This is a genomic window from Ruegeria sp. AL2 (genome assembly GCF_056540845.1).
Genome location: NZ_JBQFXM010000017.1, coordinates 1 through 57,435 on the forward strand (window position 1 = coordinate 1; position 57,435 = coordinate 57,435).

A 57,435-nucleotide genomic window follows, 5' to 3' on the forward strand; every position below is an offset into this window, starting at 1 on the left:
AGGCTCAAAGACTGGAGACGCGTGGCAACCCGCTACGACAGGTGTCCCAAGGTCTTCCTCTCGGCCATCGCGCTCGCAGCCGTCGTCATCTACTGGTTATGAATCCTGACCCTAGGTTTATAGACGAGGTGTGAGCTTTGTTGCTTGGGTAACAGTTTCACTTGCTCTATCCACGACCTTTCGTTTTGTGCGACTTTTCCGAGGCCTCGTGCGCCGCAAAGGCATCAGCATAGTCGGGATGCCAGCGTGAAAGAGCCGGGCGATTGTTGATTATGTCACCGGCAGCCCATTCAACGCGTTTGCTGTCGCGCTCTTCGGACACATCGTTGTCCGGGCAGAGAATGTAGAAATCTCCGGCCGACATGCGCTTCAGCAGGTAGTCGATTGTCTCTTCGCTTGTCCAGGCGGCAGCAGGTTTTTCCGGCATGAATTTCTGAATCATGCCGGTATAGGTGAACCCCGGTACGAACAGGTGAGTGGTAATTTCCGTCTCGGCCTGTCGCAATTCGTGCGCCAGCATTTCAGTCATGACCTTCACGGCAGCTTTGCTGGTATTGTAAGCGGGGTTTCCGGGCGGTGTGGTGATGCCCTGTTTAGACCCGGTGTTGATCACCACAGCGGGGCGCGCCGCTTTGAACATGCGCGGCAGGAAAGCATGCACGCCATTCATGACCCCAAAAAGATTGACCTCTAGCACTTTGCGCCAATTCTCCGCGTTTTCCCAACTGTTGGTCGGCAGCGCGATACCGGCATTGTTCATTAGGACAGCTATCTCGCCGAGCGCAAAAGCTTGATCCGCCAAGGCATTCACGGCGGTGGTGTCGGTGACATCAGTCGGAATTGCCTGAACAGTTGCGGACGAGCCGGCCAGATCGCGCAATTCCGCCTCGGCTCTGTCTAATGCCTCACCAGCCAGGTCGACCAGCACAACCCCCAGACCGTCTTGTACAAAGCGTTGGGCTGCGGCTTTGCCCACGCCGTTTGCCGCCCCGGTTACAACGGCCAAGCCGCCTTTTGCAATCGCTTCGCTGTACATGGATCATCAGCTCTTTCTGTGAACGACTGAGTGGCCCTTCAGGGTGCCATCTTTTCCTTGAGACCACCGATGAACGTCTCGTCATCTTGTTGCTTACGCGCAACGAGCAGCTCTTCAGCATCAGGCCCTGCGCGAAAGCGCAGGCGGTTTCCGGTCTCGTTGGCCGCATCCCAAATGACCTTTGCGACAGTTTCAGGCGCAGAAGGGTTCGCGGCCAGCTTGCCAAACAGGCGCCCCATGGCTTCAGCCATTGGCGCGTAGTCCGGCAGCTTCTCATCCATGGCGAAATCGAAAGAACTGCCTCCAAAGTTGGTTCTTATCATGCCCGGTTGGACAATTCGGACCCGAATGCCAAGGGGCTCCAGCTCGTAGTGTAGTGACTCCGAAAGCCCCTCAACTGCAAACTTTGTGCCGTGATAAAGCGCGCCAAGTGGAAATGTGATCTGCCCGCCAATGGACGAGATATTGATGACCGTGCCCGACCGGTTCTGACGAAAATGGGGCAGAACGGCCTTGGTCACTTCCATCAACCCAATCACGTTGGTATCAAACTGACGCCGAATGCGATCCATCGAAAAGGCCTCTAACGCACCGTAGGCGCCATAGCCCGCATTGTTCAGCAAAACATCTATCTGCCCGAACCGTTCGATGCCTTCGCCTACGGCCGTTGTAATTGAACCCGAATCCGTCACATCCAGTTGGGCCAGATGTACGTTTTCTAACGCGCCGAGCTCGGGGCCGTCCGTGGGGTTGCGCATCGTGGCGATGACATTCCAACCGTTTGCTTGGAAACGCCGGGCCGTCGCTGCGCCAATTCCCGACGAGGCCCCGGTGATAAGAATCGTTTTCATATCTCAAATCCCTCACTTCCTATAGTCACGATAATCACCAAGGCAGGATGAATCTTTCAATATTCTCCAGTTTTCTTGTACAATCCTCCACAATCTGAAGTTTTGGGTAAGTGTTTGCATTGCTCCCTTGGTAAAGATGGGTCGACCCACAGGAGGCATTCATGGGACCTCGGGCGTTATTGGACTATGTTCTCACTCAACTTGATCACTCAGGCGTCACACACGGTGTGTTGACACATAAGGACGGTGGGACGGTATTTCTCACCCATCCGGCGATCACCCAACATGACGCAAATGTCTACCGCCCGCTGTTGTGCGCGGTCCTGCAAGGTGCAAAGGAGGTTGGGACCAGCTCCAGAACGCTTACCGTGCGGGCCGGGCAGTCGCTGATCGTCAGCAACGCGCTGCCCGTTGTTTCAAGGATCACCGAGGCCACGCCCGATCTTCCCTATGTCGCGCTCGTATTCCCCCTTGATCTGGATCACCTTCGCGCCCTAGCTCCGGCCTTGCCGCAGTCAACCACCCACCGTGTGTCGGATCCGTTTTCGATTTGCCTCGCACCCACTGGTGATGACATGCGAGACGCCTTGTTGCGATATTTTCGCCAGTGCGAAACCGAAGAGGAACGACACTTGCTGGCGCCGATCACGGCGCGGGAAATCCACGCCCGCCTGCTGATCGGGCAACATGGTGGCACGCTTCGAAAACTGGTGTGGCACGAGAACACGGCTAGCCGGATTTTTGCGGCGACGAACGAGATCCGATCAGATCTGGGCAAACCCCTTGCCGTCGGAGAACTTGCCGGGCGCGTAGGTATGAGCAGTTCGGCCTTTTTTGAGCAGTTCAAGGCCGTCACGGGAACCTCGCCGCTGCAATACCAGAAAGACCTGCGCTTGCTTCATGCCCGAAATGAGCTGCAAACCACCGGCTCAAAGATCTCAGAGATTGCCTATGGGGTCGGATATGAAAGCCCCGCTCAATTCTCCAGAGAATATGTCCGCAAATTCGGATGCTCCCCTAGACAGGACCGCGTTTCCGAATTCAAGTTGCGAGCTAGCGAGTGATGCGCTGGTCCTATTGGGACGATCCGCGCGCCACGGCGCCGACGACTATTTCGATCAAGTCCAGAGACTGATCGACCATGGCATGGAATATCGTCGAAACGGATCTGCCGCTTATAGCTTGCTTACCGTTGCCGCTGGACGGGCCGATGCGTTTTTTGAAGCACATCTCAATCCTTGGGACGCCATTGCCGGAATGCTCATTGTGGAGGAGGCAGGTGGCAAGGTCGATTTCCCCCCATATTCCGAATTCATTGAAAGAGGGGGGCTGTCTTGGCCAGCAATTCTAAACTTCACGACCTGACAAAAGCAGCCATCTACGGGTAAGATGATTTCGGAGCCGCTTGCTATCTATACCTATCATAAGTTTCAAACGGCTTTGTCGCAAACTTTTGGCTATGCGGCCGAAATGACCACGTGACAAGCCCAAGCCTCACCCCTCTCATTCACACACAAATAACTTGGCAATGCCGTTGCAACAATTACCTGTAAGGTCGTCTTCCGCTTCAGAAGCTATCGAAGAATCTCTCCTGCAAAGGGGGTGAGGCAATGTAATCCTTTGAGTTGGGGTTGCATCCCCAAGGATGGCTTTGTTGCACAGATCAGGGCTTGAGCGCGCTTCCCCTTTCCCTGGACGGACTTTTACAATTCCATCTCAGGATCAAACCAGATCGATAGCGAACCACGCTGCCTAAGCGCCGTGTTGTACGAAGGCCAGTTCCTGGTCTTGTACGTCTTAGCGGACCAACTGCTCATACCTCATAGCTACCCTACTGGATTCAAACAGGGAATCCCTCACGCCAATTGTGCAACAAAGCCTTTCGGAAGTAGAGAAGACCGGGAATGTCAGCTTCACGGCTTTAACCAACCGTTCGTACGCGATGCGGCGAAATAGCGTTTCGAACCCAACCTGTACCCTGGATTTTATTGGTGCATGCGCTTGCAGCAGGAACAACGCTGCAACTGCCGAATGTCTTGTGCGGCCAAGCAGCGGAAAACCTGTCATTCAAGCAAATCGCCGCGATGCTCGCGGCGGCAGCTCACAGTTCGCTCAATAAAGCCATCCTTCGCTTCATCTGCAACAGCTATCGCCTAGCTGAATTGGTGGACACGGGACCGTGGCATATGAACAGTAAACACAACAGTCGCCTTCCAATGGCTTCAAAACTGTTTTGCACGATTTGCATTCATAGAACCACTGGCAAGCATCCGTTGGCATTTCCTCGGATTCGCTGTGGCCGCATTTCGGGCAAGTCAGGGTGCTTTCCAGGACTACAGTTTGTTTTGTCATAGTCTCACATCTGCATGATCAGGTAATCGTTAATCCGTGCCTCGTTAAACACAACGACCCAAGCCACGCCGGTGATGAGAGTCGTTCCTGCAAGCCGCCATTTCAATGTCGGCAAGGAACCGCGCTGATAAGATACCAGCCACGATATCGCGACGAGCGCCGTTGAAATCGTCAGCACATAGTAACTCGCTTCCGCAAGCTTTCCAAAGATTGCCAACCAACTGCCGCCCAGCCCCAGTAACATCATCATCATGGGCAAAACGCAGCAAGTCGCGACGCCAAGCGCTGATAGAGATCCCAAGTAGCTGAGGCAAAGGTATTTCTGCATTCCGTTTCCCTCATGAACCATGACGCGCGGAGTTGTGGAGACAGCGACTTCTCGTATAACTTCTGTAGCCACTACAGGATCAAGGCAGGAAATCTCACATGTTTGCGATTGGGGAAGCATCCCGGCAAAGCGGAGTCGGAATTGAAACTATCCGCTATTACGAACGCGAAGGGATCGTGCCGCAACCAGAAAGGGCATCGAATAATCGACGCATGTACGCCGCGCACGATGTTGGACGGCTTCGTTTTCTACGGAAGTGCCGAGACTTGGGTTTTTCGCTTGCCGATGCAAAGGTGCTTCTCAACCTGTCCGAAGGTGATAGCGAGGATTGCCAATCCGTTAAGGAACTGGCCGAGCTTCATATCTCCAATGTGCGTATGAAGATAAACGAACTTAAGCGATTGGAGGCCGCCCTGAATGAACTTACGGCCAACTGTAACATCGGGAACGTTTCTTGCCCGATGCTTGCGCAGATACGGACCTACTAATTGCACTTGGAGGCTCGCAGTCGCCCTATGCCAACGCAGCATGACCCAAGATTCGGGCCGCGCAAAATCTGCCGTTCGTTAGAGAGGTCAACTCGTTGGTTTAGCAATGTTTCCACCAATCAATGACATTTGTGCCTCGCCGCGGTGTTCTTGTAGCGCGCGGTGAATTCGGACAGTCAGCCCTACCTGCCGTATCTGAGCAATCAATTTGCTGCATACGCACTCGGCAGGTTTTATCACAGAAGCCGACTTCTGATTTCCGAACCACAGAGCAATAATCCTGCTTATCGTTGTCCTAACTTGGGCTAGGCAGACGCAGATCTTCTGTTGCTTTCCATTGTATCAAGACTTGTATCGTGTGTACGGTAAGCCCATATACACAAGGCTCACGTTTTTCTTTTTCGACCTGCTGTCTCCCAAATTCGGCGTTCAGTCTTTCGATTCAGACCGACCACGCCGAGTCGCCGCAATAATGCGGGCGGCAAGTATTAGGAGACTTCGACCATGGCAAATGGCACAGTAAAATGGTTCAACTCGACCAAAGGTTTTGGCTTTATCGAACCTGAAGGCGGCAAGCGCGACGTGTTCGTGCATATTTCAGCACTTGAACGTTCCGGCATCAGCGAATTGAAGGACGGCCAGAAGGTTACCTTCGACGTCGAAGCTGGCCGTGATGGGCGCGACAGCGCCGCCAACCTGGCACTCGCATAGCCTGCTGCGGGCACCCTTCTGGGGTGCCCGAATGCTCAGGGGGTTCCTCAGAGTCGTTGGAGAACAAGTCAGTTGCAACAGCAGGAATTGACCCGGGCGCTCGCGCAATACCGTGTGCCTGATACGAAGCGTAGCATTTTTGAGCTGGCAATCACCGTCATTCCCTTTTTCGCGCTATGGGGCGCAGCGTGGTTTGCGTTATCTTTTAGTGTCTGGGTCGCTGTTCTACTGGCCATCCTGAACGCCGCATTTCTGGTGCGTCTCTTCATCATCATGCATGATTGTGGTCACGGATCTTTCTTTAGAAACCGCACCGTTTGCAATTGGACCGGTCGGGTCCTGGGTGTTCTCGTCCTCACACCCTATGACGTCTGGCGGCAAAGCCATGCGATTCACCACGCCTCAACCGGCAACCTTGATCGGCGCGGGATGGGCGATATCCCTACGTTGACTGTAGAGGAATACCTGAAGCGAAAGTGGGCCGGTCGTGCCGCTTACAGGTTAATCCGGAACCCCTTCTTCCTGTTCTGTATTGTACCGGTCTACACGTTCTTTCTTCAAAATCGCTTGCCCTTTGGTTTCATGCGGTCAGGCTGGCTGTATTGGGCAAGTGCAATGGGAACAAACGCCGCGATTGCGGTGGTCCTGGCTCTGATTTTTTGGACCGGAGGCATGGATGTACTGGTTTATGTATTCCTGCCAACCATGATCGTCGCCGCGTCGATTGGTATTTGGCTTTTCTACATTCAACACCAGTTTGAACACACGACCTGGGAGCGGGAAGAAGGGTGGAATCTTCAGAACGCAGCATTCTATGGAAGTTCTCACTATGCCCTGCCAGGTATCCTGCGGTGGTTCTCTGCCAATATTGGTGTGCACCATGTTCACCACCTTGCCAGCCGCATACCTTTTTACCGGCTTGACGAAGTTTTGCGCGACCATTCCGAGTTGGAAAATTGCCAGCGTATTACTTTGTTCGAGAGCTTTCACTGTGCACGATTGCATCTTTGGGATGAAGAAGGTCAGCGCCTGCTGGCATTTTCCGAGGCTTTGTCGAACGCCAATCTCAAAAAGAGTTTAGTGTAGTCTGGCACGGACCAAATAGGCTTCAACCGTATCACCGCCTAGGGCGCGAATGGCCTCTAGTCGGTGAAGGCCTTCAATCAGCACGAACCGCTTGTTGTCCGCACGTATCTGGATCGGCGTCTTCTGGCCATTCTTCAGGATATCTTCTGCCAGCGTCAGAACCTTTTGTTGATCAAGTGTTTTGGCCCGTTTCACAGGTACATAGATCAGGTCGAGCGGATATGGTTTTTTCTCCAACATAAGCTACGTGTGCGCCTTTCTTGCGTTTATTCCGGTTCGAAGTTCGCTTCAAAGGCAGGCGCTGGACCGTGCGTCATAGAACCGAACGAACAGCATCGCGCAGCTCCTGATGCATGATCCAAGTCGCTGGTTCATCGTCACTTTTGACGTGAGAAAATGCCAATACCTGAGCGGCGCCATCATTCTGTGCCGATCCGGCTTCGGGAAGCTCGAGTTCCAGATATTCTGCAATCGATAGCCCGATTTTCTTGAAGACCTTGACGGACGCCTCGCGCGATTTGTAACCAGCTGCCTTAGTTAACTGACCAATGCTCAGTCCTTCCTTGCCTGCGATTGTAAGTGCTTTGAGCATGGTGACCTGCGCAGTGGAGAGCCTGATCTGGCGCAATGCCTCGACATATTCTCCTTCACTGGGAATGAAGTTGCCGGAGTTCGCCTCCAAACGACGTCGAGCGCTGCGTTTCCTGTCTCGCTCTTCGAGAATTTCTTTTAAGGCTTCAATGGCCAATGACGGTGTTTCGCCAACTGCATCAGCAATCAAACCTTGCGTTTTCGCTGGTGGCTTGGGGAATGCGCGCGCAACGCTGTTACCGCTCAGAATGCCAGCCTTAATCAAGTACTTTCCAAATTCTACTTCGATCACTTCTGATACGTCGGCGTTCCGCGTCTTGCGAACACTGCGGTCCTGAAATGCTCTTTGTTCCAGACCACGCACTGACATCTTTGAGTCAGAAAGGGTCACTTGAGGGGCATTTTTACGCATCAGAGAAACACCACTACAATTACCGCTGCAACAAACACTGCTAACGCTATAGATATCTTAATCCCGTGGGACCGGCGACGCGCCTTTTCGGCTTTGATCCTTTTGCCAAGATTTTCGTCAATCGAGTTATGGTTCACGGCTTGGTCCTTCCGGATTTGTCAGGCGATATTGATTTCCACGAACCTATTTTCGTGGAATATTTTCGGCGCACTTATCGTTCTGTCGTGTGAACGGCCGATTGCATTCCCAACCATCACCTCTCCGATTCAAATGAGCGTTTGAAGGAACAAGGATCGCATCGCACCTGTCCCGGTTTGCGCGAAAACCACGTTCGCATTTCCATCCAGAGTGGGAATCTGGTTCAAGATACGCATGCTGTGGAACAGCCACGGGCTCACAGCCGCTCTCCGCCGCGTTGTAACCTCTGAGGCAAACCCAACCATCCGAGCTTTTTTTATCGCTCAGACGACCGTTTTTTGGGACTTCTATTGCAACACAATCCTGGTTCTCCTTACGAAATCCCCAGTTGCAGTGTATTTCCTGTGCGCCAAACCTGGTTTCGACGTATCCATTTTGAGGTGCAATCAGTTCTTCGCATTTTTCTTCGACACGCTGGAACAGCCGATTGCACTCCCACTGATCTCCGGTTGATGCAAGATAGGCATTTTCAGGAACTCTTATTTCCTCACAGAGATCTCCGACATTCTGAAAACCGTGATTGCATTCCCAGCCAATGCCATAGGAGCTACCCGTCAAATATGCGTTTTCTGGTAAGTCTGTTCTTTGGCACGACCCATTCTTGTTTTCGAAACCTTCGTCACAAACTGATCCATCGGCATTGCCTGCGACTTGGGCAGGAAGCTTTGTTCCTGAGAGCGACACCAAAAGTGCTGGGATCAAACAAAGAATGCAGCGCGTAAACACGATGAATGACTGATTGAAGCGGAGCCTGAGACCTGATCTATCGGCCATCAAGCACGCAATTAATGAGCCATGTGCTGTTCATACGGCGCCTTCTTTCATGGGTCACGCGGTGACTGGTGCATGTCAGGTGACAGTTGCGAATGCTTGCGAGGAACGAGCTCATAGCGAAGACCCCAGCGAAACCCGTTCCTGTGCTGGGCACATGCTACAATTAGTCTGAAGGCCATTGGATCATCGAAGCCGGCAGCATCGCGACGACGAGTAATTTTCACCAATGCACTTTAGTGGTCCTTAGCCAGCATAGAGTCAAGGAAGTTTCCCTCGTCGCAACGCTAACTCCACTAGGGCAGATAGTTTTTGAAACGGCATTGCCAAGTTATTCGGCGAGATTGTTGAGGCTAGATATTGCGCCGGGCGCCGGGCTTGCGTTGGATCACAGCGAAGTGATGTCACCAGTCATAGATCACGCTGCCGGATTTGTGGTGTGACAGCTCGATGATGCGATCGTGGGCACAAACGGTCGGGCCTTCCGCCAAAACGACCAACCGTTCCGTGTAAACATGCCGGCAGATACAGCAGTTTATGAGGCTGGCCGGGCCGCTGTAGCGATTGCGCTCGAGGGTGACCATGATACGATTTAGACGTAGGTGACATCGATGATTTCGTCATCGATCAGCTACAGGCGCCACCGATTTCCACCTCAGATCATCGCGCAAGCGGTGTGGCTGTACGTTCGCTTCAATCTGAGCCTGTGGGAAACTGAAGAGTTGATGCTGCAGCGGGGGATCGATGCTTCTTACGAAACCGTCCTGCGTTGGTTCATCAAGTTCGGGCCGGCGGTAACTCGAAACCTGCGGCAGAGACAGGGTCGTCCTGGCGATGTCTGGCATTTGGATGAAGTTGTTGTGAGGCTCTATTGTCGCGAATATTGGCTTTGGCGCGCGGTTGATCAGCATGGCGTCGTGCTGGACGAGATACTCCAACCGAAACGGGACAAACGGGCTGCAAAACGGCTGTTACGCCGCCTGATGAAGCGTCTTGGTTTCACTCCCAAGCGGATCATCACGGACGTGCTGCGCTCGTATGGTGCCGCCAAGCGAGAGGTCGCGCCGGGTCTGGAGCATTGGTCGCACAAGGGCCTCAATAACCGCGCCGAAAACAGCCATCTCCCATTCCGAAAGCGAGAAAGGACAATGCAAGGCCGTCGCTCTCCAGCAGGGTTGCAAAGGTACATGGCGACACACTCCGCAATCCGCAACCGCTCCAGCATCCCCGCTCGCCGCCGCTCCGCCTGAACAATTCGATATCACCGCCTCGAAGCAATTGACGCCTGGAATGCCGCCACTCAAGCAGCTTGAATTTTATTAAACAGTATTCTTTGCTTGATCGCGAGCTAACGTAACAACACCGGGCAGGTCAGTTTTATTCAGATGGGAAGGTTCAGTTCGGTAACTGTAACTTACAGTTTCGAACCTCCAGAATGTTCTCAATCTTCCACAGTTAACCAGAGGACGGTTAACAAATCTCATACCGTCGGATCTCAAACGAACAACTCACCGAGGTAAGACAATGTCTGGAAGAATGGTAATAAAACCCGCGGCGATCGCAATGACCACAGTGATGGCGTTCACCTCTGTTCCTGCTTTCGCAGCAGACTGGAATGGCAGCTACGTCGGAGCCCGTTTTGGCTATGGGAACCTTGCAGAGGACTTGGACGGCCATGGCGACTTGGTTGGACTTCATGTGGGTCGCGATTGGGGAATTGACGGTAGTTGGGTAGCTGGTCTTTCAGTTGACTCCAGCTACTCCAATGTTTCCGCAGGTATTGGCGACTTGGACAGCTTGAGCCGCATCAAAATTCGGGGTGGCTACTCTTTTGGAGACACCATGGCCTACGTAACGACCGGCTCAGCTTACGCTGCGAGTAGTGCAACCAATGACGAATGGGGATATACAATCGGCATTGGATTGGAGCACCGCATTTCTAATAACGTTTCACTATTCGGCGAAATTCTTGAAGACAGGTTTGACACATCCGGCGGAGACAATAATTTTAGTGTCACCACTGCGACATTCGGTTTGAACTACCGTTTTTAGGAGTGGCAAGCTAACCAAATATATCCCGACTTCACATAATTTATGCGTAGTCGGGGTAATTGATTCTAGGGTCAGGATTAACAACCAGTGTCTGACGTCAGTGCTAATGGGACAGTTTAGGTTGATTTGATAAGAGAGGATTTCTGGCTCATCGTAACCACCAAGGAGTGGAGATGAGAAAGAAACCCGGAACCAAGCAGAGCCACAGTGAGAAGGTCGTAAAGGACATTCGTGGTCCTCCGTTTCCTAAACATAGCGGTGGACCAGTTCAGTGGGGGAGGCTCGGCCGAAAGCAGAAGTTGGGCCAGCGCGGTCAGAGCAGTTGCCTTCTCCTCCTGCGTAATCTGTATAATCGGATTGGGATGAAAGGGTAGCGGCAGCTGCGCTGGATCGGTCCTTCGTTCCGGAATCATACTCGGCCTCCTTTGTCGTTTCCTCTTCGAAACGCTTCGCCGGAACCCCAGGGACGCGAGAACACCATGAAGATCATTAAGCGCAGCAATGGAAACCAGCGGGACGCCCAAACTCAGGTTCGAACACACTGCCGCGTCAAGAACCCACTCCGGCGCCATGATCGCGCTCCAAAGCTACGTATTGTCCATCACCGCGCTGGCGGGATTGAAACACCCGGATATCTGAACCGAAATAGGCATTCCATCCGTAACGCACACGGGAAAGCTGCCCGACATGGGCAGAATGAACGGGTACTGCCCCTGAACAGGAAAAACGCGCTCTTCGCCGGACACGACGCGGACGCCGAAAACCGGGGCGTCATCGCCTCGCTGATCGAAACCTGCAAGCTTAACAACGTCGATCCACATGTATATCTGACCGCAACGCTCTCAGCCATCGTCAACGGCCACAAACAAAGCCAGATCGACGATCTCTTGCCCTGGAACCTCGCTGCCCACGTGTGATCGAGTTACCGTTTACGTTTGAAATCCAAAAACCAGGATCTTTATGCGGATCGCGGGTTAACGTGACAACACCTGCCATCAGCCAAACAGGCGCTAACTCAACGAAGGCCATAGGTCAAAAGTTTGCAACAGATCCAGAAACTTACAAGATTCATAGATTTGGATTCCCAACGGGGAAACCCACGTCCGAACATTGTCTTAAGTTCAAAGTTGAGCGCGACGCTAAAACCTTAGGCCCAAGCCTATGGAATAACCGTCAAAATCCTCGGCGATTACACCACTCAGCATTATCCGCCCGGCCTGAACCAATGGAACACCAATTCGGCTTGCGTCGAACTCGATGCCGACACCAGCAGTTGCCAACCAATCGGTGTCCAGAACCTTTGCGGCATCCCCTCGATAGTACACCAGTCCAGCATCCAGAACTAGGTGCGTGGGCAAGTTGAAGAACCTGACATCTTTCAAAGGATAGCGATGGCGAGAAAAAAGCGTCGTCTGGTTGGAGTTGGCCTTGGCCCCACCGGCTTGTGGTTCGTCAATTGGGTGAAACTCCAGAAACGTTTGGCGAAATCGGTATTCTGCCTGCCAAAGGCCAACCTGGGTCTCCTTGAATACGGCGACAGATGCCCCTAATCCCAGTGCATTCAGGTTTCCGTCAACTGAATCCGCCGACTGCGAATTGACCGGAAGCAACGGGAAGTCAATAATTGAAGCATCAGCCGTAACATGGCCGAATGATACATGCCCGACCGGACGAATGCGCCAGTCGTTTTTCAACGGAAACTCCCAGCCTAAACCAAAGGTTGCCGCTACACTTGCCCAGGTCACGTCCACATCGACACCAGGTGCAATTTCTGGAAAGAAAAGCACCGGGTTGTATTTCTGATAAGCCACAAGCCCTTCAAGATATAAGCCATTTTCGAGCGGGTGATACCCGCCTCGGAGTTGGCTTGATCTAAGGCTTTTTGTGTCGCCTGTTGCCCTTAGAAAAGAAAAAGAAGACATTGTTTCGTTTGGGGTGGCAGCAATACTCAAAACTGACAATGCTGCGCGTGCCGCCGCTTCTGAAGCATCCGGATCAGTACTTTGCGCTGTCGCAGCACAGCCTACACTCATAGCCAAAATCGCCACGCAGGCACGATCTTCTCTCATTTTGCCTTTGAAGGTAAACGATTCACCGAATGACCTCATGCACTCCGGTTAAAATGCGTAGGCAAGCGACAGCAGGGTCGCGAAGCCTTCCGTCGTGTTTCGGTTGTCAAATTCCTTCCCCATGCGCAAGGCGATCTGAGCGCCTGGAAGATCTTTGGGTTTCCAGACACCTTCAGCTCCGATTAGGTTGATCTCATATTTTGAGGGATTGCCTCCGGGTGTACCGCTTTGCTTTGAAACTTGGAATGATCGTGCCGCCAAAAGCCCCAGACTGAAGCCCCGGGCGACTTCTTTTCCAAAAGCAAACTCCAATGACAGGACGTCACCTGGGCGAATATCGGTGGTTTTCTGGCGTCCGAACGTTTCGTAACGTGCCTGAAACGTTGCCGCCCAAGGCAGGCTTGCGTCCTGCTGCCATGTTGATCCTACGAACAGCATGTGGCTCCAAAGGCCCTTGCCGGTGTTGGTGCTTCCACCCGCTTCAAATTCTCCGGTTGGGGCCCAAAAGGTGTAGGATGTTTGAAAGTGCCAGGTATTGTGATGCCACCCCAACGCGATTGGTGTGACAACTGTGTCTCCCAGATGGTAGTCTGTCCCCGACCCGGGTTCAGGCCGCAATATCTGATCTCGGTAAGTCAGGACAACGCCTGCCGCATAATCGGCCCCGAGTATCCTGACGTCACGAAAAACATATCTGAAGGTCAACCGGGCCGCGTTGACTGTGGGCGTTGGTGCACCGATGTCATCTCCGTTGTCATCGACATAACGTTGGATATCGTAGTTGATCCACCCATTTTCGATTACCCTAGTTCCCTGAGGAGGCAGTACAGCAGAGGTTTGTCCCAACCCGCCACCCAACCCGTAGCTTCCCGCAATTGGAAACTGAGCCGCCGCTGTGCCGCCGATTATCGAAGCTGCAATGAATGTCAGAGCGCCGAGAACCGCTGAAACCTGTGTCGAAACATGGAAAAATGCACGTGCTGAATTTGAAGATAGGAGAACTTGCCAAAACCGCTTCATAATGGAACACCTCGCCGCCTTTGTAAGGCGATCATAATCAAATTTGTTTATTTGTTAATAGGCCGTGACTTGCTCCCCACGGTCGTTAACTGTTTTCGTTAGAAACAGTTGAGTGGCCCCGACGGCAGCCCCGACCATTTGACGACCGCAAATGCAATCAATGTTCCTGGATGTTTTGCATGGTTTTAATTCCCTTGCTTGCCGTTGACGCCGCGCACGCGTTTTGTTGTATAATTAAACAAGCAGATTGATGCGGTTGACCTGTTTACGCGAAAAAACCGAGCCACGGAGCGGCCCCGCTCGCATCCATCAAAATCCCTCTCGATTTGGACCGATTGAATGACAGTCGCGAAATCACAGTATAAAGCGCCACGACGAGCAGCAACATTGGTAATGGCCGTGATCGGTGCAAGCTTATTCCTGCTCTTCCTTTCTCGGGACCTTCCCGGCGGGTTGAGTGACGAGTGGGCGAAACAGAACTTCGGGCTGGTGACACGCTACGTGATTGCGATGACGTTGGGCGGGGCGTTCATGGGGTTTCTGCTTGCTCCGATGTTTGGTCGTTCAGGCGTTGGGGGATGGGTTACAGCATTGGTTGGCGGACTTTTGTCAACATTGATTGCAGGCGCATTCGGCAGCTTTCTTGGATTATTGCCCGACCTGCTTGCCGATGGCTGGCAGGCAAGTGATTTCGTTTCAATATTATTTGGGTTTGCGGTTTTGCCACTTGCTGCGGCCGAAAATTTCAGTTCGTCTTTGATTTGGCTGGTAATGGTGATTGCGGCACATATTCTTTCCCTCTTCGAGCGCAGAAAGAACACGGTGCACCGTTGATGCTTGTTGGCCTTAAAAGCTCAACACTAAAGCGTTTCAGGATTAGCCTGAGGTATGCTCGGCAGCCTTGAAGTGACCCGCTCCGGGTTTTCCGGAGGCTCCAAATCAAGGAAAGATTGGAGCCATTAAAAAGACAACAGAGCGAACCGCTATTCACCTGAGACACGTACTCGGGTCGTGCGGATAGTGCTCGACAATCAAGTCAGCTACGAAAGCGAGGCAGTGGCGATCTGGACGAATTCTGTTTTTGTCCCGCCCCAAGTTCTCGCCTACAGGCGTCTGATGGTTCGGAATGTGGAGTATTCGATTTGGCCCTGAATTCAGATTGTGCAGGCGGTACCGAATCCTTTTGGTCTCGCAGATCATGTCTACCTACATCCGTCGCGAATATGATGTGTCCCAATTCCAGGGCTGCGAAAGGGTCGCACTATCAAACCTTGGGATCAAACATCTGGGCCAAAACGAAAAAAGAGGCACCTCCATAATGTGGGGTGCCTCTGAAGTTCGGTCGTATTGACCGCGACTATAGTCCATCCCGATGGCGGAATTGTCCATCCATAATCGTTGCTTGAACCTTGGTCGTCAGCAGCTCTTCGGGGTTATCCAATTCCAGAATGTTTCGGTCCAGAACTACGATATCGGCCAATTTCCCCACCTCTAGGGAGCCCAGCTTGTCTTCCATTCTCAATTGCCAGGCAGGATTGATTGTTACGGCCTCAATCGCCTGCATCAGGTCCAGCGGGGCAGCTCCATTTGGGAACTTCTTAGAGTTCGCGGGGTCCAGGGGGTTCTTGAACGTAACCGCAGTATAGATCTGATAGAGCATACTGTTGGTCGACATCGGCGCGGATGGGTAATCTCCTGCAAGGCTGACGCTGACCCCGGCATCGGCCAGTGGCCTGTATTGAGAAACACGCTCGTTCGTGCGCGTGTCACCCAACATGCTGAGAAAGTCCTGATCCTGCCCAGCCCAATCTACCGAAAAAATCGGGGTGATGTTTACCGGAATGCTGTTGTCGATCATGCGTTGCTGGTCATCAGGATGAACGATCTGATAGTGATGCAGCGCATTGCGCTCGTCCGCGTTGCCGGAGTCGCGCGACGCAAGGATCGCGTCAATCATCCCACGCACAGTGCCCGACCCTTCAACATGGGCAAAAACATCTAGACCTTGGTCGTTTGCGGCCTTGACGACCTCTTTCATCTGATCCGGTTTCACCGCCGAGATGCCTATATTGTCTGTTCCCTCGAACGGCTCCAGCATCAGAACCGCGCCGGCACTCCATGTCCCTTCGGGGTGTAACTTGATGCCATGTACGCGAAACAAGTCACCGTTGTACTTGTCGGCCATTGCACGTGCCCGCGCCGCAAATTCAACCGGATCGGCTGTCGCGTCCTTGTAGGCCGGTTGAACAAATGTTCGCACTGGCAAATCACCGTCGGCGAGCGCTTTTTCAAGCACCTTCATGGAAACCTCCAAATCATCGAACATGCCAGGTGCGTTTGTGAAATTCGGAGTGACAACACCAGGAATCAGTGCTGTTGTTGTGCCGCCTGCGACCACTTGTGGCTGAAGTTTTTCGCGGCTTTCCTCGATCATTCGCTCGGGATCCCAAGCGACCTTCGTATAGACAGGAAACCACGATCCTTCCTTGCCGACGCCCAATGGGTTTCCGTCGTCATCCCTGATCCAGTAAGTAACCCCTGGCACCGGGTCCGGCGTATCTTTGGTGATGTTTCCTGCTTCGAGCGCTTTGGTGTTCAGCCAGGCATCGTGAATGGTGAAGTCGATGATAATCGCGATCTTGTCGGGGATGATTTCATCCAACTCAGCGGCAGTCGGCGCCCCCCCCATAAGGGTTGCATTGTATCCTTGGCCGACAACGATCGGCAGATCCGGGTTTTCCGCCACGTAGTCCCGCAGCATCTGCAGTGTTTCTTCTTTGTCTTTTGCCGCATTCAGATCGACGCCTAGTGTCGACCAAGCGGAGCCAAGAACATGGTCGTGGGCGCTGACATAGCCGGGGAGCACCATCTTGCCGGTCAGATCAAGGACTTCGGTGTTCTCGCCAGTCAAGCTTTCCACGCCATTCACGTCGCCAACATACACGATCTGATTGCCTCGTACGGCAACGGCTTGCGCCTCGGGATTTTCTTTGTCCATTGTCAGGACGAAAGCATTTTTCAAAACCAGGTCTGCGGCATCCTGAGCATGAGCAAGGCTGGCACATAGCGCCAGTACACTGGCAGAAATAAACTTCATCTGTTGTCTCCCCTGTTAGTCGTTCCATCATATATGAATAATATCAATTTGCCATCGATAATGCGGAACTGCGCCACCCTTACTGAACTGGTCCACCGTTATGTTTAGGAGGCTCTGCTGCGAAGTTTCCGGGCGGCCCTCTCGACCATGTTCTTCGACGCTGCTACCATCGGCCTGTATGAACCCGATACAAGTTGGTGCTAGGGAGTGTGAAAGCATTGACCGAAATTCAACCAGATGAGGAAGCGGTCACTGCACAACTCAATCGCATTCTTTCCTCTTCGGATTTCACCGCCGGGCCACGGGTTCAAAGGTTCCTGACCCACCTTGTGAAGGAAGAACTCGCCGGACGTGGAGATCTCCTTAAGGGCACTGCACTGGCAATGGATGTTTTCGGTCGCGACGCCAGTTTCGACCCTAACAGCGATCCCGTCGTCCGGCTCGAAGCGATCAAGTTGCGAAAGGCACTCGAACACTATTACCTGACCTCGGGCGCCGGAGACCAGTTGGTGGTATCGGTGCCAAAGGGGCACTATCGACCTTGCTTCGATATGCGACCTCCAGTTCGGGCCAAGGTAATAAGGACCCCGCAGACGGAGTTGCCCAAGCTGGCTATCCTGGGTTTTACCGGAGAAGATGGAGAAAAGGCGCGATTGTACCGAGACGGACTTCCCGAGGAGATCGCACTTGAGCTGGCGCGCTTTGGCCATCTACGCGTGATTTCCGGTTGGCATGAGAGCGTGATCGCATCTGACAACAACAATTCGGCCCTTGCAGGAGGGGTCGACTACATATTGCGTGGCAACGTTCGCGAGGCCGGTGGGAACCTTCGCATTTTAGTCCAGTTGAGCCGGCTTCCTGATGAGACCTTGATCTGGTCAGACCGGTTTCGGATCGAGTCCAACTATGCCGATGTATTCGGACTTCAGGAGGACATCGCGTGCCAATGTGCGAGACGGTTGGCTGATGCCTACGGTATCGTCGCCGAAGATCTGAACGCGCAATATACCGGCCGCAGTGCTACGGATGCAGGCGTCTATGAAGCGCTTCTGGCGTTTCATGCACACGTAGGTACATCACGACTTGATAGCCTGAAGGAGTTTCAGGAGCTCGCAGAAGGCGCCCTCCGGCACAACCCATCGAGCGGTCTCGCCCATGCTTTGGTTGCGATAGCATTGATCGAAGCAGCGACACTCGGCGCTACCCCGATCGAAGATGTGATCGAGCCGGGAAGAATCCACGCTGAGAAGGCCATCGCTCTGGCTCCCAATTGCCAGGAGGCGCTTTTTGCCTCAGCAGCCTTTACCCAAGCACAGGGGGACACTGCACGGTACCGAAATCTAATCTCGCGTGCCGTCGATGCTAACCCAAACGCGACGCTGATGATGGCATTGGTCGGTGGCTGGCTCGCCAAGTCGGGTGACATCGAAGACGGCCTTGCGCTTGTGCGAGAAGCGCGCGAACGCAACCCGTTGCTGCCAATCTGGGTGTCCATATCGCTCGCGATGGAACCATTGATCGCGGGAGATTACTGCTCAGCCTCCGACCTTGTCCGTGACATCGACGCGCGCGATGCGATCTACGACTGGTTACTGATCGCGGTCACGCATGCGCTGGCCGGGGAATTCGAAAGTGCCCGCGCCGCGATCGCGACATTCACAGAACGCGGCGTCGATCCCACAGACTATGCAGCGAAAATTATGATGGACGATCGGCTACGTGCGCGAATTGACGAGGGACTGAAGAGGCTTGAGGCGAGCCGATTCGTCGAGGTGCGAGGCGAGTAGATAGGTTTCATTGCAAAGTTTTAGGTCGGTCAAATAGATTTGCGATCGCTATGGGTTCAGATTGCCAACTCGTCGGATTGACGAAACGGGCAGAGTCAAGGGGATCTGTTGCTAAGTTTTGACTGCTGACGCTCATAAGTGTTTCGAGTGAATGGATATCAAAATATTGAAGTCGAAAGTCTGTTTATGATCTCCTTCCAAGGCGCACAGTATCCGAAAGATGTGATCCTCTTCGCAGTGTTCTTGAGTTACCCCCTAAATTTACCCGGTAGTCGATGACGGCAGACAGTTTTCTGAACCGAGTAAAACTGGGCAATGGATCGGAATTACAGAGATGGGCTCGGGCTCTCGAAACCCCTACCAGTCACAAAAAGGCGTTGTCGCTCTTGCCAGAAGACTTGCGATCCTGATGCTCGGCATCTGGACACACGAAAAAACTTTTAAAATGAAGGAGGCATAATCAGAGTAACGGGGATTAAGGCCATCAATAAAATGCTCAAAGACTTTGTCTGCACGATCCCGATTGAGATGGTGAGGCGGAAATACTTGAACAATATCGTGGAACAGGAACATCGTTTCATCAAGAGACGCACGCGACCAATGCTGGGGTTCAAGGCCTTCGCTTCAGCGGCGGCAACGCTCGACGGAATTGAAGTGTCGTACATGATCCGCAAGGGCCAAATCAAAACCTTGACTCTGTCCATTTCAGCAGTTCGCTGAGCTCGCCGTCTGACTCACAGGCGATTGCTGATACAACTCGACGGGCTCACATCTTTGCAACAAATCCCCTACAAGTGGTCTGTGCGAAAAGGTTTCGACCACGTCAGAAGCGCACTAAAAAGGCGCGACGGAGACCAACACGCACTTCGAACTGATCGGCGGACCCATTACGAACGATGGGTGAGCCGGCAGCCGCGTCTTGAAACCTTTCGTATTTGGCACCAACTTCCAGCCACCAAGTATCGGCGAACCTGTGGGTGACGACGAGTTCCAACCCTGCACTGACCAGCCCTCCAGCTGGGTCGTAGGCGGGGTATTGACTGCGTATGGCTTCGTCCGGCGTAATTCCGAAATAAGTCTGATTATATTTGTCTGTACCAAACAACAGTCGCGGCCCGAAGCGCACTGTCATGCGATCCATCGGGCGCGCTATGTAATTGGCTTCGATTGCGGCGACGAAACTGTCGTGCCCGCCCAGCCCATACCGAAGATCTGCAAAAACTTCGGCGTTTCGCGAAACATATCCGACCCCTGCGCCGATTTCGATGGATAGACCGACATCTTCCAGGCCAGTCAGCTCTGGGTAGTCGGAAGAGTCCCGTGGCGGAACATATCGCGCTGATAGCCTGGGAATGAACCCGGGAGGAAATACCAATGGATCTTCCGTCAGGACCGGATCGCCATACCGAAGAAACTGAGAAAACAGAAACGGAACTTCGACACTTCCCATTGGATAAAGTTGCTGACTATTCGCTCCGAAATACTCCGGAACAACCTGTGCACCCAGAACACCTGTGACGATCATCGACGTCTGTCGCCCGCCATCCTCCACTGTGACGCGTTCGCCGGGACCTATCACGGTAACTTCTGCGAAAGACTGAATGGGACTAGATATCAGAGCTACTGCCAGTACTAGACTAACACCTGCTCTGATCGGCGACCGCTTTGTATCAGCAACTGGAAAAAAACGATCTGCAGCTTCGACCAGAATACATAGAATTTTCAATTCTGGCGTAACCGCGCGCGAACGATAGGGAATGTTTAGCTGTGAAGGGTCTGCAGGTATTGTCCGATTCATGCACGCGCCTCCGTTTTGTTGCCCCAATTGGGCCCACTGTCCGAGAAAGAAGCCCTGGACGTTATTCTTTGCCTCAAACGAATTCTAATGGAACAATATAAGAGGTACTTCGGATGAAGGCCTTTCAAAGCAACGTCGTACGAGACCAACCGAGCGCCCAAAGCCTATCAGACCATGTTGGTTTGACAAGACCGGCGATCGTGTTCGCCGGATCGGCGTAGGGCTAGTACGAACATACCTTTAACAGGCGGTTACGCACTGAAGAGGTGCGACAGCCCACACTGGCTGCGAAAACCGTCCTGGACGTTGCCGGTCTGTGACTGGCGTCAGTGCAATGGCTAGCGCTGCTGTGGGGTTTGTCGCTCTTCCGGCGGCGCTCTGTCTTGATATGATTAGTGTCGCGCTGTATCGCGCCATCTGGGCCGCTTTTCTGATCGCGGGAAACTATTTCTGCAACTGGTTCGGCCACGAAGGAAGCCAGAACACACATTTTCAGATGCTGAACTGGGGTATAGCCAATTCAGTTGGTCTGATCCGTCAGGCGATCTACTTTGCCTGACGTAAATCAAGTTGTACTACTCCACGCTGTTTCTTTGGGCAAAGTGAGAGCCATCAGGCAACCGATCCGCATACGGAACCAACTTGCTCAAACGCGGCGGCGTCTTGAACCTCGGTTCTACAGCACCTTCGCGCAGATACTTTCTGACGGTGTTGCGAGACAGCCCCGTGCGCCGTTAATTATCGCGGATTGGCATTTTGTCACGCAATGCCCAGCGTCGTATGACACTCAAAAAATTCCATGCCGATCACTTCAAGTCTCCCCAAACAAAATCCTCGGAGCAATGTGTTCACAAGGGTCAATTCTCAGTGAAAGTTATCAGGCCTACCGGGTCACTTTTCAGTGGAAATCAACAATCATGTGAGGCCGGAGAAATGAGTGCTGGCTAAATGATCTCAGGCGCCAAGAAAACTCTTTATGAAGGGACCTGTCCACAAATGGCGATGCCATGGGGATAAACCACTGACCTGTTGACGGATTCTTCTAATATTCACCACAAGTGTTGGCGAAACATCAACGGAAGGATATTGGAAGAGCAGATTGATGTCACATCAGGACTGCAAAATATGACGACGCTGAATTCAGATAGCAGAAAACGGCTGGAAAGACGCTCTCTCAGCGTGGCCATGTGGGGAAACCTTTTCATGGCCGCCGCGGGGGTGCTGGCTGGTATGTTGTCGAATTCAAACGCGATCATGATGGACGGACTGTTCTCCCTGGTCGGGTTCGGCTCGGCGCTGCTTGGGCGTCGAATCAGTCGTCGCATCGATGCGGGTCCGGACAAGGTACGCCCTTTCGGCTACGCCGCTGACGAGGCTATTTTTGCGACATTTCGCTCACTGTCTCTTCTCGGCTTGGTCTTGTTCGCAATAACGAATGCGATCAAGAATATCTACAACTACCTCAACGGCATAATGCCTGAGCCGTTGAACTTTGCGCCGATGATCATCTACTTCGCCGGGATTGGCCTCACATGCACCTTCATGTGGGGCTTCCATCATTTCACCTGGCGCCGAATGGGAAAGAACAGCTCGATCCTGCGGCTCGAGTCCAAGGCTGCGATGTTCGACGGGCTGATCACGGCGGCGGCAGGTGTAGGGCTGGGTGCCGTCTACTTGTTCCGCGACGGTCCGCTGGCACCAGTTGCGCCGGTGGGCGACTCGGTAATCGTCCTAGTACTGTGCTTGTTGGCGGTCGGAACCTACGTCACAGATTTTCGCAGAGGATTGGGTGAATTGGCGGGCGTCAGCGCAAGCCCCGGAGACGTCGCTGCAGCCCGACGGGCTCTGCGTGCTGCTATTGTTCAGGATGGAGGATCACTACAGGATCTGTCCGTCACCAAACTTGGGCGAACATTCCTGATTACAGTCTATTACAATCCTGGCCGACCGATTTCTGCGTCTGTTATCGACGACCTGAACCTGCGCATGATCCGTGATACGCGCGAAGCACTGTCCGGCGCAGATGTGCTGCTCGTGATAACGGAACACTCAAGGCGCTGGCCGGATTCACTGAATCCTCTCTAACTAGGGTCAGGATGCATTGATTTTCGCTTCGTTGCTTGATTCACGGCTCGAAAACGGAGCGATGATATGAGCGACCTTTATTGGCTGACAGACGAGCAGATGGCCAAGCTTTCCCCTTTCTTCCCGAAGTCGAACGGCAGGCCACGGGTCGATGGTAGAAGGGTGCTGAGCGGGATTATCTTCATCAATCGCAATGGGTTGCGTTGGCGAGATGCCCCCAGGGAATACGGACCTCACAAAACGCTCTACAGCCGGTCGAAGCATTGGAGCGAGAAAGGCATCTTCGCACGAATGTTGGCTGGTCTGGCCGCCGAGCACGGTGAAAAGAAGACTGTCATGATCGACGCCTCATATCTAAAAGCCCATCGCACGGCGTCCAGCTTAGGCGCCAAAAAGGGGGGCATGGCCGCCTGATTCACTGCCCAGCAGGCGCATCCGAAGGATGCTGCCGAGAGGGGGCCGAACCAAGGGCGGCATGAATACCAAGCTGCATGCCATTTGCGATAGCAAAGGTCGCCCGCTCAACCTGTTCGTTACCGCCGGGCAGGTCAGCGATTACATCGGTGCTCGGGCTCTGCTCAGCAGCATACCAAATGTGGACTGGCTGCTCGGGTGCTCGTGGCTATGACGCCGACTGGTTCCGAGACGCCTTGAAAGACAAAGGGATACGCGCCTGCATCCCTGGTCGAAAGCAGCGCAGGCGCCGGTCAAATACGACAAGCGCAGATACAAGCGGCGAAACCGCATCGAGATCATGTTTGGCAGGCTCAAGGATTGGAGGCGCGTGGCAACATGCTATGATCGTTGTCCCAAGGTCTTCCTATCCGCCATCGCGCTCGCGGCTCTAGTCATCTACTGGTTATGAATCCTGACCCTAGCCCTGTCGCCTGTCTGCAAGGTGCTCGATCGAAAGAGTCCCGATTTGCGCGAAGGTGCCAAATGACCTGAAGCATTGGATAACGGGTCGCCGCGCGGGGTTGGGCGCTCAGTCATCTGTTCCCGTTTCGGAAGCGTGGATTTGATAAGTAGGCGCTTTTTGGGGCAGGCTCTGAACAGAAGGTTCGGTGCGAAGAGTGGAGCGGAGTGCCCGCGATAGATCGATTTGCGCCGGGCGAACCGCCAAGGTGTTCAAGGTCAGGTCACACGTGCGCGTTGATCCTCGATCCCCATTGAGATCAGCGAAGGTTCTTCGCGTTGGCTGGTCTGAAAGCTTGCTTTGTCCTGCATCTTGTCCCAATTGCTCAGGATCAAACATTGCGCGACGGCTCCGCCCAGTGTAGTTCCCGGTCCGGTGACGATGAACATGTCGGGTGCGAACTCTTTCGCGGCCTGTGATACGGCCTTTGTGAAATCATAGGTTTCGGTCACCTGATGACCCAAGGTGTAGTCCCAAAGCGCGTCCAGATCACAGGCTCCGGGCCACCAGATCTGACCACGGCCATCTATCATGGGCAAATTGGGTTGCCGGAACAGATCTGCGGCAAGGCGGGCGCGACCGGCTTCGGCAACTGGGCGTTGCAGATGTGAATGAAACCCTGCGTGATTGGCCAGCCGCATCGGAAATCGTTCCTGCACCACAGGCACCTTGTTTTCAAAGGCGGACAACCCAGCTTCATCCCCGGCCAGAACCAGCATCCCGCCCAGATCAATTGACAGGGTGAGGGTCGCGCCGGTGCCGTCGATCTCAGCGACCAGAGCCAGCAGTTCGGCCTTGCGTGCCGGGTTCGGCTGCCAGTCGGCATCCATGAAAGGATAGATCAACTGGCCGCCAATCAGGCTCTGCTGCATGAGTGTTCCCATGGTGTTGACCACCTCGAACCCTGCCTCGGCAGTCAAGGCGTCCCCGCAGGCCAGGGCTGAATACCAGCCCATCGAGTTTCCGGTCACAGCCACCACGTCGATCTTCTCCGGATCGATGGCACGAAAATCGCCCAGCGTGGCGGCATAGATCAAGGCCGAGGCATTGTCTCCGCGCGTGTGCTTTGCCACGGAATACCGTGTTGCGCCGTCCAGTTCGCTTAGGGTTTCCTGACCCTGTGCGCGCCGCATGCCATCGAAATGTGCCAGCAGGGCCTTGTCGGTAAAATGCCGACCCAGAACACCCAATTCGGGTTTGTTATAGGTTCCGCGCCCCGGACAGATGACAACAGCGGTTTGTTTAGCAGACCTCATTTGCCCGTCTCCATAAGGGATCTTGCTGCGGCCTCGATGCTGTCTTTCGATGGCATGGTCGCGGCATAGGCCGGGCCGGTGGCAATAAAGCTGTCTTCGGCGGCAATACGAGCCATCGGCACATCAGTGGTTTCGTGGAAATGGGCCATCAGGGCTTCGGCCACGCCGCCGTGATGCCGGGTTTCATCGACGATCAATATCCGCTTGGCGCCGCTTACGGCCCGGGTCAGCGCGTCTTTGGGAAGCGGCGACAACCAGCGCATGTCAATTATCCGGGTTTTTGTCCCGTCGGCCTCCAGCGATTTGCGCGCCTGATGGCTGAGGTAGACGCCATTGCCAAAGGTAACAATCGCCAGATCGTCGCCGTCGCCATCCACGCCGACCTCGCCGAAACCGATCCTTTCGGATGGGTCGGGGTAAGTGTGCATCCAGCCTGCGTCCCCGGCTTCGTGCAGGTCCCGCATCGGATAGAGCGCGATGGGTTCCAGAAACACGACCAACCGCTGTTCTTCCCGTGCCAGCCGCACGCATTCACGCAGCATTCGTGCAGCGTCGGAGCCGTTCGATGGGCAGGCCAGGATCAGCCCGGGAATATCGCGCAAAACCGCGACCGAGTTGTCATTGTGGAAATGCCCGCCAAAGCCCTTTTGATACCCCAGCCCGGCGATGCGAACGACCATCGGGTTGGTGTACTGACCGTTCGAGAAGAAGGGCAGGGTGGCTGCTTCGCCGCGCAACTGGTCTTCGGCGTTGTGAAGATAGGCCAGGAACTGGATTTCCGGCATGGGCGTAAACCCGTTTTGGGCCATCCCGATGGCGAGGCCCAGAATCGACTGTTCGTCTAGCAGCGTGTCGATCATCCGGTCGGGTCCGAAACGGGCCTGAAGCTTTTGCGTCACGCCATAGACACCGCCTTTGCGCCCGACATCTTCGCCCATCATCACGATCTCGCCGTGTACAAGCATCAGGTCGCTCAGGGCCCAGTTGATCAGGCGCGACATGATCTGGGGTTCAGCATGTGCTTTGAGGTCGCCGCCGAATACTTCAGCCCGATGTTCAGCTGACGGGCCATTGGTCGGGGCACAGGGGCGTGCGGGCGGGATCAGGCTGGCCATCACGTCACCTGCGGTTTTCAGGCGAGGGCGGGTGATCGCCTTGTCGGCGACGCGCGCTACGCGGTCGCAGGTGTCGGTGTATACCTTCAACGCGTCATCCGGTTGCATCGAACCGGATTGTTCAAGCAGACGGACGGAGTGCAGCAGGGGGTCGTTCGACTCTTCAGCTTCGACCTCGGATTTCGGCAAATACGTGGTGGGCATATCTGCTCCGGCGTGGCCATACAGGCGCACCGTGCGGATGTGCAGAAATGCGGGTTTCTTACGGCTGCGGACATAGGCGGCGGCTTCTTGTGCTATACGGTAGGTTTCGAAAATATCGAGCCCGTCGCACGAGAAATACTTCAGTCCCGGTCGATGAGAGAATGTCGCGGCGATCCAGCCTTGTGGTGTCTTGGTCGAAATTCCGATCCCGTTGTCCTCGCAGCAAAACAGCAGCGGCAGGGGAACCGACTGGTAAGACGTCCACTGTGCAGTGTTGAATGCGCCTTGCGCGGTGGAATGGTTGGCCGAGGCATCACCAAAGGAACAATAGACGATGGCGTCGTCCGCCATTTCTGCATGTTCTGGTTTGTGACGGCGGGCTGCCCCGATTGCATAAGCCGCGCCGACTGCTTTGGGCAGGTGGCTGGCAATGGTCGAGGTCTGCGGCGGGATGCAAAGCGCTTTTGACCCCAACACCTTGTGCCGCCCACCGCTGATCGGATCATCAGAGGATGAAGCGAAGGACAACAGAATATCCCATGTCGGGCTCTGCCCCGGCACCTGATCGGACCGGGCGATCTGAAACGCGGCGTCGCGGTAGTGCAGAAAAGCGGGGTCTGTCGGGCGCAGGGCTGCCGCCACGGCGGCCATCCCTTCGTGACCAGAGGAGCCAATGGTATAAAACCCCTGACCGGCTTTCTGCATTGCCCGGCTTTGGCGGTCCAAAGCGCGGCTGAGACATTGCGCGCGATATAGCCCGACCGCTTCAGACGCTGTCAGTGGGCCAGACGGCGTCGCGCCATCGGGAAAATCCCGTGCCGCAACCCGGCGCAGGAAGTTGTCATGCACAATGGTTGCGCGATCCATCTTTGTCGTCCTCAGGCGAAGGCTTGCAGGCCCGTTTGCGCGCGACCCAGGATCAGGGCGTGAACATCATGAGTGCCTTCATATGTGTTCACGGTTTCAAGATTCACCATGTGGCGGATCACGTGGAAATCCTGGCTGATGCCATTGCCACCGTGCATGTCACGTGCGTGGCGTGCGACCTCAAGTGCCTTGCCGCAATTGTTTCGCTTGATCAGACTGATCATTTCTGGCGCTGCGCGGGCTTCGTCCATCAGGCGACCCACGCGCAGAGCGGCCTGAAGGCCCAAGGCGATTTCCGTCTGCATGTTCGCAAGCTTCAGCTGGAACAGCTGCGTTTGCGCTAAAGGGCGACCGAATTGTTTTCGGTCCAGACCATATTGCCGTGCGGCGTGCCAGCAGGCCTCAGCTGCGCCCATAGATCCCCAGGCGATACCGTATCGTGCACGGTTTAGGCAGCCAAACGGCCCTTTCAGACCTTCGACACCCGGCAACAGAGCATCTTCCCCGACCTTGACATTGTTCATCACGATCTCACCTGTGATCGAGGCACGCAGCGACAGTTTGCCTTCGATCTTCGGGGCTGAAAGACCGGGTGTGCCTTTTTCAAGTACGAAACCCTTGATCTTGCCGTCATGCGCGTCTGATCTGGCCCAGACAACAAACACGTCAGCAATGGGCGCGTTCGAAATCCACATCTTTGAGCCGTTGAGCACATAACCCCCTTCGGTCTTTTTCGCGACGGTTTTCATGCCGCCGGGGTCCGAACCTGCATCGGGCTCGGTCAGGCCAAAACAGCCAATAGACTCACCGCTGGCCAGTTTCGGAAGATATTTCCGGCGCTGTTCATCCGTTCCGTAGGCATAGATCGGGTACATGACGAGGCTGGACTGCACCGACATCATCGAGCGGTAACCGCTGTCGACGCGTTCCACTTCGCGTGCGACCAGACCGTAAGTGACATAGCTGGCACCGATGCCGCCGAATTCTTCGGGGATAGTCGTGCCCAGAAGGCCCATTTGCCCCATCTCGCGAAAAATCTCGGGGTCTGTTTCTTCATTGGCAAAAGCCTGAGTTACACGGGGCAGCAGTTTGTCCTGCGCGTAGGCGTTGGCCGCATCGCGCACCATGCGTTCATCCTCGGCCAACTGGTCTTCCAGCAGAAAAGGGTCATCCCAAGTGAAAGGGCCAAGCTGGGGGCGGGATTGTGGTTTCATGAGAGTTTCCTTTCTACAGCGGCTTTGAGACGTGCAAGCCCCGCTGCAATTGTATCTTGGGCATAAGCAAAGCTCAGGCGAAAATGTCCGGGCAACCCGAATGCGCGACCGGGAACCAGAGCGACACCAGCATCTTCCAACAACCAGGTGCAGAAGTCAGCGTCATTTTTGAAAGGCCCACCCTGATCCTCAAGCAGTCCGGCGCAGGAAGGGAAGGCGTAAAACGCCCCGTCGGGTGCCGCGCAGCGCAAACCCGGAACCGCGTTCAACCCTGCAACCACCAGATCACGGCGTTGGGCAAATACGGCGCGGCGTTCTTCCAACAGGCCTGCGCTGCCGGTCAGCGCCGCAAGCGAGGCCCATTGTGCAATCGAACAGGCACCCGAGGTAACCTGCCCCTGAACGGCCACCATCGCCTTGATCAGCTCGACCGGCCCGATCCCCCAGCCTATGCGCCATCCGGTCATGGACCATGCTTTGGCGACACCGTCGACGATCAACAGACGGTCGGCAAGGTCTGGGGCCGCCTCGGCCACTGATACAAACGGAGTAAAGCTGAGATGGCGATAAATCTCGTCCGCAAGAACCCAAACCTGTGGATGCCGGGACAGAACAGATGCGAGGGCGGCAATTTCATCCTGCGTGTAGATTGCCCCCGACGGGTTCGACGGCGTGTTGAGCATCAGCCAGCGTGCGCGCGGTGTAATGGCGGCCTCTAACTGTTCCGGCAGAAGCTTGAATCCCTGATCCATCTGGCAAGGCAGAATGACGGGCGTTCCACCCGCCATCCGCACTATGTCAGAATAGCTGGTCCAGTAGGGCGCGGGCATGATGACCTCGTCGCCGGGGTTCAGGCTGGCCAGCATGGCATTGGCAATCACCTGTTTGGCACCGGTCGACACAATGACCTGAGCAACTTCGGCTTTGGCCTGCCGGGCAACTTCGATGCGCAAATCGGGCACCCCGGCCGTCGGCGGGTACTTCGTCTTGCCGTCCAGCGCTGCCGCGTGGGCTGCTGCGACCACATGGGGCGGGGTGGGCAGGTCAGGCTCACCGGTCGACAATGCCAGAACATCGCGCCCTTCCGAACGCAAGCGTGCGGCGGCCTCGGAAATCTGCACGATTTCGGACAATTCGATACCGTTTAGTCGGTTTGCGCGATGGAACACTGTTAATCTTCCTCTGGAGATGACTGAGGTTCTATCTGCAAAGTAACTTGATAAAAATACGCTGCTTTGTATCGTTTCAGTGACTAAAACTCATGAGTGATATGCCCAGAATCAATTCCCTGCCGTCTTTTGCCCTCATGCGCAGTTTCGAGGCTGCTGCACGCCACGAAAGCTATACCATGGCGGCAGAAGAGCTTGGTGTGACGCAGGGCGCGGTTAGCCGTCAGGTTCGTGAACTTGAGGTTGCGCTGGGGGTGACGCTGTTTCGCCGGGTCGGACGTGCGGTTCGCTTGTCGAAAGCGGGTCGCGCTTTGTTTGAAGAACTTGCAGGCGACCTTGAGCGGCTGAACGGTACGATCAATCGTGCGATCGCGGCCGGTGACGGTGCGTCGTTGCTGACCTTGGCGGTCCTGCCCACCTTTGCGACACGGTGGCTGGTGCCCAGACTGCCGGATTTCAAGCACCTGCATCCGGGGATCGAACTGGATCTGCATTCCTACACGACGCCGTTCAGCCTGGAAGAGCGGCGCATGGACGTTGCCATTCACTTTGGGCACGAAGACTGGCCCGGTGCGCGGCTACGCAAGCTGTTCCCGGAAAAACTTGTTGTAGCGGCTGCGCCTGTGTTGTTGGGCGACCAACGGACTTTCGAGGAACAGCATGTGTTCGATCTGCCGCTGTTGCATCTGACCTCGCGGCCCGGGCTGTGGTCCGAATATCATGCCAGCCATAGACTTGAGGCCAGAACGGTTTTTCCAGGAATGCGCTTTGATCAGTTCTCGATGCTGATCGAAGGCGCAGTTGCCGGGCTTGGGGCTGCGATTTTGCCGTCCTATCTGATCGAGGCCGAGTTGGCGTCGGGCGCGCTGGTCCAGACCGGGCAACTGGCGAATACCTCGGGCAGCGCATATTTCATTGCCACACCAACCGGGCAGAGGAACGAAGCCGTACAAGCATTTGCGGACTGGATCATCCGGCAAACGAAAAGGCATCAGTAAGGGTGCAGCCGCGAAAGAAAGGTTACAGTACCCGGATACCTGGCATGGTCTGGATGACTGCCAGATCCTGCTCGTAAAGCTCTGTAAATGCGTCAACGATGTCGGCGTTCCAGCCGGGCAGATCAAGTTCCTCTTCGACCTCATCGGGCCGGGCGTGGTCTTCCAATATCCGCGCAAGGTCTTCGCGTTGAGTATCTTTGTCGAGGCCGTCGCTGCCCCGCACGATGTCCAGAACATGCCGTTGACCGGTTTCAGTCAGAAGCGACGACAGCAACGCATACTCATCCACCAGAGGAGCGTCACCGGGCAGGCCCGCCATTGTGCGCATGATATCCCCCAGAATCAGTGGCAAGTGTTCATTCTTCCACAAAGTGAGCTGCACCTGAGGCGCAAGATCGCGCAGATCTTCGATCATGCTCAACCAGCTCAGGCAGCTCAGATCGGTGCTGGTCAGAATCTCCTGCCGGTGATCTTCATGGATCGACATCAGGACCTTGGGTATGAAAATCCCAGGGTTCACCAGACCGACGAATAATTCAACTTGAGCATCCTCCAGCAAGGTCTGGGCATAGGCTGTCCGCTGCCCGGCAAAAGGGTAAATCTGTCCATGTTGCAGGGCAGAACGTGTTGGGCCAAAGAACTTGTCGTTCGAGAGGATGACACGATCAACATTTGGATCATCTGGAAGAAGGGCGTGCAGCCCGTCCTGCGTTTCTGAATCAGTCAAATCCTGAGCAAGAGCATCAGACAGAACCTTGACAAACTGACGCCCGCCGCGTGGCCCCAAGATCGCAGCACGGCAATCCACCAAGGCCTGCTTGATTGCCGAAAGCGAGGACAGCACTTGCCCTTCATCGGCAAAGGCGGCCCCGGCATGGATTACTACCTGCATCTTTAGTCCTTTTACCCTCAGGGGCTGTGTCCATCCCATTCTATGTCTTTGCGTCGCATGAAAATCTGCAACGAAACAACCCCGCGGTTTCTGCACTTTCTCAGGAAAACGGGCAATCCCCAAGTTCGAGTCAAAAATGAGGGTTGCAGTCCTCTGTCGGACGAAGTAATCGACTGCCAGTGCCCCTATAGCTCAGCTGGTAGAGCAACTGATTTGTAATCAGTAGGTCCGCGGTTCGAGTCCGTGTGGGGGCACCACTAAAATCCCATTATTTCAATACCTTACATCGCGTCGTGACGGTTTCCTTTCGTATAGTACGTGCTTTCTGTGTCCAGATTTGTGTCCCGATTTTGTGGATTCAGCAGCTAATCACTCAACGAATCCAACTATTTAGATTTGATGTCCGACTAAGGTCCAATCAGTTGACCTTTTTGGGAACGCAGCGCTTTCGACTGTAGCTACGACAAAGCGTGATTTCTTTCATTTCGCATGTTTACAACAAGCTCTAGAAGGTCAAAATTGGAACCGCTCATTATGCTTATTCCCATTGTTACAAGGACTTACAATGACAGATAGTGTCGAAGTTAAAATTGCGCAACTCGAGCACAAAGCAGCTCGCTTTAATACCCTTGTTAGCGGTTTGGTTGGAGCAGTTATTGGTGTCCTTGGGACTCTGGGTGCGAGCTATTTGGTCTATCTAAACAAAGATCGGGAACTCGATTTGGAGTTGGCTAGGCTGAGCCTGACTATTCTTTCAGGTGATTATGAAGAAGACGTGAAAAACACGTTACCGGCCAGGATGTTTGCACTTAGCGCACTGGAGCGAGGCACAGGAGTAGACATTCCAGAACAAGACAAGGAACTTTGGGCGAATTCTGGAGTAACCCCAAATGCGGACGTGTTTAAGCAAGCCGTTTGGAGCGAAAGCCTAAAAGATTCCGGGCCCGTAAGCGAAGTCGCGAAAATGTTCGATAACCCATCTTTGCGAGACATTATTGAAGAACACATGGAGCATGATTTAGCTGCCACAACCCCAAACTGTGTGAAAGTCGGGCAGACAGTCGAGTGCGGTGAGGTGTCTTCTTTCAACCAGAGTGAAAACGAGCTTTGTATAATTTCTGGAAAACCTCCTGAGCTTAAGTACATATGCGGCGAACCCACTCGATGGGATTGGGACGTCATGAATAGTTTCAGTACAGATAGCGGTTCAGAGTAGGCTTGCCGACCAGGTGGCTCTGGCAAGCGATTATCCCGTCTCCTTTCCTAGCGATTGCTTCCATTGGGTCTCCTTTGGATTGGTCCAAGATAGTGTGTCCAGATATGTGCCTTAATGATTTCAAATACTTAGGAAATAGCACTAGTTAAGCAGGTACTGTATCCTATTGATTTCATTAAAGAAGTGGGTGCGTGGAGGTGCCCCTAGACCATTTTGTAATCAGTAGGTCCGCGGTTCGAGTCCGTGTGGGGGCACCACTTTACATGATAAGATTCTGTAATATAATGTTTTTCAGAGCGGTACCTTGTGTATCCCCTGATTTATCCCCTGTTTTTCTGTTGATGGATATGAGCCCAGATTTTCTCGCCATCGATTCCCTTGATACGCATTCTTCTAATAAGATTGATGATAGTAAATGTTGGTGTTTTTTAGAGTTAGGGCTGTGAAAATGTCCCAACTTAAACGGGCAAACCGACCCAGGTTTTATACCTTTTGACGATGCTAGGCTCCGAAGGCAGCTCTCATGAGTACTCTACGCGATCACCAGCTCGCAGTCCGGTCCGGGTCTGTGCAGCCAGAAACTGGCGACACTATGGTCGTTGCCATCCCATTCTCCTAATTGGACGAATACATCGTCGTGCAAAGGTAGTCTCCTTTTAGCGAATTTAGAGAGCTTCAAAAGATCAGTCTGGGGAAACTTGCTGCATCGCTGTAAGTGCAATGCTGCGCCCGCGAATACCTCTCACACTCACGTTCGCTGCGCCTGCACAAGTCCGGTTTGTCCTGTGTGGATGGCGTCTGCTTTGCAAGGACAAAATGCTCTGATTGCGCGGCTGGTCAGTACAGTCCTGTGTCCGGCCTTTGATTGCGGCATTTGCTTGAGCCGCTGGCCTTGATGGGTTCCGTGAACCTGGTCCCAATCGGCAAAGCGAACCTGAGAGTTCAGGACGAAGCTCGGGTTTTCCGGGTTCTCGGATGACCGCACGTGCCATCATGGCATTCGTCTTGCAATTCTTTTTTGTTCAGTGCCTCCGGTTATGCCGCTGATTGCCGGTAGTATGTTTCTTTGGTGAGGATCGCCCAGATGATCCGTGCGGCTTTGTTTGCCATCGCGATCGTGGCAAGTCGGACGGGTTTGCGCTCGAGGAGTTGCATGATCCAAGGATGCACGCGTTCTGGATAGCCGCGGGCGCGCTGTACTTGTGAGGTCATACCGATCACCAGAAGCCTTCTTATGTAACGGTCACCCTTCTTGCTAATCCGGCCGAGGCGTTCCTTGCCACCACTCGATCTGTTCAATGGGGTGAGACCAAGCCAAGCAGCAAACTCGCGCCCGTTCTTGAACTGTTTGCCGTCGCCGATGGTGGCGACGATGGCAGAGGCGGTGATTGGACCAACACCAGGGACGGTTCTGATCCGCTTGGCCCGTTCATCGATCCGCGAATGATACTCGATCAGTTTGTCGTAGAACACCACGCGCTCGTCGAGTGCAACAACCTGCTCGCAGAGGGTTTTGAGCATGCTCTTCGCAACGTCTGGCATGTCCGGGCAATCGTTGGTTTTGAACCCTTTGACGAAGCGCATCGCCGCCACCGGCCCGTTCCCGATCACATGACCAAACTCTCGAAGAAGACCCCGGATCACGTTCAGCATCTGGGTTTTCTGGCGCACGACAAGCTGGCGCACGCGATGCATTGTAAGAAGGGCTTGTTGTTCCTTCGATTTCACAGCGACGAACCGCATGGTCGGTCGCGTGACGGCCTCGCAGATTGCCTCGGCATCAACCGCATCCGTCTTTCCACGCTTCACGTAGGGCTTTACGTAAGTCGCCGGCATGAGGCGCACGTCATGGCCGATTTCAGTCAGCTCACGCGCCCAGTGATGTGCCGACCCACACGCCTCAATTCCGACGAGGCAGCTCGGCAGGGTCTCAAAGAACTTCAGCAATTGTCTGCGGCGCATCGAACGATTGAAGACAACCGTACCGTCATCAGCGATTCCGTGGACCTGAAAGACGTCTTTACCGAGATCCAATCCTATTGTCGTGACTTCCATGGTGGGGCTCCTTTCCTTGCAGAAGATGTCTTCTGCAGTTTGCCGCAAAGCGCGACGGTTGGCTGCAGACGCCATCCACCCCATCCGCAGAGCGGTTGTTTGGGGAAAATCGATCGATGTCCGAATTGCGGACATCTGCGTATTTTGTGTTAGTAAGTGCATTAGGGAGAGGCATCCACCATGGGAAACAACTCCAGACGGGCGTTTATAAGGTCCTTCCTGACGAGCACGACGATCCTCGTTGCTCCGAGTACATTGTTCGGGCAAGAAGGCACGCTGACCGATCTTGGCGGAGCGATACTCAATCTTGATGAAGTCACGATTTTTACGGCTCGCGAGATCGTCACACTTGATCCCGACCTTCCAAGCGCCGAAGCCGTTGCTGTTGTAAACAGTCGGATTTTGGCGACCGGCACTAGAGAGCAAGTCCAAGAGGCGATTGGTGAACAGCCCTTCACCGTTGATGACACATTCGCCGACCTTATCATCGTTCCCGGCTTTATCGCCCAGCATGATCACCCAGTTTTGGGCGGCTTAAGCCTTTCGTCCGTCATTCTTTCGATAGAGGACTGGGACTTGCCACAGGGTTTATCGCGCGCCGTTGTGGACAAGGATGACTTTCTGGCACGGTTGTCCGAAGCTGTTAATGGTCAGCAAGACCCGGACACCCCTGTCATGACATGGGGATACCACGCGGCATTTTATGGTCCACTGACACGGTCGGACCTTGACCAGGTCAGCAGCGAACGCCCTATCTTTGTGTGGGCCCGCTCATGCCACGAATTCATTCTGAATTCTGCTGCAATGGAGGCCGCGGGCGTTACCGAAGAGGTCATGGACGCCTGGTCCGACTCAGAAAAGATGCAATCCAGCTTTGAGCATGGACACTTCTGGGAACAGGGTTTGTTTGCAGTTCTGCCTTTGATTGCACCATACGTGGCAACCCCTGAAAAGTTTCGCGCTGGTTTGGAGACCATGCGCGATTACATGCATGCGAAGGGCGTGACCTACGGCAACGAGCCAGGCGGCATTCTGGCACGCCCGGTTCAGGATGCGGTGAACGCTGTATTCTCCGCACCCTCAATGCCGTTCCGGTGGAGCTTCATTCCAGATGGAAGAAGCCTGATCGCCAAATATGACAATGCTGAAGATGTGATCGAACAGACAGAAGCACTTGTCGACTGGTATGGTGGCAAGACCAGTATGTCCAAAGGCAGCGTCAAGCTTTTTGCGGACGGTGCGATATATTCCCTTGCCATTCAACTGAGGGACGATCCGCTTGGCGATTACCATGGCGAGTGGATGATGGACCTGTCGGCCTTTGAGCGTGCATTTCAAACCTATTGGGACGCGGGCTACCAAGTTCATATTCACGTCAACGGTGACGCCGGGTTGGACCGTGTATTAAACGCCTTAGAGCGGAACTTGCGCAGAAACCCTCGTTTCGATCATAGAACGGTGATCGTGCACTTTGCTGTGAGTGCGCCCGATCAGGTCATGCGTATCAAACGTCTGGGCGCGATTGTTTCCGCAAATCCCTACTACGTGACGGCACTTGCGGATCAATACAGTAAAACCGGTCTTGGTCCTGAACGCGCCAATGAAATGGTCCGTCTTGGTGATCTGGATCGAGCGGGTATTTCCTGGTCACTGCATTCCGATATGCCGATGGCGCCCGGTGATCCATTGTTCCTAATGTGGTGTGCGGTGAACCGCGTGACGAGTTCCGGTCGGGTAGCAGGACAGGATCAGACGGTCCCGGTCGAAGAGGCCTTACGTGGAGTGACAATCAACGCCGCCTATTCTCATCGTCTTGAACGGGACCTTGGCAGTATCGAACCTGGCAAGCGAGCGAACTTCACTATTTTGGATGACAACCCATTGACTGTGGATCCCATGGCAATCAAGGACATTCAGGTTTGGGGAACAGTATTGGAAGGTGATAAGTTTCCAGTGGGCTACAAGGCAGAACAGGAAGATGCACGTTTGCGTCTAAATGATCCGGACAGCCAAAGAGAGTTCGCAGTAAACACTCTCAATCACGCGCTTTCGGTTGTTCACGCTCATCTTTAGGCACGTTCGCTCTGGGAGCGGAATGAACCGTAATCTCGCGCACTTGAGCTTGAGGCGGGAGCGCTCGGGAGAGCCTGTTTCTGCAAGCTTTTGATGCGGAATTTTTGGCGCAATCGCCGTCGTAATCTTTATGCAAAAGTGAATGTCGACTTCGTCCGCGCAGCAGAAATTCACTAAATTTTCCCTAACCGCAGCACGGAGCCCCCAGTGACCGATGCTGCACGATCAACCGACGGCGGCCATGCGGACAAAGTGGGTGTTCAAGGAACTTTTTAAAGTGCCTTTTCAATGAACTTTGAAAAAAGCTCACCCTGCGAGTTGATCCTAAGTTTCGCGTAAATGTTGCGTCTGTGGATGCGGACTGTGCCTGGAGAGATGCCGAGAATTGTGCCGACAGCTTCTGCCGAATGGCCCTTCAACGTGAACTCAACGACTTCTCTTTCTCGTGGCGTCAGAACGCCATCGCCAAATGCCTGGAAAGCAAGATCGACGCGACGACTAACGCCATTTGCTGCGGCGCCGCGGGTCATCGTTGGAAAGTCACTCCAATGTTTGCAACAGGCTGCCCGAACGAGCGGCCATAGAGCGTGCAAATGACGAATTTCCTTGGCTGAAAAAGGCTTCACTGATCGCATGAGCGAGACCACAACCATCCCAGTGCTTGGGATATCGATAAAGTAGCCAATCTCCTCTGCTAACCCAGTCCTTTTGTAATAGCTGCGATAGTATTCGCCCTGATAGAACCTGTCCGGTGCGATATCGCGCATGCGGTACAGACCCGGTGTTATCGGTTTTGTCGCGGCCAAAAAAAATGGATCAAGTACGTAGGGCCCCGCTTGGTAATCCTCAACAAAAATACGCCGTTTGCTTTTGGGAAAATCGTCGTGAAGGTCTATCGGTGCTTCGGTTCCGACATGGCCAAACACCACTGTAAAATCGAATGGTGCGACCTGCCGCAAGCCATCTGCCAAAGCACATGGAAATTCTGGGGTTCCGATCTTCTCCACGACCCTGCCGGCCTCTTCCATCCAATCGTACACACGCCGCTCCAGATTCTCGAAAAGAGCCTCTATACTCTAATTGTGGTATATACAGTTATTCCGAGTTATTGTTACTTTTTTCTTGTTTGAGTGGTATGCCAGTAAATGCCAAAAAATCAAGCAAAAGGAAAACGGCAGTATATGAGCTTTGACATGAGCGTCACCATGCAGACGATTGCGGAACTCCGAGGAGTGACCAAGACCTTCGGGAATGTGGTCGCTGCCAAAGACCTGAATCTTTCCATTGGGAAAGGAGAGTTTCTGTCATTCTTGGGCCCATCTGGTTGCGGCAAAACCACAGCACTAAGAATGCTGGCAGGTTTCGAGAAACCAACCGAAGGTCAGGTGTTGCTCGATGGCGAAGTCGTCAACGACTTGGATGCGCACCATCGCCCAGTCAACATGGTGTTTCAGCACTACGCTCTTTTTCCTCACCTGAGCGTGTTCGACAACATCGCGTACGGCCTGCGCCAACAACGACCACGCATAGACAAGCAAACAATCGCGACAAAGGTTAAGCAGGCGCTGGAAACTGTCCGTCTTGGTGGGTTTGGCCCACGTCGCATCTGGGAGATGTCTGGTGGTCAGCAGCAACGCGTCGCTTTGGCGCGTGCGATCGTAAACGAGCCCAAGCTTTTGCTGCTCGATGAACCAATGGCTGCTCTGGATCGAAAGCTTCGAAAAGAAATGCAGTTTGAACTGCAGAACCTGCAACGACAACTGGGAATAACTTTTGTCCTCGTCACGCACGACCAAGAAGAAGCGCTTTCAATGTCCGACCGAATTTGTGTGATGGAAGGTGGCAGTATTGTGCAGGTAGGCAGCCCACGCGAACTCTATGACATGCCCCGCAGCCGTTACGTGGCTGGATTTGTAGGCACCTCGAATTTCTTTGATGCAACTGTAACTGACGCAGTAGCCGACCAAATCACTGTGCGTTTAGCGAGTGGCCAAAAGGTGCACGGAACTCCGGAGATTCCAATAGATGCAGGGCAGGAAGTGTGCGTCAGTATCCGTCCTGAACAGATCACGCTGACCCGTGCGCTACCCACAGCTGAAATTGCTCTGCCAGTTACCATTAAAAATCGGATCTTCCTTGGGGAGCACACAGAATACCTTGCGCGCAACGAAGCACTGGGTGATTTCCACGTGCTTGTGCCAAGGCAAGCGGAATTGAACGAGGGGACGTTCAATGCAGGAGAGCAAGCCTTTGTCTCATGGGGCGAAGGCGCACTGCTGATCCTTGAAAAATAACAACTCCCGCAATCCAACAAAAGAGAGGTTCACGATGACCAATGATAACGGGACTATTTCCAAGCAAAAGTTCATGGAAGAGCTTCGCCGGTACCAAAAGGGTTCGGTCACCCGGCGACATTTTTTGGGCGTGACAGGTCTTGGGATGGCAACGGCCGTTCTGGGCACGGCCATGCCTGGGTTGCGTCCACGCCCGGCATTTGCTGCCGGAGACATTGGCGACCGAGTGATCCTCGCCACGTGGCCGAACTACCATGACGAGATGAACTTCGAAGCCTTCACGGAAGCCACCGGCGCCCATGTTCAGGTCAATGTTTTTGGCTCGAACGAAGAGATGTTGGCAAAGTTGCAGGCCGGAGGCTCTGGCTGGGACGTGTTCGTTCCAACCAATTACACGATCACTACGTATGTGGGTGAAGATCTGATCATCCCGCTCGATACGTCCAAACTGCCAAACTACGACGCAGGTTCATTCGAACAGCGCTTTTCCGATGCTGGTTCTGTCGATGGCCAGCTTTACGCGGTGCCGAAAAACTGGGGCACGACCGGCTTTGCAGTGAATACCAGCAAGCTTGATGGCGCTCCGACTCCAACCACATGGAAAGAGTTCTGGGACCTGACTATGGCGGGTTACTCAGGCCGGACAATGGTGCACGATTACCAACTCACCACTATCGGTAATGCCCTGAAGTATTTTGGCTATTCCTTCAACTCGGTCGATGAGAAGGAACTGGCCGATGCAGAGAAATTGTTGCTGGATGCTAAGCCGCATCTGTTTGCAATTTCGTCTGACTATCAGCCACCGATGCGCAACGGTGACGCTTGGATGACGATGTGCTGGACAGGTGACGGCAAGCAGATGAATGTCGACATGCCTGAAATCGCCTACGTTCTGGGAGCTGAGGGCGGTGAACTCTGGTCCGACTACTACGCTATTCCGAAGGGCGCGCCCCATTTGGATGCCGCCTATGCCTTGATCGACTTCCTGCTGAACCCGGAAGTTAATGCGAAAGAAGTCCTCGCTCATGGCTATCCATCGGCTGATGCTCGCACCAATGCGTTGCTGCCGAAGGAATTGCTGGAAGATCCGATCCTTTATCCGGCAGCTGACCTTCTGAATGCGCTCGAGTTTGGCGCGGCGGCTACGCTAACCGATCCAAACCGTGCCGAGTTGCTCGCCCGCTTCAAGTCGGCCTAAGCGGTAAGGCCGCCAATATCGGAAAAGACGAGGACAATATGACCGAACGAGGCAGAAAAGCACTGTTGCTGGCACCGGCAGGAGTTTGGCTTTTGGTAATGCTTGCCCTTCCTCTGCTGGTCGTCTTCGTCTTTTCCTTTGGCGAACGGGGTGCCGCCGGAGGCTATGTTCCAGCGTTCACTTTGGAACAATATGCCAACCTTCCTGCGCGATGGACGGCGTTTAAGAACACTTTGATCCTTGCACCTCTGGGGACTATCGCTGCGTTGGTAATTGCCTATCCGCTCGCCTACTTTCTTGCGGTGCGTTGTTCACCAAAGTGGAGAACTTCGCTGTTGATCTTGGTAATCGTGCCGTTCTGGACATCGATCCTGATCCGGTCATACGCATGGATTTTCATCCTTGGGGGGCGTGGCTTGCCCGCTTTACTGGAGTCGATCGGCATCGATGATATCCGCCTGATAAATACGCCCTTCGCTGTGCTTGTCGGGATTGTCTATGGGTATCTACCTTTGATGGTTTTCCCGATTTTTGTAAGCTTGGACAAACTGGATAAACGCCTTCTGGAAGCATCGGCTGATCTCGGCTCTACCCCATGGCGTACGTTCCGTCAGGTGACACTTCCTCTGTCGGTACCTGGTATCGCAACAGGCTGCATGCTGGTCTTCATCTTGCTGATGGGCGAGTTTCTGATCCCAGCGATCTTGGGCGGCGGAAAGGTCTTTTTCGTCGGAAATGCGCTGGTGGACCTGTTCCTGCAGTCTCGAAACTGGGCGTACGGATCGGCGGTCGCAATGACGCTGGTTGTCGTAATGCTTGTCACTGTCTCAATTTACATGAAATTCATCTCGCGCCTGGGTGGCCAGCGCGAAGATGTCTCGCTGATGTGAGGGTCCGATGCGCTTATACGCGATTTGCGTCTACCTTTTTCTCTATATTCCAATCGGCATCATCGCGCTTTTCAGCTTCAATGCCGGACGACACGCAAGCCAGTTCATGGGGTTCTCGACCCAATGGTATGGCAAAGCGCTCAACAACCCATTTGTTATGGACGCGCTCGAGACCAGTCTGCTTGCGGCATTCATAACTGCTTGCCTCGCCTCCACACTCGGAACCATGGCGGCCATCGCTTTACAAGGGGTTAAGGGATGGCTCCGAACTTTGTTCGATGCGATGATTTATATTGCGATAATGATACCAGGTATCGTCATCGGTATCGCGACACTCATTGCCCTAGTCACCGTATTCGGCTGGCTAAACCCGCTTCTTGCGAGCCTATGGCCCGATGGAGCAAATCCCCCGCAACTTTCCATGGGGATGCCCACGCTTGTCGCCGCACACACCATGTTCACAATGGCGCTGGTCATAATCATCGTACGTGCAAGGCTATCGGGTATGGACCGTGCCCTCATGGAAGCTTCGGCTGACCTCTTTGCGACGCCTTGGGGCACCTTTCGGCAGGTGACGCTGCCGTTGATAGCACCGGCAATTTTGGCAGGCTTTCTGCTCAGCTTCACTTTCTCATTTGATGATTTCATCATCGCGTTCTTCGTAGCTGGCTCGGAGACAACCCTGCCAATCTACATATTCTCATCCATCCGGCGCGGCGTAACTCCCGAGATCAATGCCATCGGCGCTATGGTTATGGGCGCGTCGCTCTTGTTGCTCGTTGCAGCGCAACTGCTTTTGCGCCGAGGCGCCTCAAAATCGAATAGTTAAATAAAGGAGCCAAGTGAAATGCGGCTTGCAGGTAAAGTCGCGCTCGTGACGGGCGCGGGATCAGGAATTGGTCGGGCAGGTTCAATGGCAATGGCACAAGAGGGTGCGCATGTTGTGGTAACGGATCGCGATGCAACACTTGCTGAAGCCACTGTGGCCGCGATCGTTGCGCAGGGGAATCAAGCATCTGCCATACAGCTTGATGTGACCGATGACGATGCCCTTACCAAAGCCATAGACGAAGCAGTAAAAAACTTCGGTCGGCTTGACGTGTTGCACTCTCATGCTGGGTTGCAGATCGAAGGAACGCTGGAAGAAGTGGAACCAGATGGAATGGATGCTTCTTGGGCATTGAATGTCCGCGCTCACTTCATTGCCGCGCGCGCAGCCGTCCCCCATATGAAATCACAAGGTGGAGGCAGCGTGATCGTCACTGCTTCCAATTCAGGGGTTCAATACGACCGGGGTATGATCGCCTATGCGACTACAAAGCACGCAGCTGTTGCGATGGTCCGGCAGATGGCAGCCGACTACGCTGTCCACGCAATCCGTTTCAATGCCCTTTGTCCAGGATTTGTAGACACCCCCTTCAATGCAGGCTTCGAAAAGCAGATGGGTGGTCGCGCCAAACTGCAAGGCTACATCGAGCAGGCGATCCCTATGAGTCGATGGGCGACAGTTGAAGAGATTGGCCATGGGATCGTCTATTTAGCTTCAGATGAATCCGCTTTTATGACGGGGCAAGCCTTGGTTATCGATGGCGGTGAATGCATTTAGTGATGGGTTAGACCGCTCAAGAGAATGTCTATAGCCGCACTTCATTTTTTGCGAAAACATTTCAGTCCGCTTTGGGCTCTGAAGGGAATGTGAACCGGAGATTCGAATGTCTGCTTGGGAGTGGCGAGCGGACGATCCCGCCCGCCTAAATCGTTAAAGATCGATACGTTCGGCAATACTAAGCGCGTCTTCAAGCTCGACGCCAAGGTAACGCACCGTACTGTCCACTTTGCTGTGACCGAGCAGAAGTTGAACGGCACGTAGGTTTCCGGTCTTTCTGTATATCAAAGCCGCTTTGGTGCGCCTAAGCGAATGCGTGCCGTAGCTGGACGGATCGAGACCAATCGCTGACACCCATTCCCGGACAAGCCTAGCGTATTGCCGGGTCGAAAGATGCGGCAAAGCATGCATACGACTTGGAAACAGATACCGTTGTCCATGCATGTATTGAGAAGAGACCCATTGCGACACGACTTCACGTGTATTCTCCGTCACTTCAAATTGCACTGGCTTCGCAGTTTTACGTTGAACAACGGATACCCGATCGCGAACAGAATTGCCTACGGCGAGATCGTTAACCCTCAGGCGGACGAGATCGCACCCGCGCAACTTGCTATCGATGGCAAGATTGAACAATGCCAGGTCCCTCAGCTTGTTTGCAAGTTCGAGCCGAGCGCGAATGGCCCAGACTTGCTTTGGCTGCAATGGCCGCTTCTGTCCGACTAGTCTGCCTTTGTTCCAGGGCGGGCGACGCGTTGTGACAACGGGAAGTAGAGATTTGGACATCTTAGATCTCCGTCCATTCCCTTCCGTCCCAAACATCGACACCGTGCCGACAGCTGCAGTCTAATTGCCGCTCGCGTGTCCTCAGCACAGGAAATTCTCAGGTTTCAGGAACTGCCACCGCTGATCTTCTTACCCATCACATCCGCTGCCTGCCGCAACGGGTCATCTGCGAGGTGCGCGTAGCGTTGCGTGGTAGACGGGTTCGTGTGTCCAAGCAATCGACCGACTATAGGCAGACTCAGACCGCTGGAAACGAGATGCGACGCATGCGTATGCCGATTGTCGTGGATACGGTAGTCTTGAAGACCTGCTGATGTGGTGACCGAGCTCCAAAATTTCTTCAGATCTTTGTACGGTTGGTCCGGAGAGCGTCCCGGAAACAACCAACGACTTTCAGGAGATGCCCCTGCTTTCATTGCCGCAAGCAAATCACAGGTTGCTGTCGAAATCGGCAGGTGCTCTCGTCGCTTTTGCTTTGTGTGGTGCGACGGCTTTGTCCATACCGCGCGGTCCAAATCGAAGTCTTCCCATTTTGCCTTCAGCACTTCGCCGATCCGTGCGCCTGTTAGGAGCTGCAGGCGAATAGCGTTCGCTGCAACCTGATTTGGATGCTCTGACAGAGCTACCAAAAGTCTTTGCAGCTCATCGTCTGACAGCCAGCGGTCCCGCTTTTCCTCGGGGAATTTTTCTATGCCGCGTGCCGGATTGTCAGAACGCTGACCCCAGCGCACAGACAGTTCAAAAATTTTCGACATGAGCGCCAGAGTGCGATTGGCTTGATACGGCGTATCGCGCAGTTGGTTGTGAAGCTTCTGAACATGCTGATGCGTCACTTCGATGACTTTTAGCTCCCCAAGCTTGGGGAGAATGTGTCTGTCCAGCATCGACCGATCGTTCCGAACACTACCGGGGCGTTTCTTTGGCTCCGCGTGTTCGGTCATGTATTGCGCGGCAAGTGAGTTCACCGTTGGTGAGTGCCTGAGCGTTTGAGCGTCCGCGACAGGATCTCCGCCACGGACCACGTCAGCAAGAAGCGCGCGTGCCATTTCGCGGGCGGCGCCCAAAGACAAGGTCGGCCCATATCGCCCAAGTGTCTTGCGTTTCGACCGACCGGTTTGTTTGTTGCGATATTGAACTAAGAAGCTTTTGACGCCGGTCGTTTTCACGCGGAGTCCAAAACCCGGCAAACCGTCGTCCCAATAGATCGTGTCCCGGTTTGTTGCTAAAAGGCGATCGACACTTGATTTTGTTAATCTGACGTTGGGCATATTGGTCTCCGACGGAGTGGGTAAGCGCAAGGTAAGCAAAGTGCGGAGAGTTGGGAAGGGTCTTATAGAAACTTCAACACGCAAAAACTACTGCTATTTAAAGAAATATACTGCCCAATCGAATTGGCTATTATGCTATCGAAAATAGGATGATAAGATTTGTAATCAGTAGGTCCCCAGTTCGAGTCCGTGTGGGGGCACCACCAAATCATTGAAATTTATAACGTCCCGATCTGACACTGAGGCTTTACCTGCCTCCGTCCGAGTTGGGCGGAACCGTCCTTTACCGTTGTTCCCCGGAGTAGCCATGTATATGGGCATTTCAATCGGGAAATAGGGGAACTCAGGTCTAACTCGCTGGACAGTAACAAAAAACAAGTCCGAAACAGGGTTGGGACATGAAAGTGGCTCTGGTACAGAAATGAGAGACTCAGGTTTTGGGTAATCAGATTCATACAATATGGTAATGTCGGGAGCTATGTACGCTTGCGCCGCGACAAATTTTGTTCCCCGATAGAACGGGAAAAGGATTGGTATTGAAAACACGTTCCCCGGAAGGGGCACCGTCAGTCGATCCGATGCATCGGACCTGGGGATGTGTCGGACCACGCCAAAGCCTGAGGATGTGATCGGGGTGCCGTTGCGCGCAGGTGACTTCCTTCGGGGCTGCCCGCTAATTTTCCTGATCTGGCAGGTCAAAGCACATTGTTATCATCTCGTTGTGCTTGTAAGGACGTTGCACTGTCCGAAAGGGCCGCGCCATGCGGGCGTGATGGAATGGTAGACATATCAGACTTAAAATCTGAAGGGCGTATGCCCGTGTGGGTTCGAGTCCCACCGCCCGCACCAGGCACTTTCGAAAGGAACATTCCGCTGCCCGGGTTGCGCGCCTTCGGGACCGAAAATGCTGTGAAGCGCAGCCTACGTCGTCATGGCGTCATATTCATGACCAGGACTATACCGGATACCCCAATTCCCGGATCAGCCTCCAGATGTCCTTGTTCGCGGCTGACAACTGATTGACGACTGTCTCGATTTCGCGAAGCGCATCATCATCTACCGTGTCCGAGCGCCCCAGTCTGATATCGGTCTTACGGTCAGAAATCCGCATCAGAATTGTTTTCGGGTTTCCGCTTTCCTGATCGAATGAATAGATGCAGTGGTTATACTTGTTTCGAATGCCAGAAAGCTTGCTGAGCCGTTGCGTGCGTTCGAGGATCGGGTCACGAACCTGCGCGGGTCTTCCCTCCATCTTGGCAAGCCGTTCGACCAGATCAATACGCGCGCGGGTTGTGTTCAAGGTCAGGAAAATAATGACGGCCACGTCTTTCGACGTTCCGGAAAGGCCCGCGATCAGGTGGATCAGCAGGCTTTCGGTGTTGGTCCACATATAGTTCAGCCTGCCAACCAGAAGGATCAGGCGATCGAACCGGGCTTCGAACGTGTCAGTCAAGGGCGGATTGCTGCGCCTCGTGCGGCGCAACCTCGTAATAGAAATGCGCGGCAGCGGTGCGGTTGCTGACACCGATCTTACCAACCACGTTGTGCATATGCAACTTGACCGTATGTTCCGTAATTCCCAGCTTGGCCGCAATCAACTTGTTGCTTTTGCCTTGCGAGACAAGTTGCAGGACCTGCTTTTCGCGACGCGTCAGCTTCAGGTACCGCGACTGCTGGTCGACACCATTGGGGGCACTTGTCACTGGTCGGTTCGGGACGTCCCGAGTGTGCTGGCCTGGAAAGGCGACGCAATCGGCAAGGAAACTGGGCAGGTACAATTCTTCATGCATCAGCAGCCTGAGGATGGCACGCCAAGCATCGGGCGCCACATTCATCGGCAGAAATCCAACTTCGCCGAACTGCTCGCGATCCCAGGATTTAAACATATGCCGGGCTGATTCTTCTTTGCGATAGGCAAAGGCAAGACAGCCGGATCCGGTACTTTTGGTATAGGCCATTGGGCGCGCCAGCAGGTCTTCAAGCATCATCTGATCAACAACAACGATCTTGCTGCAACCGGGCGCTTGGCTGCTCATGGCTTCGAGGGTTTCAAACCGTCGGGCGCGAACTCCGAATTCGGTTTGAACGCTTCTTAGGGTCTGATTGGAGTAGAATAATTCTTTTCCAATAAAGACAACCGAAAAATCTTCTGAATAAAGATCCTGATTGGCAGTTTCATCTATCAATGACGCACTCATCACATTCCCTCGCAAACAGGGTCAACCAAAAATTGCTTATTTGAATTCTGGTGGTCTGAAATAGTTAACTAATCAAATAGGTAATTAAATTTTATTATACTCGAAAGCATGGTTTTCCACAACCGGGAGGAGTGTTTCCATAGCCCGTACCATAGAACTTTCGGTTAGGTTTCCGCTTGGATTTTTGTGCAACTAGCGGAAACAATTGAATTATTTTGTTGCGACTTTTTATGGGTGGGTCATGCGGGGCAGGCGTACGCAAATTTAGGCGCTTTCTAAAAGAAAGTAATAAAAACAATGATGTAACTACCTCAAAACTTTCGACTAGCTAGGCGTGGGCGTGCGTCGCTGCGAACATGGCTGGGCTTCAATTGTCGAAGCGCCTGTCCCTGTCGCGCCGGTCATTGCGTATTTAAGCAACCTTCATGAACCGTCGCGCTTTCGGCTTAGCCGGGAAAGGAGGTGGCCATTTAGAAACTTCCACAGACCGCTTTCAGCGCGTTCAAGTGCTGCGCGGGTATTTTTGTTTCAATCTCGCCTGATGCCGCTTTTTAGATGAATGGCGGTCTGGCGTTCCAGAAATAGGAATTTGTCATGAGACGTAATGTGAATAATACAAACGTAACAACCGTCGACGAAATTAATGTCGAAAACCTGGAAGCTCCGGTAAATGTTGAAATCCCGATTGATGAGGCGTTTGTTGAAGCTGATCTGACTGCACAACAGCAGCAGCAGGACCAGAATGTCGAAAACTCCAACGATCAGGGCCAAGACCAAAATCAAGGCCAGGATCAGGGTCAGGAACAAGGCCAGGACCAAGGTCAGGATCAGGGCCAGGATCAGGATCAAGGTCAGGATCAGGACCAGACGCTCAATGCCGGAGATAACACCAACGACAACTCAAACAGCAATGCGATCAATATCGACTTTGGTGGCGGAGAGTGGATTCCGCGCGATGACGATCAGGTTGATCTGGACTTCGGAGATAACGCGTCGGTTGGCGACGTAATCACTGCAGGCCGTGATCTGAACTATGATCCTGGCGATGACATGAATGTCGATATCTCAATGGATGGTGCCGGAACCGCGATGGCGGCCGTCAACAGTCAGGTGGCCAGCCTGAGCGATGACGACACCCTGGAATCGGCGTCGGTTTCGAACAATTCCGGTTTCTATCAGAATGGTAGTGCCTATGGCGGTACCGCCAACGCTGAAGAAGGTATCGGCGTCAAGTCCAGTGGTGGAGATTCGGGCGACGGTGGTACCAGCTATGGTGGTTCGGCAGACTCGACCACGCTGGGCAGCCATGCGTTTGGTGCCGGTGGCGATACCGGCAGCGCCGACGCGGATTCGAGTGGCGGCGCAGGCGGTGATACCGGTGACGCAAATAACGCCAGCATTGGTGTCGGCCTGTCCGGCGCAGGGGCTGACGGTGACAGCACTGGCGGCGACGGCGGCGACGCTGACAGTTCGTCTTCTGCTGACAACGACGGCAGCTCAAGCGTTGACGGTGACGGAACCGGTGGTAACGGCGGAAGCGCAGATTCGTTTGGTCTGGGACTGGGCCTTGGTCTGTCTGGCTCGAATGCCTCGGGTAGCGCCGATGGCGGCGACAGCGATTCCGACTCGAGCGGCACAGGCTTTGGTCTGGCCGGCAATGACGTAGACGCCGAAGGATCAGACGGCGGTGACGGCAGCGCTTCGACGGACGGTTCGTCGTCGAATTCCAGTGACAGCACTACCGAAGCCAATGATGCGACCGCGGGCAGCAACGCTGCAGAGGGCAGCGCTGACAGTGGCGCGGACAGCTCGGCCGACGGCACTGGCGGACCTGGTACCGGCGGTGAAGGCACGGGCGGCGAAGGAACCGGTGGTGAAGGATCCGGTGGCGACGGCACGGGCGGTGACGGAACCGGCGGTGACGGCGAAGGCGGATTTGCTGCGATGGTCGAAGCTGCAATCATGGCCCTGCAGGAAGAGCTTGGCATGATTGATGCCGAAGCGGGCGAAGGTGGTGATGGAACTGGCGGTGACGGAACCGGTGGCGACGGTTCGGGCGGCGATGGCTCTGGTGGCGATGGCTCAGGCGGTGACGGTTCGGGCGGCGATGGTTCCGGTGGAACCGCTGACGCGGATTCGGATGCGCAGGGTGTTGGCGACCAGTCCGCAAGCGGCCCCGACATCAACCAAAGCCCAGGTGACGTGAACGGTGCGTCCAGCAATTCGCAGAACACGGATGGCAGCGGTGGTAATGGCGGATCCAATTCGGCCAACGGCACAGCGGACGCAGCGGGTTCTGGTACGTCTGCAGCAGACGGTGACGGCGGAGCAGGCGGCACAACGACGCCCACATCCACGTCTTCGGGCAACGGTGCCGGATCTGCCGATGCAGCCAATACCGCCGGTGATGGCGGAGCGGCGGATGTATTCGGTGATGCCGATACAAACGGAGCCGCCGACAGCCTTGCTGAAGCAATCGCCGGATACGGTGGTTCGGGCATGTCCGATAACGATGCCACATCGACCGGGTCGGGCGATGCGACCGGTGCGGCCAGCTCGGGTGCCGGTGGTGCCGGCGGCGCGTCCGCCGCAAATGGCGGAGCCAGCGGATACTCGACCGGTACAGCCATGTCCGGTGACACCATGGGTGGAACCATCACGGGCGGCAGCGCGGCCGGTGCCTATTCAGGTGACGGTGGCGCAGGTGGCAACGGTGGCAGCTGGGGCTCGAACAACGGTGGCGATGGCATCGTGAGCGGTGAGTCCTATGCCTCGGCAGCGGCTGTTGTCGACACCTCGGCCTTTAACCAGTCGATCGTCATGGGGGCCAACGTGCTTGGCAACTCGGTCGATACGACCATGGTCGGTGGCTCGATGACCTCGTCCTACGCAAGCGACGACAACGACGCATAAGTCATAAGGCGAGGCCCGCATTATCGGGCCTCGCTATTTTCGAAAATGCCGGGGCCGCGTGCAGTGGCCCCGGCCCAACTGAACCCAAAGCGGAAATTCTGGCCGGTGCGGGTGAAAAAGGATGACCGACATGGCCCTTGACGCAATTACGGAAACGATAGCGCATTTTGTTGGAACATTTGAACTTACGATCGAACAGGCCCGGCTGCGGGACCAGTATGACGAATTCACCGCCCTGAGGCGAAAAGCAGAAATTGACGGGCTGGACGATCCTGCTGCGATCCACATCAGGGCCGATCTTGATATCCCGGTGGGCGAATACAAACTCCTCCCATACAATTTTGCCCCACCTCAACCTAACCTGCCGCTACCAGACGCGCCGAAGGGGCCTGTACATGAATCGGTGATTATCCTTGGGGGAGATGGGCCGGTTTCCGAGCGTTTTGTCCCGGACGACACGATTGGACCGTCATCCGTTCCTACACTTGTCATTCTGCAGCCGGAAAACGTGCCGTTGGGGTCGGCGGTAAGTTACACCATGCAAAAGGTTTTCCTGCGTGACAACGATACGGTGGGCGAGGGTGAATTTCGCGACACGGATGCGCTGATCGCGAAAGGTGAGCAGATGCTGGACATGGCGTTGTCACTTCATGCCGTAGCAAGCCCGTCATTTTCACTCGCGGATTACCAGTCATTCGAGATGGTCGAGGCACTGGCCGAACAGATGTTGAACCCGATGAACGGGGATGTGGATGGCGTCACCGTGTATCAGTTCAATGGCGATGATGCCTTGGGTGTGATCGTCAATGGCGAGCACATGGCCGAAGCACCTGAATGGACCGACCTGCTGCCCGCTTTCCATCAGCCGGATGAGGCGACTGGCGATGAAGCGGAAACGCCGTGGCCTGCCGAATGGGATCAGTCCAAGGATCCCGATTTTGACGACGGGCATCTGGTGGTGACCGGCGGCAATCTGGCGATCAATGCAGTGTCTGCGACAATTGGTTGGGTGGATGCTCCGTACATTGTTGTAGGCGGACAGGCCATCAATCTGACGGTCATCAGTCAGGTCGCGCTTGTTTCCGACTGGGACGTGGGTGCCATGAATGCCGGAAGCGGTACCAACCTGGTTCAGTCTTCGGTGATCGAAGTCGAAGGCAAAGAGGCCGCCTGGCTGGACGATGCCGACGGAACAGGCGGCCAGCCCGCATACGTTGTTGTGGACTGGGTTCACGGCGATCTGGTGGTCGCGAATTTCATCAGCCAGAGTATTGATGCCACCGATATCGATCACATTCAGACCGAAATTTCAGCCACATCCACGCTTTACGTGCTGGGCGACAACGAAATGTACAATGTCGCCGACATTGTGCAGTTGGGCAGCTATTACGATCTGATCATGATCGGCGGAAACATGATTTCAGTCGATGTGCTGATTCAGTCCATGGCCCTTATGGATGACGATATCATCAGCGGTGGAGTACCCGCGTCGATAATGGACGGTGATGAAAACCTGCTCATGAACGACGCGTCGGTCAAAACGATCGGCAAGGACATTCACCAGGATATGCAACAGAATATGGCGGACGCGCTGGCCATACAGGAAATGGACATGGAGGCGTTGGAAGACGCGCTTCTGAATGATCCGATGTTCGCCGGGATGGAACAGTTGCGCGTCCTCAAGATCGACGGCGATCTTATGCAGGTGAACATCGTCAACCAGGTCACGATGATGCTGGATCAGGATGACATTGACCTGTCGGGCCCGAATGCTGCCGGGGCCGAAGTTGTCGCGGGCAGCAATGCCATGCTGAACACTGCCCATCTGACCAAGATGGGTGTGGACTCGACAGTCATGGCAGCTGACGGGTCGTACTCCGATCTGTTGCTGCATCAGGCCAGCCTGATCGACATGCCGGACAACGACGAGATCACCGCGATGACCAATGAGGCAATTGCCGCCATCATGGGTGACATGACCGTCGCGCAACCGGATGCGGCCCTGGCACTGAATACCCCAGCTGTTGATGCAACTACACCTGACGACGGCCTGCAAACCATGCTGGCCTGATCCCCCCAAGATTTTACCGAGTGACCAAAAGGTTTCTACATGTCGTTTGTTTTTTCGTCGCACCGCCATCCTTTATCCAGCCCGCTGGACAGGCAAGGCGGGTTGGGTCTGAAGCGTCAGGATCCCGAATCAGGGGCAGATCCTGCAAAACGGGCCACAGGTGCCAAAACCCGACTGCATCTGACGCAGGAGTTCCGAGTGCCTGAACCAGATCAAAACCGGCCGGTTGAAAACGATGCGTTGAAACAGGCCAAAGACCAGAAACACTCATGTGAACTACCGCGCGCTGAACCTCCCCATCGGTGTGCGGCGCCGCAGCCCGTGCAAGACAAGGACATTGCGGGCGGTGGTGACGGGGTGGCTGATGCTGACGGCCCGGATCATGCAACCGCAGACGAAACGACAGCGCGCAAGACCCCCTCTGCGCGCGCGTCCGGCGCGGATCACATGGGCGCAACGATCGAGGCCAAAGCAAACCAGCCACTGTTGCGGGCAAAAGCCGGCGGCGGTGACGGGAACGGGCCACCCCAAACCTTTCACAAGCGCACCCCGCCCGAGGATTTCCAGCGCACATTGCGGGATTCGATCCGGGCGATCCGGCGCAACCTGGCATTTGTTCTGGTGCTGACCTGCGCCACCAATATTCTGATCCTGTCGATCCCGATCTACCTGTTTCAGATCAGTGACAGGGTTCTGACCAGCCGATCCTTGGATACGCTGATCATGTTGACGGCGATCGTCGCCGGGGCCGTGATTTTTCAGTCTGCTTTTGATGCGGTGCGGCGGTTTACGCTGATGCGAACCGGCGTCGAGGTTGCCGTTCGTTTGGGTGCACCGGTGCTTAGTGCTGCTGCGCACGCGTCGTTGCATGGAAACGGGCGCGAATATCAGACGCTCGGCGATTTGCAGCAGCTGCGCGGTTTTCTGGTCTCGGGAACTTTGATTTCGTTTCTGGACGTGCCATTCGCGCCCCTGTTCATTCTGATGATCTTTCTCGTGCACCCGCAACTGGGCATGATCGTCGTGGTGACGGCGCTGATCCTGATGACGATTGCGCTGGTCAACCAGAAAATGACAGCCAAACCCTTTGCCGAGGCAAACAGGGCGCAATCCATGGCAAACCTGCATCTGGATTCCATGTCGCGCAACAGCCAGATTATCAACGCCTTGGCCATGATCCCCGAAGCAGTGCGGATCTGGGGGCGGGACACCGCCCAATCCCTAACCTGGCAGGTACGCGCGCAGGATCGAAACGTGATCTTCGCGGCGATTTCACGCGCAGTTCGCCTGCTGACACAGATTGGCATTCTCGGATGGGGCGCATTTCTGGCACTGCAGGGAGAGATTACCGGCGGCATGGTGATTGCGGCCTCGATCATTGCCGGGCGCGCCTTTGCGCCCATCGAAGGTTCGATTGAAGGGTGGAACAGTTACCTTCTGACGCGCGCGGCCTATGGGCGGATCAAGGCGCTGCTGTCAACCTCGGCTCTGCAACACGAGAAATTGCGCCTGCCGCGACCCGAAGGCCGGTTGGATGTAGAGCGGTTGCTTTATGTCCCCGGCGGAACCAAACGTGTGGTTCTGAACGGGATTACTTTCTCACTCACCCCCGGCGAAACACTGGCGATTATCGGCAATTCCGGTGCGGGCAAAACCACCTTGGGCAAAACCCTTGTCGGGTCCGTTCTGCCCACGTCGGGAAGTGTGCGGCTGGACCTGATGGATATCCGCAACTGGGACCCACGCCAGTTTGGCGAAAGCATTGGTTATCTGCCACAGGATGTGCAGTTGTTCCCTGGAACCATCAAGGACAATATCGGCCGGATGCGGGCCGACGCCACGGACGAACAGATCCACGATGCCGCTGTTCTGGCTGATGTACACAACATGATCGCAACCCTGCCGCAGGGGTATGAGACCGTGGTGGCCGCTGATGGATCGCCTTTATCGGGCGGACAGAAACAACGCATTGCGCTGGCGCGGGCGTTTTTTGGAAACCCGCGAATGGTGGTATTGGACGAGCCGAACTCGAACCTTGACGTCGCCGGGGACAAAGCCTTGGGGCGCGCCATTGAACAGGCGCGTGAAAGCAAGATCACCGTGGTCGTCATTACGCAGAAACCGACGCTGCTGAACGTGGTCGACAAGATCATGTTGCTGACCGATGGGCGCGTCGCATTGTTTGGGCAGCGGGAGCAGGTTCTTCAGCAGATCAACGGGCCGCGCAAACGGACTGGAATTGAAGGGCAACAGGGGGGCTGACCATGAATGACCTCGTACCCGTAAGGCACTCTGCCGGTGAACCAGACGTCTGGTATGCGGAAGTTCCGCGCTCGATCAACCGTTTTATTGTCATCGGTACTATTATGCTGGTCGTCTGTTTCGGCGGTTTTGGCGTATGGTCTTTCAGCGCCCCGCTGGCGGCGGCGGTCATTGCGCAGGGCAGTTTTGTCGCCACTGGACGCAACAAGATCGTCCAGCACCTTGAGGGCGGGATCATCGAAGACATCAAGGTTGTTGAGGGGCAATCGGTTCAGGCAGGTCAGGTGCTGATGACGCTGGATCAGACCTCGGCCCAGGCCAATGAGCGCGAGCTGTTCATCCGCAAACTGCGCTTGCAGGCGATGACCGAGCGGTTGCTGGCGGAATATGGGGAACGGGATCGTCTGGTCTTTACACCAGATCTGGTCGAGGCCTCCAAAGACGTGGAAGTCATGGCCATTCTCGACGGTCAAATGCTCAGCTTTGATGTGTCGCGCAAGACCTTGCTGAATGATGTGGCGCTATTGGAACGCAACATGGAAGCGTTGAAGATTCGGGCAAGTGGCTTTGAGGCCCAATTGGACAGCATGGCCACACGTGCCGAAATCTTGCAGGAGGAATACGAGTCCAAGAACCAGCTTTTCCAGAAAGGGCTGGTTCGAAAGGGCGAATTGAACACGATCCGGCGTGTGCAGGCCGAAGCCGAGGGACAGCAGGCCCGGTTGCGGGCGGAGGCCGCTGAAATCAATCAGATGCTTTTAAAGTACCAGGAACAGATTACACGCACCCGATCCGCCTATCGCGAGGCAGCACTGGATGAATTGGGCGTGGTCGAGGCCGATCTGGAAAGCGTGCGCGAAAAATCCCGTCAGGCCCGCAATGTTCTGGACCGGGCCGTGGTGCGGGCCCCTGTGACCGGGACAGTGGTTCGCCTGCATTATCATACGCCAGGTGGCGTAATCGAAACGGGCGAACCCATTGCCGAAATCCTGCCTGCCGACGCGCCGTTGATTATTGAGGCGCAAATCCCGCGCACCGAGATTGACAGTGTGGTAACCGGGCAGACCGCCTCTGTCCGCCTGATCGCGCTCAATCAGCGCACAACGCCGGTTCTGTACGGAGAAGTTTTTTATGTTTCAGCCGACGCGCTGCTTGAAGAGGCAGCTGGCGTTCCAAAAGAGGTGTATCTGGCGCGCATCTCACTTACCCCGGACGAACTACATCGGGTGAGCGGCTTTGTTCCGACCCCCGGCATGCCTGCGGAAATTATGATCCAAACCGAAGAACGAACTTTTGCAGCTTATATCGCCAAACCTGTGTCGGACAGCATGTCGCGCGCGTTTCGCGAGCAATAACCTAGGTGCCTAAGGCCGTTGGTTCACCTACCTCAAGTCGCGTGCTAATCCTTTTGGGAAAAGCGTGAATGGGAGCGTGTGTGCCTTTGACGACGCAAGACTTGGGTTTTCACGCGCTCCACATCCTTGGCGGGCTGGCGGATCGGGTCAGCGGTGGTTACGAAATCACAGGTTCATGAAGCGCCAGATATCCGCATCTGATGCAAATCAATGCAAAACACATTTTAATCGAGACATGTTTGGCCGGAAGTCACCATAAGGAACACCCGACCATGTTTCGCCTTGCCGCCATGCTTTATTCACTGATCGCCACTGCCATTTCAGGTTCTGCCGTAATCGCCGTGCTTTCTGCTGGATTGGTCTCTGTCAGCGCAATTGTCGGCGCAGCAGTTGCCGGGGCTGTGATCGCTGCTCCGGTGTCTTGGATTGTGGCCCGGCGGTTGTACAGGGGCGCCTGATCAGGCGTTCAGGAATGTCCGGACTGCCGCTTCGAACTCACGTGGTTTTTCGGCGTGCAGCCAATGCCCGGCTCCGGGTATTTTGGCAAAACGCGCGCCGGAAAACAGAGAGCGGATTGCAGGGCGGTGTTCCGGCAGGACATAATCCGATGCCGCGCCCGACAGAAACAGGGCGGGGCCATCCCATGTGGCGTCCAACTTGGGGAAGCCCATGATCTTTGGCATCTCAGCTGCCAGAACATCCAGATTAAGCAGCCATCGTTTTCCCTTGATATCCAGCGATTGGGTGAAAAAGCTTTGCAACGCTTTCTCAACACCTTGTTCGGCCAGTTGCATCTCCGCGTCCGACCGGCGGGCGATGCGCGAAAAATCAACAGCCCGCATGGCGTCGATGAACTGGATTTGGCTGTGCGAGTATTGAACCGGCGCAATGTCGGCGACCACCAGCTTGTTCACCAACCCATTGTGCCGCAGAGCCAGCGTCATAGCAGCCTTTCCACCCATGGAATGCCCAAGAACATCCGCCACGCCGCCGATCTGTTCTATGACTTCGGCGATATCCTGTGCCAGATGGGGATAATCATGGCTCGGGTCCCACATGCTGTAGGCATGGTTGCGCATGTCCACCGCCACAACCTGCCGTTCGTCTGAAAGCCTTTTGGCAATGACGCCCCAGTTCCGAGCAGATCCGTAAAGGCCGTGTGCTATGACCAGCGGGGGGCGGGCGGTGGGTTCGCCATGTACAATCGTGTTCAGCATAGCTTGCGTGATACAAGCGCCTACAGCGGATCACCAGCCCCATTGTAGGTCTTTGTGGCGCAGGCTAGATTGCTGCGGCAGGAGAGAGCCCATGCCGCAGGACACAGACATTCAGACCCGGATCGCTGAGACAGTGGCGTTGCTGCGTGCCAAGCTTGGCGTGCGTGACAAGACGCTAGAGGCATCCATTCGAAAGGCAAAACGACGTCTGCCGCGCCGGGTGTACCGGCAGGCCATGGTGCTTGCCCGGTCCGAGGCGATGGCATCGCACCCAAAGATGCGGTTGATTCTGGATACCCCAAAGCTCGTCAGGGCGTCGGATGTGGTGCAGGACCATCTGGGAAGCATCAATCTTGCGGATCGCAGGTGGGGCTGGTTCCTTGGATTGCTGGGGGGGCTGGCTTTCAACCTGTTGGCTCTGACAGCGCTGCTGCTTGTCTTTCTGTGGTGGCGCGATTTGATCTGACCTTTAGAAGGCAGCCAAGCTGACGCTTGACCTGATCTTCTTTTGTCGGAGCGGTCGCTCAAACAACAAAAAACGGCGCCTCAAGAGCGCCGTTTTCTTTACTTTTTAAACGTTTACAAGTTCGGGTAGATGGGGAAGCGGTTGCAGAGATCTGCGACCTGGGCGCGGACGCGGGCTTCGACTTCGGAGTTGCCGTCTTCGCCG

At 54.6% G+C, this 57,435-nt stretch carries 47 protein-coding genes, 2 tRNA genes and 6 pseudogenes; 31 read left to right on the forward strand and 24 right to left on the reverse strand.

All coding sequences use genetic code 11. The features are described from left to right. Positions 1-102: pseudogene (locus tag ACR0ID_RS16600) on the forward strand (IS5/IS1182 family transposase); the annotation flags it as partial. A 64-nt stretch (positions 103-166) separates the two neighbouring features. On the opposite strand, the gene ACR0ID_RS16605 reads toward ACR0ID_RS16600, so the two are convergent. Continuing rightward, positions 167-1,036: an SDR family NAD(P)-dependent oxidoreductase gene (locus tag ACR0ID_RS16605; protein ID WP_480607124.1), complete on the reverse strand. Its 870-nt coding sequence runs from the start codon at positions 1,034-1,036 to the stop codon at positions 167-169. Between the two features lie 38 nt (positions 1,037-1,074). Next, positions 1,075-1,887 carry an SDR family oxidoreductase gene (locus tag ACR0ID_RS16610; RefSeq protein ID WP_480607126.1) on the reverse strand — a complete coding sequence of 271 codons (813 nt, stop codon included), beginning with the start codon at positions 1,885-1,887 and terminating at the stop codon, positions 1,075-1,077. Positions 1,888-2,048: 161 nt separating this feature from the next. Here ACR0ID_RS16610 and ACR0ID_RS16615 point away from each other — a divergent pair, with 161 nt between their 5' ends. Both ACR0ID_RS16615 and ACR0ID_RS16620 read left to right on the forward strand, forming a co-directional pair. Further along, positions 2,049-2,951, forward strand: coding sequence for an AraC family transcriptional regulator (locus ACR0ID_RS16615; RefSeq protein ID WP_480607129.1), 903 nt, complete (start codon positions 2,049-2,051; stop codon positions 2,949-2,951). Next, the gene (locus ACR0ID_RS16620; protein ID WP_480607131.1) at positions 2,881-3,252 is read left to right on the forward strand and encodes an inositol monophosphatase family protein; all 372 of its coding nucleotides are present in this window, start codon (positions 2,881-2,883) and stop codon (positions 3,250-3,252) included. Before ACR0ID_RS16615 ends, ACR0ID_RS16620 begins: the two co-directional genes overlap by 71 nt. 347 nt (positions 3,253-3,599) lie before the next feature. Here the strand turns inward: ACR0ID_RS16620 and ACR0ID_RS16625 are convergent. From ACR0ID_RS16625 to ACR0ID_RS16635, 3 genes and pseudogenes are all read right to left on the reverse strand, one after another. Beyond that, positions 3,600-3,704, reverse strand: a pseudogene (locus ACR0ID_RS16625) (IS5/IS1182 family transposase); the annotation flags it as partial. A 316-nt stretch (positions 3,705-4,020) separates the two neighbouring features. Then, on the reverse strand, positions 4,021-4,239 hold the full coding sequence (locus tag ACR0ID_RS16630; RefSeq protein ID WP_480607133.1) for a GDCCVxC domain-containing (seleno)protein: 219 nt from the start codon (positions 4,237-4,239) through the stop codon (positions 4,021-4,023). 4 nt (positions 4,240-4,243) lie between these two features. Beyond that, positions 4,244-4,567 (reverse strand): hypothetical protein, encoded by a 324-nt coding sequence (locus ACR0ID_RS16635; RefSeq protein WP_480607135.1) that lies wholly within the window; start codon positions 4,565-4,567, stop codon positions 4,244-4,246. A 98-nt stretch (positions 4,568-4,665) separates the two neighbouring features. Here ACR0ID_RS16635 and ACR0ID_RS16640 point away from each other — a divergent pair, with 98 nt between their 5' ends. The 3 genes from ACR0ID_RS16640 to ACR0ID_RS16650 all read left to right on the forward strand — a co-directional run bounded on the left by ACR0ID_RS16640 (position 4,666) and on the right by ACR0ID_RS16650 (position 6,852). Next, positions 4,666-5,055, forward strand: a complete 390-nt coding sequence (locus ACR0ID_RS16640) for a MerR family transcriptional regulator (RefSeq protein WP_480607138.1) — start codon at positions 4,666-4,668, stop codon at positions 5,053-5,055. 504 nt (positions 5,056-5,559) lie between these two features. Then, a complete protein-coding gene (locus ACR0ID_RS16645; protein ID WP_480473585.1) occupies positions 5,560-5,766 on the forward strand; it encodes a cold-shock protein in 207 nt (68 codons plus the stop codon). Positions 5,767-5,838: 72 nt separating this feature from the next. Then, positions 5,839-6,852: a fatty acid desaturase gene (locus ACR0ID_RS16650; protein ID WP_480607141.1), complete on the forward strand. Its 1,014-nt coding sequence runs from the start codon at positions 5,839-5,841 to the stop codon at positions 6,850-6,852. Here ACR0ID_RS16650 and ACR0ID_RS16655 read toward each other — a convergent pair. From ACR0ID_RS16655 to ACR0ID_RS16665, 3 genes are all read right to left on the reverse strand, one after another. Further along, on the reverse strand, positions 6,844-7,092 hold the full coding sequence (locus ACR0ID_RS16655; RefSeq protein WP_480473583.1) for a ParB N-terminal domain-containing protein: 249 nt from the start codon (positions 7,090-7,092) through the stop codon (positions 6,844-6,846). The genes ACR0ID_RS16650 and ACR0ID_RS16655 overlap by 9 nt on opposite strands. A gap of 73 nt (positions 7,093-7,165) precedes the next feature. After that, positions 7,166-7,855, reverse strand: coding sequence for a hypothetical protein (locus ACR0ID_RS16660; RefSeq protein ID WP_480484943.1), 690 nt, complete (start codon positions 7,853-7,855; stop codon positions 7,166-7,168). A gap of 183 nt (positions 7,856-8,038) precedes the next feature. Then, positions 8,039-8,827, reverse strand: a complete 789-nt coding sequence (locus tag ACR0ID_RS16665) for a hypothetical protein (protein ID WP_480607144.1) — start codon at positions 8,825-8,827, stop codon at positions 8,039-8,041. A gap of 608 nt (positions 8,828-9,435) precedes the next feature. On the opposite strand from ACR0ID_RS16665, the pseudogene ACR0ID_RS16670 reads away from it, so the two are divergent. The 3 genes and pseudogenes from ACR0ID_RS16670 to ACR0ID_RS16680 all read left to right on the forward strand — a co-directional run. Next, positions 9,436-10,137, forward strand: a pseudogene (locus ACR0ID_RS16670) (IS6 family transposase). A gap of 250 nt (positions 10,138-10,387) precedes the next feature. Continuing rightward, the gene (locus ACR0ID_RS16675; protein ID WP_480607147.1) at positions 10,388-10,876 is read left to right on the forward strand and encodes an outer membrane protein; all 489 of its coding nucleotides are present in this window, start codon (positions 10,388-10,390) and stop codon (positions 10,874-10,876) included. 701 nt (positions 10,877-11,577) lie between these two features. Then, a pseudogene (locus ACR0ID_RS16680) lies at positions 11,578-11,793 on the forward strand (transposase domain-containing protein); the annotation flags it as partial. 222 nt (positions 11,794-12,015) lie between these two features. On the opposite strand, the gene ACR0ID_RS16685 reads toward ACR0ID_RS16680, so the two are convergent. Together ACR0ID_RS16685 and ACR0ID_RS16690 are read right to left on the reverse strand one after the other, a co-directional pair. After that, entirely contained in the window at positions 12,016-12,984 is a 969-nt protein-coding gene (locus ACR0ID_RS16685; RefSeq protein ID WP_480473578.1) for an autotransporter domain-containing protein, read from the reverse strand. A 9-nt stretch (positions 12,985-12,993) separates the two neighbouring features. Beyond that, entirely contained in the window at positions 12,994-13,965 is a 972-nt protein-coding gene (locus ACR0ID_RS16690) for a SphA family protein (protein ID WP_480607150.1), read from the reverse strand. A 339-nt stretch (positions 13,966-14,304) separates the two neighbouring features. Here ACR0ID_RS16690 and ACR0ID_RS16695 point away from each other — a divergent pair, with 339 nt between their 5' ends. Beyond that, on the forward strand, positions 14,305-14,799 hold the full coding sequence (locus tag ACR0ID_RS16695; RefSeq protein ID WP_480607152.1) for a hypothetical protein: 495 nt from the start codon (positions 14,305-14,307) through the stop codon (positions 14,797-14,799). A 523-nt stretch (positions 14,800-15,322) separates the two neighbouring features. Here ACR0ID_RS16695 and ACR0ID_RS16700 read toward each other — a convergent pair. Beyond that, on the reverse strand, positions 15,323-17,062 hold the full coding sequence (locus ACR0ID_RS16700; protein ID WP_480607155.1) for an amidohydrolase: 1,740 nt from the start codon (positions 17,060-17,062) through the stop codon (positions 15,323-15,325). Positions 17,063-17,280: 218 nt separating this feature from the next. Here ACR0ID_RS16700 and ACR0ID_RS16705 point away from each other — a divergent pair, with 218 nt between their 5' ends. Together ACR0ID_RS16705 and ACR0ID_RS16710 are read left to right on the forward strand one after the other, a co-directional pair. Beyond that, the gene (locus ACR0ID_RS16705; protein WP_480607157.1) at positions 17,281-18,849 is read left to right on the forward strand and encodes a hypothetical protein; all 1,569 of its coding nucleotides are present in this window, start codon (positions 17,281-17,283) and stop codon (positions 18,847-18,849) included. 471 nt (positions 18,850-19,320) lie between these two features. Then, positions 19,321-19,582: pseudogene (locus ACR0ID_RS16710) on the forward strand (DDE-type integrase/transposase/recombinase); the annotation flags it as partial. A 90-nt stretch (positions 19,583-19,672) separates the two neighbouring features. Here the strand turns inward: ACR0ID_RS16710 and ACR0ID_RS16715 are convergent. Beyond that, complete coding sequence (locus tag ACR0ID_RS16715; protein ID WP_480521017.1) at positions 19,673-20,428, reverse strand: MipA/OmpV family protein; 756 nt, start codon at positions 20,426-20,428, stop codon at positions 19,673-19,675. Positions 20,429-20,981: 553 nt separating this feature from the next. Between ACR0ID_RS16715 and ACR0ID_RS16720 the strand changes: the two genes are divergently transcribed. The 3 genes and pseudogenes from ACR0ID_RS16720 to ACR0ID_RS16730 all read left to right on the forward strand — a co-directional run bounded on the left by ACR0ID_RS16720 (position 20,982) and on the right by ACR0ID_RS16730 (position 23,597). Further along, positions 20,982-21,206, forward strand: coding sequence for a hypothetical protein (locus ACR0ID_RS16720; RefSeq protein WP_480521019.1), 225 nt, complete (start codon positions 20,982-20,984; stop codon positions 21,204-21,206). Positions 21,207-21,733: 527 nt separating this feature from the next. Next, positions 21,734-22,732 (forward strand): cation efflux transmembrane domain-containing protein, encoded by a 999-nt coding sequence (locus ACR0ID_RS16725; protein ID WP_480607160.1) that lies wholly within the window; start codon positions 21,734-21,736, stop codon positions 22,730-22,732. 66 nt (positions 22,733-22,798) lie between these two features. Then, positions 22,799-23,597 (forward strand): annotated as a pseudogene (locus tag ACR0ID_RS16730) (IS5 family transposase). Between the two features lie 269 nt (positions 23,598-23,866). On the opposite strand, the gene ACR0ID_RS16735 reads toward ACR0ID_RS16730, so the two are convergent. From ACR0ID_RS16735 to ACR0ID_RS16750, 4 genes are read right to left on the reverse strand one after another with little or no spacing between them, the layout of a single operon-like run. Further along, on the reverse strand, positions 23,867-24,904 hold the full coding sequence (locus ACR0ID_RS16735; protein WP_480607163.1) for an ACP S-malonyltransferase: 1,038 nt from the start codon (positions 24,902-24,904) through the stop codon (positions 23,867-23,869). Next, entirely contained in the window at positions 24,901-27,090 is a 2,190-nt protein-coding gene (locus ACR0ID_RS16740) for a dehydrogenase E1 component subunit alpha/beta (RefSeq protein WP_480607165.1), read from the reverse strand. Before ACR0ID_RS16740 ends, ACR0ID_RS16735 begins: the two co-directional genes overlap by 4 nt. An 11-nt stretch (positions 27,091-27,101) precedes the next feature. Then, complete coding sequence (locus tag ACR0ID_RS16745; RefSeq protein WP_480607168.1) at positions 27,102-28,304, reverse strand: acyl-CoA dehydrogenase; 1,203 nt, start codon at positions 28,302-28,304, stop codon at positions 27,102-27,104. Then, positions 28,301-29,473: a pyridoxal phosphate-dependent aminotransferase gene (locus ACR0ID_RS16750; protein ID WP_480607171.1), complete on the reverse strand. Its 1,173-nt coding sequence runs from the start codon at positions 29,471-29,473 to the stop codon at positions 28,301-28,303. Before ACR0ID_RS16750 ends, ACR0ID_RS16745 begins: the two co-directional genes overlap by 4 nt. Before the next feature lie 101 nt (positions 29,474-29,574). Here ACR0ID_RS16750 and ACR0ID_RS16755 point away from each other — a divergent pair, with 101 nt between their 5' ends. Further along, the gene (locus ACR0ID_RS16755; protein ID WP_480607174.1) at positions 29,575-30,471 is read left to right on the forward strand and encodes a LysR substrate-binding domain-containing protein; all 897 of its coding nucleotides are present in this window, start codon (positions 29,575-29,577) and stop codon (positions 30,469-30,471) included. 22 nt (positions 30,472-30,493) lie between these two features. On the opposite strand, the gene ACR0ID_RS16760 is transcribed toward ACR0ID_RS16755, so the two are convergent. Further along, entirely contained in the window at positions 30,494-31,363 is an 870-nt protein-coding gene (locus tag ACR0ID_RS16760) for a hypothetical protein (RefSeq protein ID WP_480607177.1), read from the reverse strand. A gap of 181 nt (positions 31,364-31,544) precedes the next feature. On the opposite strand from ACR0ID_RS16760, the gene ACR0ID_RS16765 reads away from it, so the two are divergent. Beyond that, positions 31,545-31,620 (forward strand) — tRNA-Thr (locus ACR0ID_RS16765). 308 nt (positions 31,621-31,928) lie between these two features. Then, a complete protein-coding gene (locus ACR0ID_RS16770) occupies positions 31,929-32,579 on the forward strand; it encodes a hypothetical protein (protein WP_480607180.1) in 651 nt (216 codons plus the stop codon). Between the two features lie 1,035 nt (positions 32,580-33,614). Here the strand turns inward: ACR0ID_RS16770 and ACR0ID_RS16775 are convergent. After that, complete coding sequence (locus ACR0ID_RS16775) at positions 33,615-34,634, reverse strand: IS110 family RNA-guided transposase (protein WP_480607183.1); 1,020 nt, start codon at positions 34,632-34,634, stop codon at positions 33,615-33,617. A 180-nt stretch (positions 34,635-34,814) separates the two neighbouring features. Between ACR0ID_RS16775 and ACR0ID_RS16780 the strand changes: the two genes are divergently transcribed. Beyond that, complete coding sequence (locus tag ACR0ID_RS16780; protein ID WP_480607186.1) at positions 34,815-36,707, forward strand: amidohydrolase; 1,893 nt, start codon at positions 34,815-34,817, stop codon at positions 36,705-36,707. Between the two features lie 272 nt (positions 36,708-36,979). On the opposite strand, the gene ACR0ID_RS16785 is transcribed toward ACR0ID_RS16780, so the two are convergent. Then, positions 36,980-37,747 (reverse strand): helix-turn-helix transcriptional regulator, encoded by a 768-nt coding sequence (locus ACR0ID_RS16785; protein ID WP_348540160.1) that lies wholly within the window; start codon positions 37,745-37,747, stop codon positions 36,980-36,982. Between the two features lie 153 nt (positions 37,748-37,900). Between ACR0ID_RS16785 and ACR0ID_RS16790 the strand changes: the two genes are divergently transcribed. From ACR0ID_RS16790 to ACR0ID_RS16810, 5 genes are read left to right on the forward strand one after another with little or no spacing between them, the layout of a single operon-like run. Continuing rightward, entirely contained in the window at positions 37,901-39,001 is a 1,101-nt protein-coding gene (locus ACR0ID_RS16790) for an ABC transporter ATP-binding protein (RefSeq protein WP_480607189.1), read from the forward strand. A 34-nt stretch (positions 39,002-39,035) separates the two neighbouring features. Then, positions 39,036-40,199 (forward strand): ABC transporter substrate-binding protein, encoded by a 1,164-nt coding sequence (locus tag ACR0ID_RS16795; RefSeq protein ID WP_480521116.1) that lies wholly within the window; start codon positions 39,036-39,038, stop codon positions 40,197-40,199. Positions 40,200-40,237: 38 nt separating this feature from the next. Beyond that, complete coding sequence (locus tag ACR0ID_RS16800; RefSeq protein WP_480521118.1) at positions 40,238-41,089, forward strand: ABC transporter permease; 852 nt, start codon at positions 40,238-40,240, stop codon at positions 41,087-41,089. Between the two features lie 7 nt (positions 41,090-41,096). After that, positions 41,097-41,918, forward strand: a complete 822-nt coding sequence (locus ACR0ID_RS16805; protein WP_480521120.1) for an ABC transporter permease — start codon at positions 41,097-41,099, stop codon at positions 41,916-41,918. An 18-nt stretch (positions 41,919-41,936) separates the two neighbouring features. After that, positions 41,937-42,695 (forward strand): SDR family NAD(P)-dependent oxidoreductase, encoded by a 759-nt coding sequence (locus ACR0ID_RS16810; protein WP_480607194.1) that lies wholly within the window; start codon positions 41,937-41,939, stop codon positions 42,693-42,695. Between the two features lie 153 nt (positions 42,696-42,848). Here the strand turns inward: ACR0ID_RS16810 and ACR0ID_RS16815 are convergent, their stop codons facing one another. Both ACR0ID_RS16815 and ACR0ID_RS16820 read right to left on the reverse strand, forming a co-directional pair. Further along, a complete protein-coding gene (locus tag ACR0ID_RS16815) occupies positions 42,849-43,481 on the reverse strand; it encodes a tyrosine-type recombinase/integrase (RefSeq protein ID WP_170542186.1) in 633 nt (210 codons plus the stop codon). Positions 43,482-43,585: 104 nt separating this feature from the next. Then, positions 43,586-44,749 carry a tyrosine-type recombinase/integrase gene (locus tag ACR0ID_RS16820; protein WP_480607197.1) on the reverse strand — a complete coding sequence of 388 codons (1,164 nt, stop codon included), beginning with the start codon at positions 44,747-44,749 and terminating at the stop codon, positions 43,586-43,588. 763 nt (positions 44,750-45,512) lie between these two features. On the opposite strand from ACR0ID_RS16820, the gene ACR0ID_RS16825 reads away from it, so the two are divergent. Then, positions 45,513-45,598 (forward strand) — tRNA-Leu (locus ACR0ID_RS16825). A 106-nt stretch (positions 45,599-45,704) separates the two neighbouring features. Here the strand turns inward: ACR0ID_RS16825 and ACR0ID_RS16830 are convergent. Together ACR0ID_RS16830 and ACR0ID_RS16835 are read right to left on the reverse strand one after the other, a co-directional pair. Next, positions 45,705-46,202, reverse strand: coding sequence for a hypothetical protein (locus ACR0ID_RS16830; RefSeq protein ID WP_480473566.1), 498 nt, complete (start codon positions 46,200-46,202; stop codon positions 45,705-45,707). Beyond that, positions 46,195-46,947 (reverse strand): helix-turn-helix transcriptional regulator, encoded by a 753-nt coding sequence (locus ACR0ID_RS16835; RefSeq protein WP_480607200.1) that lies wholly within the window; start codon positions 46,945-46,947, stop codon positions 46,195-46,197. Before ACR0ID_RS16835 ends, ACR0ID_RS16830 begins: the two co-directional genes overlap by 8 nt. A 594-nt stretch (positions 46,948-47,541) precedes the next feature. Between ACR0ID_RS16835 and ACR0ID_RS16840 the strand changes: the two genes are divergently transcribed. The 5 genes from ACR0ID_RS16840 to ACR0ID_RS16860 all read left to right on the forward strand — a co-directional run bounded on the left by ACR0ID_RS16840 (position 47,542) and on the right by ACR0ID_RS16860 (position 56,006). Continuing rightward, positions 47,542-49,860 carry a hypothetical protein gene (locus ACR0ID_RS16840; RefSeq protein ID WP_480496303.1) on the forward strand — a complete coding sequence of 773 codons (2,319 nt, stop codon included), beginning with the start codon at positions 47,542-47,544 and terminating at the stop codon, positions 49,858-49,860. A gap of 130 nt (positions 49,861-49,990) precedes the next feature. Then, positions 49,991-51,931: a type I secretion protein gene (locus tag ACR0ID_RS16845; RefSeq protein WP_480607203.1), complete on the forward strand. Its 1,941-nt coding sequence runs from the start codon at positions 49,991-49,993 to the stop codon at positions 51,929-51,931. 39 nt (positions 51,932-51,970) lie between these two features. After that, positions 51,971-54,193: a type I secretion system permease/ATPase gene (locus ACR0ID_RS16850; RefSeq protein ID WP_480607206.1), complete on the forward strand. Its 2,223-nt coding sequence runs from the start codon at positions 51,971-51,973 to the stop codon at positions 54,191-54,193. A 2-nt stretch (positions 54,194-54,195) separates the two neighbouring features. After that, positions 54,196-55,548 carry an HlyD family type I secretion periplasmic adaptor subunit gene (locus ACR0ID_RS16855; protein ID WP_480473560.1) on the forward strand — a complete coding sequence of 451 codons (1,353 nt, stop codon included), beginning with the start codon at positions 54,196-54,198 and terminating at the stop codon, positions 55,546-55,548. 272 nt (positions 55,549-55,820) lie between these two features. Continuing rightward, positions 55,821-56,006 carry a hypothetical protein gene (locus tag ACR0ID_RS16860; protein WP_480555927.1) on the forward strand — a complete coding sequence of 62 codons (186 nt, stop codon included), beginning with the start codon at positions 55,821-55,823 and terminating at the stop codon, positions 56,004-56,006. On the opposite strand, the gene ACR0ID_RS16865 is transcribed toward ACR0ID_RS16860, so the two are convergent. Further along, on the reverse strand, positions 56,007-56,765 hold the full coding sequence (locus ACR0ID_RS16865; RefSeq protein ID WP_480521166.1) for an alpha/beta fold hydrolase: 759 nt from the start codon (positions 56,763-56,765) through the stop codon (positions 56,007-56,009). It abuts the gene before it with no gap. Between the two features lie 91 nt (positions 56,766-56,856). Here ACR0ID_RS16865 and ACR0ID_RS16870 point away from each other — a divergent pair, with 91 nt between their 5' ends. After that, on the forward strand, positions 56,857-57,231 hold the full coding sequence (locus tag ACR0ID_RS16870) for a hypothetical protein (protein WP_480521168.1): 375 nt from the start codon (positions 56,857-56,859) through the stop codon (positions 57,229-57,231). Positions 57,232-57,435 lie beyond the last annotated feature (204 nt).

Bases quoted from the DNA above. Each gene is read 5' to 3' on its own strand.
- ACR0ID_RS16675 (WP_480607147.1), top strand. From the start codon at position 10,388: ATGACCACAGTGATGGCGTTCACCTCTGTTCCTGCTTTCGCAGCAGAC.
- ACR0ID_RS16770 (WP_480607180.1), top strand. From the start codon at position 31,929: ATGACAGATAGTGTCGAAGTTAAAATTGCGCAACTCGAGCACAAAGCA.
- ACR0ID_RS16760 (WP_480607177.1), bottom strand. From the start codon at position 31,363: ATGCAGGTAGTAATCCATGCCGGGGCCGCCTTTGCCGATGAAGGGCAA.
- ACR0ID_RS16790 (WP_480607189.1), top strand. From the start codon at position 37,901: ATGAGCGTCACCATGCAGACGATTGCGGAACTCCGAGGAGTGACCAAG.
- ACR0ID_RS16610 (WP_480607126.1), bottom strand. From the start codon at position 1,887: ATGAAAACGATTCTTATCACCGGGGCCTCGTCGGGAATTGGCGCAGCG.
- ACR0ID_RS16755 (WP_480607174.1), top strand. From the start codon at position 29,575: ATGCCCAGAATCAATTCCCTGCCGTCTTTTGCCCTCATGCGCAGTTTC.
- ACR0ID_RS16620 (WP_480607131.1), top strand. From the start codon at position 2,881: ATGTCCGCAAATTCGGATGCTCCCCTAGACAGGACCGCGTTTCCGAAT.
- ACR0ID_RS16870 (WP_480521168.1), top strand. From the start codon at position 56,857: ATGCCGCAGGACACAGACATTCAGACCCGGATCGCTGAGACAGTGGCG.
- ACR0ID_RS16640 (WP_480607138.1), top strand. From the start codon at position 4,666: ATGTTTGCGATTGGGGAAGCATCCCGGCAAAGCGGAGTCGGAATTGAA.
- ACR0ID_RS16745 (WP_480607168.1), bottom strand. From the start codon at position 28,304: ATGAAACCACAATCCCGCCCCCAGCTTGGCCCTTTCACTTGGGATGAC.
- ACR0ID_RS16645 (WP_480473585.1), top strand. From the start codon at position 5,560: ATGGCAAATGGCACAGTAAAATGGTTCAACTCGACCAAAGGTTTTGGC.
- ACR0ID_RS16815 (WP_170542186.1), bottom strand. From the start codon at position 43,481: ATGTCCAAATCTCTACTTCCCGTTGTCACAACGCGTCGCCCGCCCTGG.
- ACR0ID_RS16665 (WP_480607144.1), bottom strand. From the start codon at position 8,827: ATGGCCGATAGATCAGGTCTCAGGCTCCGCTTCAATCAGTCATTCATC.
- ACR0ID_RS16740 (WP_480607165.1), bottom strand. From the start codon at position 27,090: ATGGATCGCGCAACCATTGTGCATGACAACTTCCTGCGCCGGGTTGCG.
- ACR0ID_RS16700 (WP_480607155.1), bottom strand. From the start codon at position 17,062: ATGAAGTTTATTTCTGCCAGTGTACTGGCGCTATGTGCCAGCCTTGCT.
- ACR0ID_RS16655 (WP_480473583.1), bottom strand. From the start codon at position 7,092: ATGTTGGAGAAAAAACCATATCCGCTCGACCTGATCTATGTACCTGTG.
- ACR0ID_RS16720 (WP_480521019.1), top strand. From the start codon at position 20,982: ATGGCTAGCGCTGCTGTGGGGTTTGTCGCTCTTCCGGCGGCGCTCTGT.
- ACR0ID_RS16615 (WP_480607129.1), top strand. From the start codon at position 2,049: ATGGGACCTCGGGCGTTATTGGACTATGTTCTCACTCAACTTGATCAC.
- ACR0ID_RS16860 (WP_480555927.1), top strand. From the start codon at position 55,821: ATGTTTCGCCTTGCCGCCATGCTTTATTCACTGATCGCCACTGCCATT.
- ACR0ID_RS16695 (WP_480607152.1), top strand. From the start codon at position 14,305: ATGACAGTCGCGAAATCACAGTATAAAGCGCCACGACGAGCAGCAACA.
- ACR0ID_RS16845 (WP_480607203.1), top strand. From the start codon at position 49,991: ATGGCCCTTGACGCAATTACGGAAACGATAGCGCATTTTGTTGGAACA.
- ACR0ID_RS16690 (WP_480607150.1), bottom strand. From the start codon at position 13,965: ATGAAGCGGTTTTGGCAAGTTCTCCTATCTTCAAATTCAGCACGTGCA.
- ACR0ID_RS16795 (WP_480521116.1), top strand. From the start codon at position 39,036: ATGACCAATGATAACGGGACTATTTCCAAGCAAAAGTTCATGGAAGAG.
- ACR0ID_RS16850 (WP_480607206.1), top strand. From the start codon at position 51,971: ATGTCGTTTGTTTTTTCGTCGCACCGCCATCCTTTATCCAGCCCGCTG.
- ACR0ID_RS16840 (WP_480496303.1), top strand. From the start codon at position 47,542: ATGAGACGTAATGTGAATAATACAAACGTAACAACCGTCGACGAAATT.
- ACR0ID_RS16800 (WP_480521118.1), top strand. From the start codon at position 40,238: ATGACCGAACGAGGCAGAAAAGCACTGTTGCTGGCACCGGCAGGAGTT.
- ACR0ID_RS16805 (WP_480521120.1), top strand. From the start codon at position 41,097: ATGCGCTTATACGCGATTTGCGTCTACCTTTTTCTCTATATTCCAATC.
- ACR0ID_RS16780 (WP_480607186.1), top strand. From the start codon at position 34,815: ATGGGAAACAACTCCAGACGGGCGTTTATAAGGTCCTTCCTGACGAGC.
- ACR0ID_RS16820 (WP_480607197.1), bottom strand. From the start codon at position 44,749: ATGCCCAACGTCAGATTAACAAAATCAAGTGTCGATCGCCTTTTAGCA.
- ACR0ID_RS16605 (WP_480607124.1), bottom strand. From the start codon at position 1,036: ATGTACAGCGAAGCGATTGCAAAAGGCGGCTTGGCCGTTGTAACCGGG.
- ACR0ID_RS16775 (WP_480607183.1), bottom strand. From the start codon at position 34,634: ATGGAAGTCACGACAATAGGATTGGATCTCGGTAAAGACGTCTTTCAG.
- ACR0ID_RS16855 (WP_480473560.1), top strand. From the start codon at position 54,196: ATGAATGACCTCGTACCCGTAAGGCACTCTGCCGGTGAACCAGACGTC.
- ACR0ID_RS16685 (WP_480473578.1), bottom strand. From the start codon at position 12,984: ATGAGGTCATTCGGTGAATCGTTTACCTTCAAAGGCAAAATGAGAGAA.
- ACR0ID_RS16735 (WP_480607163.1), bottom strand. From the start codon at position 24,904: ATGAGGTCTGCTAAACAAACCGCTGTTGTCATCTGTCCGGGGCGCGGA.
- ACR0ID_RS16630 (WP_480607133.1), bottom strand. From the start codon at position 4,239: ATGACAAAACAAACTGTAGTCCTGGAAAGCACCCTGACTTGCCCGAAA.
- ACR0ID_RS16835 (WP_480607200.1), bottom strand. From the start codon at position 46,947: ATGAGTGCGTCATTGATAGATGAAACTGCCAATCAGGATCTTTATTCA.
- ACR0ID_RS16660 (WP_480484943.1), bottom strand. From the start codon at position 7,855: ATGCGTAAAAATGCCCCTCAAGTGACCCTTTCTGACTCAAAGATGTCA.
- ACR0ID_RS16810 (WP_480607194.1), top strand. From the start codon at position 41,937: ATGCGGCTTGCAGGTAAAGTCGCGCTCGTGACGGGCGCGGGATCAGGA.
- ACR0ID_RS16865 (WP_480521166.1), bottom strand. From the start codon at position 56,765: ATGCTGAACACGATTGTACATGGCGAACCCACCGCCCGCCCCCCGCTG.
- ACR0ID_RS16635 (WP_480607135.1), bottom strand. From the start codon at position 4,567: ATGCAGAAATACCTTTGCCTCAGCTACTTGGGATCTCTATCAGCGCTT.